At 57.2% G+C, this 42,189-nt stretch carries 36 protein-coding genes and 4 tRNA genes (1 of these 40 running past the window's edge); 21 read left to right on the top strand and 19 right to left on the bottom strand.

Features of this window, described 5'->3' with window-relative positions; genetic code table 11:
- Window positions 1–41: 41 nt before the first annotated feature.
- Genes ADG881_RS02580 through ADG881_RS02570 form a run of 3 tightly spaced genes read right to left on the bottom strand, consistent with a single transcriptional unit; the run spans window position 42 to window position 1,890 of the window.
- Window positions 42–773: a UDP-2,3-diacylglucosamine diphosphatase gene (locus ADG881_RS02580; protein ID WP_007149707.1), complete on the bottom strand. Its 732-nt coding sequence runs from the start codon at window positions 771–773 to the stop codon at window positions 42–44.
- Between the two features lie 2 nt (window positions 774–775).
- Window positions 776–1,387, bottom strand: a complete 612-nt coding sequence (locus tag ADG881_RS02575; RefSeq protein WP_007149790.1) for a peptidylprolyl isomerase — start codon at window positions 1,385–1,387, stop codon at window positions 776–778.
- 5 nt (window positions 1,388–1,392) lie between these two features.
- Entirely contained in the window at window positions 1,393–1,890 is a 498-nt protein-coding gene (locus ADG881_RS02570; protein ID WP_007151150.1) for a peptidylprolyl isomerase, read from the bottom strand.
- A 156-nt stretch (window positions 1,891–2,046) separates the two neighbouring features.
- Here ADG881_RS02570 and ADG881_RS02565 point away from each other — a divergent pair, with 156 nt between their 5' ends.
- Window positions 2,047–3,732 carry a glutamine--tRNA ligase/YqeY domain fusion protein gene (locus tag ADG881_RS02565; protein WP_007149365.1) on the top strand — a complete coding sequence of 562 codons (1,686 nt, stop codon included), beginning with the start codon at window positions 2,047–2,049 and terminating at the stop codon, window positions 3,730–3,732.
- A gap of 116 nt (window positions 3,733–3,848) precedes the next feature.
- On the opposite strand, the gene ADG881_RS02560 is transcribed toward ADG881_RS02565, so the two are convergent.
- On the bottom strand, window positions 3,849–4,181 hold the full coding sequence (locus ADG881_RS02560) for a YegP family protein (protein WP_007151317.1): 333 nt from the start codon (window positions 4,179–4,181) through the stop codon (window positions 3,849–3,851).
- A gap of 187 nt (window positions 4,182–4,368) precedes the next feature.
- On the bottom strand, window positions 4,369–5,214 hold the full coding sequence (gene folD / locus ADG881_RS02555; RefSeq protein ID WP_007150091.1) for a bifunctional methylenetetrahydrofolate dehydrogenase/methenyltetrahydrofolate cyclohydrolase FolD: 846 nt from the start codon (window positions 5,212–5,214) through the stop codon (window positions 4,369–4,371).
- A 258-nt stretch (window positions 5,215–5,472) separates the two neighbouring features.
- On the opposite strand from folD, the gene ADG881_RS02550 reads away from it, so the two are divergent.
- The 10 genes from ADG881_RS02550 to ADG881_RS02505 all read left to right on the top strand — a co-directional run bounded on the left by ADG881_RS02550 (window position 5,473) and on the right by ADG881_RS02505 (window position 14,643).
- Window positions 5,473–5,549, top strand: a tRNA-Pro gene (locus tag ADG881_RS02550).
- Window positions 5,550–5,575: 26 nt separating this feature from the next.
- Window positions 5,576–5,652 (top strand) — tRNA-Arg (locus ADG881_RS02545).
- A gap of 32 nt (window positions 5,653–5,684) precedes the next feature.
- Window positions 5,685–5,760: transfer RNA gene (locus ADG881_RS02540), tRNA-His, on the top strand.
- Between the two features lie 179 nt (window positions 5,761–5,939).
- Window positions 5,940–7,253 (top strand): trigger factor, encoded by a 1,314-nt coding sequence (gene tig, locus ADG881_RS02535; RefSeq protein WP_007150297.1) that lies wholly within the window; start codon window positions 5,940–5,942, stop codon window positions 7,251–7,253.
- Window positions 7,254–7,541: 288 nt separating this feature from the next.
- Entirely contained in the window at window positions 7,542–8,198 is a 657-nt protein-coding gene (clpP, locus tag ADG881_RS02530) for an ATP-dependent Clp endopeptidase proteolytic subunit ClpP (protein ID WP_039925993.1), read from the top strand.
- Between the two features lie 118 nt (window positions 8,199–8,316).
- Window positions 8,317–9,597, top strand: a complete 1,281-nt coding sequence (clpX, locus tag ADG881_RS02525; protein WP_007151111.1) for an ATP-dependent Clp protease ATP-binding subunit ClpX — start codon at window positions 8,317–8,319, stop codon at window positions 9,595–9,597.
- A 55-nt stretch (window positions 9,598–9,652) separates the two neighbouring features.
- Entirely contained in the window at window positions 9,653–12,049 is a 2,397-nt protein-coding gene (lon, locus tag ADG881_RS02520; protein WP_007151474.1) for an endopeptidase La, read from the top strand.
- A gap of 185 nt (window positions 12,050–12,234) precedes the next feature.
- Window positions 12,235–12,507, top strand: a complete 273-nt coding sequence (locus ADG881_RS02515) for an HU family DNA-binding protein (RefSeq protein WP_039925990.1) — start codon at window positions 12,235–12,237, stop codon at window positions 12,505–12,507.
- Window positions 12,508–12,517: 10 nt separating this feature from the next.
- Window positions 12,518–12,594, top strand: a tRNA-Asp gene (locus tag ADG881_RS02510).
- 117 nt (window positions 12,595–12,711) lie between these two features.
- Window positions 12,712–14,643 carry a SurA N-terminal domain-containing protein gene (locus ADG881_RS02505; protein WP_039925989.1) on the top strand — a complete coding sequence of 644 codons (1,932 nt, stop codon included), beginning with the start codon at window positions 12,712–12,714 and terminating at the stop codon, window positions 14,641–14,643.
- 148 nt (window positions 14,644–14,791) lie between these two features.
- Here the strand turns inward: ADG881_RS02505 and ADG881_RS02500 are convergent, their stop codons facing one another.
- The 8 genes from ADG881_RS02500 to gloB form a co-directional block, all read right to left on the bottom strand.
- On the bottom strand, window positions 14,792–15,589 hold the full coding sequence (locus ADG881_RS02500) for an enoyl-ACP reductase (RefSeq protein ID WP_007150414.1): 798 nt from the start codon (window positions 15,587–15,589) through the stop codon (window positions 14,792–14,794).
- Between the two features lie 156 nt (window positions 15,590–15,745).
- Complete coding sequence (locus ADG881_RS02495; protein ID WP_007150541.1) at window positions 15,746–17,347, bottom strand: ABC transporter ATP-binding protein; 1,602 nt, start codon at window positions 17,345–17,347, stop codon at window positions 15,746–15,748.
- Window positions 17,344–18,387, bottom strand: a complete 1,044-nt coding sequence (locus tag ADG881_RS02490) for an ABC transporter permease (protein ID WP_007150765.1) — start codon at window positions 18,385–18,387, stop codon at window positions 17,344–17,346. Before ADG881_RS02490 ends, ADG881_RS02495 begins: the two co-directional genes overlap by 4 nt.
- Window positions 18,387–19,463, bottom strand: a complete 1,077-nt coding sequence (locus ADG881_RS02485; RefSeq protein WP_039927134.1) for a microcin C ABC transporter permease YejB — start codon at window positions 19,461–19,463, stop codon at window positions 18,387–18,389. The genes ADG881_RS02490 and ADG881_RS02485 overlap by 1 nt, the downstream gene beginning before the upstream one ends.
- Entirely contained in the window at window positions 19,463–21,268 is a 1,806-nt protein-coding gene (locus ADG881_RS02480; protein WP_007150020.1) for an extracellular solute-binding protein, read from the bottom strand. Before ADG881_RS02480 ends, ADG881_RS02485 begins: the two co-directional genes overlap by 1 nt.
- A 12-nt stretch (window positions 21,269–21,280) precedes the next feature.
- Window positions 21,281–23,113, bottom strand: coding sequence for an extracellular solute-binding protein (locus tag ADG881_RS02475; RefSeq protein ID WP_007150873.1), 1,833 nt, complete (start codon window positions 23,111–23,113; stop codon window positions 21,281–21,283).
- Window positions 23,091–24,590, bottom strand: a complete 1,500-nt coding sequence (locus ADG881_RS02470; RefSeq protein ID WP_232211673.1) for a LysM peptidoglycan-binding domain-containing protein — start codon at window positions 24,588–24,590, stop codon at window positions 23,091–23,093. The genes ADG881_RS02475 and ADG881_RS02470 overlap by 23 nt, the downstream gene beginning before the upstream one ends.
- A 180-nt stretch (window positions 24,591–24,770) precedes the next feature.
- Window positions 24,771–25,544, bottom strand: coding sequence for a hydroxyacylglutathione hydrolase (gloB, locus tag ADG881_RS02465; RefSeq protein ID WP_007150634.1), 774 nt, complete (start codon window positions 25,542–25,544; stop codon window positions 24,771–24,773).
- 97 nt (window positions 25,545–25,641) lie between these two features.
- On the opposite strand from gloB, the gene ADG881_RS02460 reads away from it, so the two are divergent.
- From ADG881_RS02460 to dnaQ, 3 genes are read left to right on the top strand one after another with little or no spacing between them, the layout of a single operon-like run.
- Window positions 25,642–26,418 carry a class I SAM-dependent methyltransferase gene (locus ADG881_RS02460; protein ID WP_007150104.1) on the top strand — a complete coding sequence of 259 codons (777 nt, stop codon included), beginning with the start codon at window positions 25,642–25,644 and terminating at the stop codon, window positions 26,416–26,418.
- Between the two features lie 4 nt (window positions 26,419–26,422).
- On the top strand, window positions 26,423–26,875 hold the full coding sequence (gene rnhA / locus ADG881_RS02455) for a ribonuclease HI (RefSeq protein WP_007148484.1): 453 nt from the start codon (window positions 26,423–26,425) through the stop codon (window positions 26,873–26,875).
- Entirely contained in the window at window positions 26,875–27,615 is a 741-nt protein-coding gene (gene dnaQ / locus ADG881_RS02450) for a DNA polymerase III subunit epsilon (RefSeq protein ID WP_007150630.1), read from the top strand. The genes rnhA and dnaQ overlap by 1 nt, the downstream gene beginning before the upstream one ends.
- 117 nt (window positions 27,616–27,732) lie before the next feature.
- On the opposite strand, the gene nhaB is transcribed toward dnaQ, so the two are convergent.
- Window positions 27,733–29,325, bottom strand: coding sequence for a sodium/proton antiporter NhaB (gene nhaB / locus ADG881_RS02445; RefSeq protein ID WP_007148763.1), 1,593 nt, complete (start codon window positions 29,323–29,325; stop codon window positions 27,733–27,735).
- A gap of 392 nt (window positions 29,326–29,717) precedes the next feature.
- On the opposite strand from nhaB, the gene ADG881_RS02440 reads away from it, so the two are divergent.
- The 6 genes from ADG881_RS02440 to ADG881_RS02415 all read left to right on the top strand — a co-directional run bounded on the left by ADG881_RS02440 (window position 29,718) and on the right by ADG881_RS02415 (window position 36,249).
- Window positions 29,718–31,397 carry a hypothetical protein gene (locus ADG881_RS02440; protein WP_007149049.1) on the top strand — a complete coding sequence of 560 codons (1,680 nt, stop codon included), beginning with the start codon at window positions 29,718–29,720 and terminating at the stop codon, window positions 31,395–31,397.
- Between the two features lie 36 nt (window positions 31,398–31,433).
- Window positions 31,434–32,234, top strand: coding sequence for an NAD(+) diphosphatase (gene nudC / locus ADG881_RS02435; RefSeq protein ID WP_007151048.1), 801 nt, complete (start codon window positions 31,434–31,436; stop codon window positions 32,232–32,234).
- 12 nt (window positions 32,235–32,246) lie between these two features.
- Window positions 32,247–32,894, top strand: coding sequence for a hypothetical protein (locus tag ADG881_RS02430; RefSeq protein WP_007150156.1), 648 nt, complete (start codon window positions 32,247–32,249; stop codon window positions 32,892–32,894).
- Window positions 32,895–33,075: 181 nt separating this feature from the next.
- On the top strand, window positions 33,076–34,128 hold the full coding sequence (sohB, locus tag ADG881_RS02425) for a protease SohB (protein WP_156790316.1): 1,053 nt from the start codon (window positions 33,076–33,078) through the stop codon (window positions 34,126–34,128).
- A 35-nt stretch (window positions 34,129–34,163) separates the two neighbouring features.
- Complete coding sequence (locus ADG881_RS02420; protein WP_007148742.1) at window positions 34,164–35,156, top strand: YhdH/YhfP family quinone oxidoreductase; 993 nt, start codon at window positions 34,164–34,166, stop codon at window positions 35,154–35,156.
- 136 nt (window positions 35,157–35,292) lie between these two features.
- A complete protein-coding gene (locus tag ADG881_RS02415) occupies window positions 35,293–36,249 on the top strand; it encodes a zinc transporter ZntB (protein WP_007150402.1) in 957 nt (318 codons plus the stop codon).
- Between the two features lie 53 nt (window positions 36,250–36,302).
- On the opposite strand, the gene ADG881_RS02410 is transcribed toward ADG881_RS02415, so the two are convergent.
- The 3 genes from ADG881_RS02410 to ADG881_RS02400 all read right to left on the bottom strand — a co-directional run bounded on the left by ADG881_RS02410 (window position 36,303) and on the right by ADG881_RS02400 (window position 38,809).
- Window positions 36,303–36,791: a DUF934 domain-containing protein gene (locus ADG881_RS02410; protein WP_007149933.1), complete on the bottom strand. Its 489-nt coding sequence runs from the start codon at window positions 36,789–36,791 to the stop codon at window positions 36,303–36,305.
- Window positions 36,784–38,430, bottom strand: coding sequence for a nitrite/sulfite reductase (locus ADG881_RS02405; RefSeq protein ID WP_007148579.1), 1,647 nt, complete (start codon window positions 38,428–38,430; stop codon window positions 36,784–36,786). Before ADG881_RS02405 ends, ADG881_RS02410 begins: the two co-directional genes overlap by 8 nt.
- 133 nt (window positions 38,431–38,563) lie before the next feature.
- Complete coding sequence (locus ADG881_RS02400) at window positions 38,564–38,809, bottom strand: DUF2970 domain-containing protein (RefSeq protein ID WP_007150013.1); 246 nt, start codon at window positions 38,807–38,809, stop codon at window positions 38,564–38,566.
- Between the two features lie 263 nt (window positions 38,810–39,072).
- Here ADG881_RS02400 and nfuA point away from each other — a divergent pair, with 263 nt between their 5' ends.
- Entirely contained in the window at window positions 39,073–39,669 is a 597-nt protein-coding gene (gene nfuA, locus ADG881_RS02395; protein ID WP_007151259.1) for a Fe-S biogenesis protein NfuA, read from the top strand.
- A 117-nt stretch (window positions 39,670–39,786) separates the two neighbouring features.
- Here the strand turns inward: nfuA and ADG881_RS02390 are convergent, their stop codons facing one another.
- Together ADG881_RS02390 and ADG881_RS02385 are read right to left on the bottom strand one after the other, a co-directional pair.
- A complete protein-coding gene (locus tag ADG881_RS02390; RefSeq protein ID WP_007150545.1) occupies window positions 39,787–40,575 on the bottom strand; it encodes a M48 family metallopeptidase in 789 nt (262 codons plus the stop codon).
- Window positions 40,576–40,583: 8 nt separating this feature from the next.
- Window positions 40,584–42,189, bottom strand: the 3' portion of a protein-coding gene (locus tag ADG881_RS02385) for an AarF/UbiB family protein (protein WP_007151443.1). The gene runs 20 nt beyond the window's last position; 1,606 of the gene's 1,626 nt are visible here — the last part of the coding sequence; its start codon lies beyond the right edge, outside the window; its stop codon occupies window positions 40,584–40,586.

Here is a 42,189-nt window from a genome sequence, read left to right as displayed (position 1 = left end):
AGAATTGAAACATTAATCCGCGAGTTATTAATTATTAACTATTAATTGATGTCGAAGCTTTCCAACCGCAGTCCCCGCTCACTGTCCGCCACAATCTGCCACCCCAGCTTCCCCCAGTCACCCAGTACCCAGCGCTTGCCGGTGCCGTCAGGCAAGGCTACGTCGTGGACGTCCGGGCGGTGGGTGTGGCCGTGGATCAAGTGCTTCACACCGGCGTCCTGCATTTCCCGGACCACTTCTTCCGGGGTGACATCCATGATGTTTTCGGCCTTGTTGGCATTGTTACCCTGGCTTTGCATACGCATGCCCTGGGCGATCATGCGACGCTCTTCCAGTGGTTTGGCGAGCATCCCCTGTTGCCACTGGGGGTTGCGGGCCATGGTGCGGAACTGCTGATAGGCGGTGTCCAGGGTGCAAAGGCTGTCGCCGTGCATGAGAATCGCATCAGTGCCGTAAAGATCGACTACGGTGCCTTCGTCGAGCAGGGTGCCGCCGCAGGCAGTCGCAAAGTCGTTGCCGAGCATGAAATCCCGGTTGCCGTGCATGAAGTAGAGCTTGCTGCCGCTGTCGGAAAACTGGCGGAAGGCGGCGATGGCATCGAGATTGAAGGGGGTGTCATCATCGTCGCCGATCCAGGCTTCGAACAGATCGCCCAGTACATACAGGGCATCGGCTTTGCCGGCATGTTCCGCCAGCAGCTTTTCCAAGGCATCCAGATGCTCAGGGCGTGCCGGATCCAGGTGCAGATCAGAGATGAAAAGGGTGTAACTCATGACTATTGAGCGTCCTTCTCTTCGTTCGCCTGTTTAGCCGGCGTGCTGTCATCTTCCAGGCGGTAGGCCTTGGTAATCAGAATCGGAACTTCCGGAACATCGCGGGCCATCATGCCGTTAAGGCGCTGGCTGGTGGTGCGTTCGCGAGCAATATTGTCGACCACATTCATGCCGTCAGTGACCGCTCCGAAAACGGTATAGCCCCAGCCGCGAGTGCTCTTGCCGGTGAAATCCAGATTGCGATTGTCGACCAGATTTACAAAAAACTGGGCGGTGGCGGAGTGCGGGTTGCTGGTGCGCGCCATCGCCAGGGTGCCGCGCTTGTTCTTGAGACCGTTGTCGGCCTCGTTCTGAATGGGCTCGCGCGTGGCCTTGCGCTGCCCGCTCTGGTCAAAACCGCCACCCTGAATCATGAAACCGCTAATAACACGGTGAAACTGGGTGCCGTTGTAGAAGCCACTGTCTACATATTGAAGAAAGTTGGCGACACTTTTCGGGGCTTTGTCTTCATACAGCTCGATGGTCACCGGGCCAGCAGTGGTGTCCAGGCGGACCACCGGGTTGGCCAGCAACAAGCCGGGAAGCAGGGCGAGCAGGGCAGCAGCAAGGCGCATGACGATTAGTCCTCAATCAGCTCGGCGGATTCGATCAGTACCGGTTCTGCCGGTACATCCTGATGGCCGCCGCTGTTGCCGGTGGCGACATTGCGGATTTTTTCCACCACGTCCATGCCGTCAGACACGGCGCCGAATACCGCATAGCCCCAGCCGTCCTGGCTGCGTTCCTTGTCCAGGAAGTGGTTATCGGCCACATTGATGAAGAACTGGGCCGAGGCGGAATGCGGATCCGGGGTGCGCGCCATGGCAATGGTGCCGGCCTTGTTGGACAGGCCATTGCCCGCTTCATTCTGGATCGGTGCGCGGGTGGGCTTTTGCTGCATGTCTTCGGTGAAACCACCGCCCTGGATCATGAAGTTGCTGATAACGCGGTGGAAGATGGTGCCATCAAAGTGGCCTTCCTTGACGTATTGCACGAAGTTCTCGGTGGTTCCCGGCGCTTTCTCTGCGTCCAGTTGCAGGGTGATTTTGCCGTAAGTTGTTGTCAGCAACACTTTCATTGATGTTTCTCCGCAGGGTCGGACCCGTCAGTTAACGCCTATTTTGCGTACAGAGGGGCCCTGAGTCTTTGACTGTTGGGGGGGCTACAGTACACTAGCGCACCTTCATTTTCACCGTACCCATTTACCGTATCTCTATCCGGACTGGCCCAGGCAATGAGCGAAACGAAAGCGCCAAGCAATTTTATCAGACAGATCATCGACCGTGACCTCGCAGAAGGTAAAAATGACGGCCAGGTGGCTACCCGTTTTCCGCCGGAGCCCAACGGTTACCTGCATATCGGCCATGCGAAATCTATCTGCCTCAACTTCGGTATCGCGGAAAGCTATGGCGGTAGCTGTAATCTGCGCTTCGACGATACCAATCCGGAGAAGGAAGAGGACGAGTACATCCAGTCCATCAAGCAGGATGTGCAGTGGCTGGGGTTCCAGTGGAACGGTGAAGAGCGCTTTGCCAGTAACTACTTTGACCAGCTGTATGATCTGGCGGTGGGCCTGATCCAGAAAGGCCTGGCCTATGTGGACAGCCTGAGCCCGACGGAAATCGCTCAATACCGCGGTAATTTCACCACGCCAGGCAAGCCGAGCCCTTACCGTGACCGGTCTGTGGATGAAAACCTGGCGTTGTTCGAGCAGATGCGCGACAACAAGCTGGACGAAGGCGAGGCGGTGCTGCGCGCGAAAATCGACATGCAGAGCCCGAATATCAGCCTGCGTGATCCGATCCTCTACCGGATTCGCAAGAAGACCCACCACCAGACCGGTGACAAGTGGGTCATCTACCCCATGTATGACTTCACGCACCCGCTGTCGGATGCCATCGAAGGCATTACCCACAGCCTGTGTACGCTGGAATTCGAAGATCATCGTCCCTTTTATGATTGGGTGGTGGAGAATACGGCTGTATCGGCCAGTCCCCGCCAGTATGAATTTGCCCGGTTGAACCTGAATTACACAGTGACCAGCAAGCGCAAGCTCAAGCAGCTGGTGGATGAAGGGCACGTGGATGGCTGGAATGATCCGCGCATGCCGACCATCTCCGGGTTGCGTCGCCGCGGTTACACCCCGGCTTCTATCCGTACCTTTTGTGAGTCGGTGGGGGTTAGCCGTGCGGATTCGGTGGTGGACATGGGGATGCTGGAAGCGGCGATCCGTGATGACCTGAACCAGTATGCTCCGCGGGCCATGTGCGTGATGAATCCGTTGAAAGTGGTCATCGAGAACTGGGAAGAGGGTAAAGAAGAGTCGCTGATTGCGCCGGTGCATCCCCAGAATGAATCCATGGGCACCCGCCAGGTGCCGATGACGCGGGAAGTGTATATCGACCGTGAGGATTTTCGGGAAGAGGCCAACAAGAAGTTCAAGCGTTTGGTGTTGGGTGATCGGGTGCGGTTGCGTTACGGCTATGTAGTGCGTGCCACGGATGTGGTGCGCGATGCACAGGGCGAGATCGTGGAAGTGCGTTGCACCTATGATCCGGACACCCTGGGCAAGAACCCGGAAAATGCCGAGGACCAGGGCAAGATGCGTGGGGTAATCCATTGGGTCAGCGCGGTAAAAGGCCTGCCCTGCGAAGTGCGTCTGTATGACCGTTTGTTCAGTGCTGCCAACCCCGGCAAGGGGCTGGAAGAAGGGCAGACCTTCCTGTCGCACATCAACCCTGAATCCCTGACTGTGCTGGATGGTTGCTGGGTAGAGCCGGGTCTGCGCGGCGCGCTTGCGGAAACCCGTTACCAGTTTGAGCGCGAAGGCTATTTCTGTGTGGATCAGGACAGTAGCGAAGAACGGCTGGTGTTCAACCAGACAGTGGGCTTGCGTGAGTCCTGGCCGAAGGAAGCCTGAGTGGCACGCTGGCTCGATCATCGGCTATTGATTGCTGCGTAGCACTGCAGCAAGGCTGAAAACAAAAAAGGCCGCACTCGGATGCTTGAGTGCGGCCTTTTTTATTGCGAGCGCTTTCAGGTCAGGTCGACCAAAGCGGCGGTGGGTGCATTGGCTGCAACGGATGCAATGCCGTTTTCCATGCCGTCGGCGCTCTTGTACATCTGGCTTTGCCCAATCACTTGGTGGTTGGCGGCCTTGAGGACGAAGTAGTGCCGCTCGTCCTTGGCGATCTTGCGTTCGAAGTTGTCATCAGCGGTGCTGTTCTTGCGTACCGAATCGATGCCGTTCTCGCAGGCGGACTTGGTGGTGTATTGCTCGCTGGCGAGGATGATCTCGCCGTTGCCGGCTTTCAGGCGAAAGATGAACTGGTCATTGCTGGCTTTGTCGATCTCGAACTTCCCTGACATGGTGCTCTCCTTGGTCTGCCTCAATTGGGCGGCTGCAACGAGAAAATCACTGCAGCATCAAGGATGCTAACCCAGCCCGACAGCGGTGGATATTGACCATTTTATGACAGTTCAGGGCGAGCACAGATGATGGGGAGTGATGGGGAAGCAGGGAAGAGTGGGGCGCCTGAGGCGCCCCGGTTGGCACTTAGCCGAAGGCTTTCTCGCCGGATTGCAGGGTCTGGAAGATAAGGGTGTTGATCGTCATTGGTCCGACCCCGCCTGGGACCGGGGTATAGGCGGTCACGCGATCAACCAGCGGCGCCAGTTCAATATCCCCGCATTTTTGCGGGTGGAAGCCGGCATCGACCACCACTGCGCCATCCTTGATCCAGTCCGCCTTGATGAATTCCGGTTTGCCCACGGCGCCGACAACGATGTCTGCCTGCTTCACCAGAGCCGGCAGGTTCTGGGTGCGGCTGTGGCAAATGGTGACGGTGGCATTGGCTTCGAGCAGCATCATCGCCATGGGTTTGCCCAGAATCGCGCTGCGCCCCACCACGACGGCATGTTTGCCTTCCAGCTCCACCTGATAGTGCTCCAGCAACCGCATGATGCCCTTGGGGGTGGCGCAACCGTAGGCGGCTTCACCCATGCTCATGCGGCCAAACCCGAGGCAGGTAACGCCGTCCACGTCCTTTTCCAGGCTGATAGCGTCGAAACAGGCGCGCTCGTCGATCTGGGCGGGCACCGGGTGTTGCAGCAAAATGCCGTGCACATCCGGGTTGCTATTCAGTTCGTCAATCTTGGCCAGTAGCTGTTCCGTGGTGGTTTCTTCACTCAGTTCGATGGCGACAGATTCCATGCCAACACGCTGGCAGGCGTTGCCTTTCATCTTTACATAGGTGGCGGAGGCCGGGTCAGCACCCACCAGAATGGTGGCAAGAATCGGCGTGCGGCCGTCGGCCTTGGCTTTCAGGGTGTCAACGCGCAGGCGCATCTCCTGTTCAAACTGCTGGGCCAGGGTTTTGCCATCAAGAATCTGGGCGGTCATGTGGGCGGTCTCTCTGAAATTGACTACATATTAGGAGGTGCGGCTCGGCGGGGTGCGCTAATGACAGCCAGCCGGGGTAGCCGGGAACGGCGCGATTCTCGCATGCGCAGGCACCGCGCGCAAAAAATGGACGCAAAAGTTGCCTAAAATCTGAACGTTAGACATTTTTTTGCGTCAAACACCGTTGACGCTTATGGGGGTGCCGAGTATTATGCGCGCCTCGCTTTCGAGCTTAGTTGCTAACTTTGCTTTATGAGACGGGGTGTAGCGCAGCCTGGTAGCGCGCCTGCTTTGGGAGCAGGATGTCGGGGGTTCGAATCCCTCCACCCCGACCAGTTGGCTTGATGGCGGAAACCTGCAAGCGCCTGTAGCTCAACCGGATAGAGCAACGGCCTTCTAAGCCGTCGGTTGCAGGTTCGAGTCCTGCCAGGCGCGCCAGGCAGGACAGCAAGAAAGCAGACAGTTTTATGGTGATTGTAGCTCAGTTGGTAGAGCTCCGGATTGTGATTCCGGCGGTCGTGGGTTCGAGCCCCATCAGTCACCCCATATTAAAAGCCTCCGGGATAGATCCCCGGAGGCTTTTTCGTATGGGCTTCAGGTGCTGCGCTACAGGCAGACTGTAGGCAGCGAAGCTCCCTTTGATTATAATCTGCGCCCTTCATTAGGCCGTCTTCGCGTTATTTCGGCGGCGGGCAGAGATAAAAGTCTTTTTTAAAGAGGATGTTATGCAGGTTTCTGTTGAAACGACTTCAGGTCTTGAGCGCCGTGTGACGGTGGGTGTACCCGCGGAAAAAGTGGATGTGGCAGTAGAAGGCAAGCTGCAGGAAGCCCAGAAAACGATCCGTCTGGACGGTTTCCGCCCGGGTAAAGTGCCCATGCGTGAAGTAAAGCGTCGCTTTGGCGGGGCCGTGCGTAACGAAGTGCTGGCTGACGTCATGCGTGAAGCCTTCATCGAGGCGGTGGAGCAGGAAAAACTGCAGCCCGCTGGCATGCCCGGTTTTGAAGCCAAGACCAACGAAGCAGGCAAGGATCTGGAATTCGTGGCGACCTTCGAGGTGTACCCGGAGGTTGAGCTGGCCGCGTTCGATACCATCGAAGTGGAAAAGCCCCAGTCCGACGTTACCGATGCCGACGTGGACACCATGATCGAAACCCTGCGCCAGCAGCGTGCGGAGTTTGCCGATGTGGACCGTGCCGCCGAAACCGGTGACCGCGTCAATATCGATTTCAAAGGCCTGAAAGACGGCGAAGCCTTCGAAGGCGGTACCGCCGAAGGTCAGAATCTGGAGCTGGGCTCTGGCCAGATGATTCCGGGCTTTGAAGACGGCATCGTTGGCATGAAAGCCGGTGACGAGAAAGACATCGATGTGACTTTCCCGGAAGACTATCAGTCCGAAGACCTGAAGGGTCAGTCAGTCGTGTTCCAGATCAAGGTCAACAAGGTGGAAGGCAAGGCGCTGCCGGAAGTGGACGCCGAGTTCATGAAAGGCTTTGGTGTGGACGATGGTGATGAAACCAAGTTCAAGGCTGAAGTACGCAAGAACATGGAGCGTGAGCTCAAGAATGCCATCACCAGCAAGGTGAAAGAGCAGGCCATGGACGGGTTGGTGAACCTGCATGAGTTTGACCTGCCGGCAGCCCTGGTCACCCAGGAAATTCAGCGCATGCGTCAGCAGATGATGCAGCAGTTTGGTGGCGGCCAGCAGTTTGATCCCTCTATCCTGCCGGATGACCTGTTCAAAGAGCAGGCCGAGCGCTCCGTGCGTCTGGGTCTGGTAGTGCGTGCCATCCTCGACAAGAACGAAATCAAGGCAGATGCCGACAAGGTAAAAGCCCGCGTTGAAGAGATTGCCGAGCAGTACGAAAAGCCGGAAGAAGTGGTGAGCTGGGTCTACAGCAATCCGCAGCAGCTGCAGCAGATTGAAGGCGCAGTCCTCGAAGAGCAGGTGGTCGACCTGGTGCTGGAAAGCGCCAAGGTGGAAGAGAAAACCATGCCTTACCAGGACGCAGTGAAGCCGCGCGAGCAAGCGGAAGGCTGATTTAATCCTTCGGTTTGACCTTCAAAACGGGGCCTTCGGGCCCCGTTTTGCGTTATTTATGCGCAATTTGCGCAAGAATTGTGCACTTGAACCCCTCTCCCGCCCGCTTTTATAGACGCCCCTTTGGTGCCGTCATAAGATGCCTGAAGACCTATTTGCCTTGCTTGCCTTGTTTTCCGGCCTTCTGGCCCCCAAGACAACGCAAGGTACATGCCGGTTGTTTTGACCTCCGGCATCAATAAACAGTTGAGAACGTCCACGGACGATCGACGAGAAGGAAAGCGCTACATGATCGACTTGAGCCGTATTAACTCGCTTACTCCGGAAATGAGCCAGCTGATCAAGGATCCGACCAATCTGGGGCTGGTGCCGGTAGTTATCGAGCAGACCGCCCGTGGGGAACGTTCTTTCGATATCTACTCCCGCCTGCTGAAAGAACGGGTGATCTTCATGATTGGCCAGGTGGAAGATCACATGGCCAACCTGATCGTGGCACAGATGCTGTTCCTTGAGTCCGAGAACCCGGACAAGGATATCCACCTGTACATCAACAGCCCGGGTGGCTCGGTTACCGCTGGCATGTCTATCTACGACACCATGCAGTTCATCAAGCCGGATGTGTCCACCATGTGTGTAGGCCAGGCGGCCAGCATGGGGGCCTTTTTGCTTACCGCCGGGGCTACTGGCAAGCGTTTTGCGCTGCCCAATGCCCGGGTGATGATTCACCAGCCGCTGGGTGGCTTCCAGGGCCAGGCCTCAGATATTGAGATTCACGCCAAGGAAATCCTGAAAATCAAAGGGCAGCTCAACAGCTTGCTGGCTCATCACACCGGCCAGCCCATCGAGCAGCTGGAAAAAGACACTGACCGTGACAACTTCATGAGTGCCGACGAAGCGAAGGAATACGGCATCATTGACGCGGTGTTGAGCCAACGTCCTGTTTAAATAGGGCCTGTTCGTACAAAAAGTGTCCTAACGGAACAGCAGAGCGGCCCGGCGGGCTTGAAAAACACCGGGCTACCCTGCATCTTCAAAGCAAATACACAGGTTTAGAGGCAATTCGATGACCGATTCCACTGGCAAGGGCGACGACGGCAAACTGCTGTATTGCTCCTTCTGCGGCAAAAGCCAGCATGAGGTCCGCAAACTGATTGCGGGGCCCTCGGTCTTTATCTGCGACGAATGCGTGGATCTGTGTAATGACATTATCCGCGAGGAAGTGCAGGAAGACACCAGCGATACGGCTGGCGAGCGCCTGCCCAAGCCGAACGAGATCAAGGATACCCTTGATGAGTACGTGATCGGCCAGGAGCGCGCCAAGAAGGTGCTGGCTGTGGCGGTGTATAACCACTACAAGCGCCTGCGTAGCGGCGGCAAAGGCCGTGACGAAGTTGAGCTCGGAAAAAGCAATATTTTGCTTATTGGGCCTACCGGTAGCGGTAAGACCCTGCTGGCCGAGACCCTGGCGCGTCTGCTCAATGTGCCGTTCACCATCGCGGATGCCACCACGCTCACCGAAGCCGGTTATGTCGGTGAGGACGTGGAAAACATTATCCAGAAACTGCTGCAGAAATGTGACTACGATGTGGACAAGGCCCAGCGTGGCATTGTCTATATTGATGAAATCGACAAGATTTCCCGCAAGTCCGACAACCCCTCCATCACCCGTGATGTGAGCGGTGAAGGCGTGCAGCAGGCACTGTTGAAGCTGATCGAAGGCACCGTGGCGTCTGTGCCGCCCCAGGGTGGGCGCAAGCATCCGCAGCAGGAATTCCTGCAGGTGGATACCTCCAACATGCTGTTCATTTGTGGTGGTGCCTTTGCCGGTCTCGACAAGGTGATCCGTGAGCGCTCCGAGAAGGGCGGTATCGGCTTCTCCGCCGAGGTAAAGAGCAAGGACAATACACGCAATCTGGGCGAGCTGCTGGTCGATGTGGAGCCGGAAGATCTGGTCAAGTATGGCCTGATCCCCGAGTTCATTGGTCGTTTGCCCGTGATCGCAACGCTGGAAGAGCTGAGCGAAGAAGCGCTGATCCAGATTCTCACCGAACCGCGCAATGCGCTGACCAAGCAATACGCGCGTCTGTTTGAAATGGAAGGGGTGGAGCTGGATTTCCGCGACGATGCCCTGCGTGCGATCGCCAACAAGGCCATGGTACGCAAGACCGGTGCTCGCGGCTTGCGCTCGATCCTCGAGGGCGTATTGCTCGACACCATGTACCAGGTGCCGTCCATGGATAGCGTGGCCAAGGTGGTGATCGATAGCCCGACCATCAAGGGTGAATCCGAACCGTTGTTGATTTACGAAAACAACGAGCAGTCTTCCAAGGTGGCTCCGGATTGAGACCCGGGCATGGTCCGGGTCTGTCCTGCTTTCACCTAAGTCATAGAGGCAATACGTGCTGAAAGATATTCCGCTTTTACCGCTACGTGATGTAGTGGTGTACCCGCACATGGTTATCCCGCTGTTTGTCGGCCGGGAAAAGTCCATTGCGGCTCTTGAAGCTGCCATGGCAGCTGACAAGCAGATCATGCTGGTCGCCCAGCGTAATGCCTCCGACGACGATCCGGGTGTGGACGACATCTACCGGGTCGGAACGATTTCAACCATCCTGCAATTGCTCAAGCTGCCGGACGGTACCGTGAAGGTGCTGGTCGAAGGCGGTCAGCGTGCCCATGTGGCCAAGGCTGAATTTGGTGAAGAAGGCGCTGTTGCTGATGTGCGCGAGCTGGAAGAAGGGCTCCCGGACGAAAGCGAGCAGGATGCGTTGTCTCGCTCACTGCAGGGTCAGTTCGAGGATTACGTCAAACTCTCCAAGAAAGTGGCGCCGGAAGTTACCGGTTCCGTTTCTTCCATCGACGAAGTCAGCCGCTTGGCTGACACCATTGCCGCTCACCTGCAGCTCAAGCTGGAAGAGAAGCAGGACGTGCTGGAAATGGTGGACGTGCGCGAGCGTGTTGAACACCTGATCGCGCTGATGGAATCCGACATTGATGTGCTGAAAGTGGAAAAGCGCATCCGTGGCCGGGTGAAAAAGCAGATGGAGAAAAGCCAGCGCGAGTATTACCTGAACGAACAGATGAAAGCCATCCAGAAAGAGCTGGGAGATCTGGAAGACAGCGGTAATGACCTGGATGATCTGGAAAAGAAAATCGACAGCGCAGGCATGCCCAAAGAGGCCCGCGACAAGGCTCAGGCAGAGCTGAACAAGCTCAAGATGATGTCCCCCATGTCGGCGGAAGCCACGGTTGTGCGCGGTTATCTGGACTGGATGACCTCGGTGCCGTGGAAAAAGCGCAGCCGGGTGCGTCATGACCTGAATTACGCCAAGGAAGTGCTGGACCGGGACCACTACGGTCTGGAAGACGTAAAAGATCGCGTGCTGGAATTTTTGGCCGTACAAAGCCGGGTCGGCAAGGTGAAAGGGCCTGTGTTGTGCCTGGTTGGGCCGCCAGGGGTGGGCAAGACCTCATTGGGGCAATCCATCGCCAGCGCCACTAATCGCAAGTTCGTTCGCATGGCGTTGGGTGGTGTCCGTGACGAAGCGGAAATCCGCGGCCATCGCCGGACTTATATCGGCTCCTTGCCGGGTAAGGTTATCCAGAAACTGTCCAAGGTGGGCGTCCGTAACCCGCTGTTTTTGTTCGATGAAGTCGACAAAATGGGCATGGATAACCGGGGTGATCCGGCGTCGGCACTGCTGGAAGTGCTGGACCCGGAACAGAACGATACGTTCAGTGATCATTACCTGGAAGTGGACTATAACCTGTCCGAAACCCTGTTCATTTGCACATCCAATTCCATGAATATTCCGGCGCCCTTGCTGGACCGCATGGAAGTGATTCGTCTTCCCGGTTATACCGAGGAAGAGAAGGTCAATATTGCGCTGCAGTACCTGATCCCCAAGCAAATCAAAAACAACGGCCTGAAAAAAGATGAGCTGTTATTTGATGAAGCCGTGTTACGGTACATCGTTCGCCATTACAGCCGGGAGGCTGGCGTGCGTGGCCTGGAGCGCGAAATCAGCAAGATTTGCCGCAAGGTGGTGAAAGAACATTTGCTCAGCGGTGAAACGAAAACGGTCACCATGAGCGAAGAGCTGGTTGAGCATTATCTCGGTGTCCGCAAGTTCAGCTTTGGTCGTGCTGAAGAGCAGGATCAGATCGGTCAGGTAACCGGCCTTGCATGGACTTCTGTGGGCGGTGAGCTGCTCACCATTGAAAGTGTTTCCACGCCAGGCAAGGGGCGGGTGATTTCTACCGGCTCACTGGGTGATGTAATGCAGGAATCTATCCAGGCTGCGTGGACGGTAGTGAAAAGCCGTGCAGGCACCCTGGGCATTCGCCGCCGGGCACTGGATCGCAACGACCTGCACATGCATGTGCCGGAAGGGGCAACCCCGAAAGATGGGCCCAGTGCCGGTGTGGGTATGTGTACGGCCATGGTGTCTGTGTTGACCGGTATCCCGGTGCGTGCGGATGTGGCCATGACCGGTGAAATTACCCTGCGTGGGCAGGTGCTGCCGATTGGCGGCCTTAAGGAAAAGCTGTTGGCTGCCCATCGCGGCGGAATCAAGACGGTATTGATTCCGGAAGAAAATGAGAGGGACCTCAAGGAGATCCCCGACAATATCAAGGCGTCCTTGGACATTCGACCAGTAAAATGGATTGACCAGGTACTTGATGTGGCACTGACTCATCAACCAAATCCGCTTTCCGAAGCGGAGCTGGAAGAGGATTTAGCGCTGGCAGAAGAGAAAAACCAGGAAGGTAACAAACGTCCTAGTACACATTAACGGATCACATTTAAACCTTTTTAAATTGTTGATCTGTATGGTTTTTCAATTGTTTTAACTTGGGTGAGATCGTGCTTCTCCTTTCTTGACGCCCCTGATACCCGTTGGTATAAAGGCGGCTTCGCATAAGGAGAGTGCATCACGCCTCGACCATAAAACCGGGAAAATAGAGAAAGGGGAACTTTGTGAATAAGTCAGAGTTGATTGATGCGATTGCCGCTAGCGCGGATATTTCCAAAGCCGACGCTGGTCGCGCTCTGGATTCTACTTTGGAAGCGGTAACTGGCGCCCTGAAAAAAGGTGACAGCGTTTCTCTGGTAGGTTTTGGTACTTTTGCTGTGAAGCGTCGTGAAGCTCGCGATGGCCGTAACCCGCAAACTGGCCAGACCATCAAGATCGCCGCTGCCAACGTACCGGGCTTCAAAGCCGGTAAGGCACTGAAAGACGCGGTGAACTAAACTGTTTGCAGGAGCGGTAGTTCAGCTGGTTAGAATACCGGCCTGTCACGCCGGGGGTCGCGGGTTCGAGTCCCGTCCGCTCCGCCAGTTTGAGAAAGCGTACTCGTAAGGGGTACGCTTTTTTGCATTTAAGGGAACCTGCAGTCATCCGCCGGTTCTGAATAATAAGATCGAATTTCGAGAGTATCCCTACGGAGTAATTTCATGCAGGAGTTCAGACGGTTTGTCCGCGGTCCCGTGGGCAAGGTCCTGCTTGCCGCAATCATTCTTCCTTTCGTGATTTCCGGCTTTTACGGCTACTTTGTCGGTGGAAGCACAGGCGACGTGGTAGCTGAAGTGGAAGGCAGCAAGATCACACGTAGTGTTGTGAACCAGCGGGTAGAGCGGGTTCGTAACATGCTTCGCGAGCAAAGCCCGAACATGAATCCTGCATTGCTGGATTCATTTGTACGTCCGGAAATGGTGCTGGATGGCATCGTCAACGAGCAACTGATTCTGGCCGCAGCGGAACAATCCAGCATGGTGTTCAGTGAGCAACAGGTTGCTGCCGATATTTACAAGGTGCCGCTGTTCCAGGAAGACGGCAAGTTTTCCGAACAGCGGTTCGAGCGTGAACTGCGTGCCCGTGGGATGAACCCGCAGAGTTACATCCAGGGGTTGCGTCAGGACATGATCAAGGAGCAGTTCCGTGCGGGCTTCATGCAGACGGACTTTTCGCTTCCTTCCGAGCTGAACGAACAGCGTCGTCTGGGTGAACAGTCCCGCGACATCCGTTATGCGCAACTGGATATCAACTCACTGCGCAAACAGTTCAGCGTGTCAGACGAAGAGGTCAAAGCCTTCTATGACGAGAATCAGGGTGAATTCATGCGCCCTGAAGAGTTCAAGGTGTCTTACGTTGAACTGTCTGCGGACAAGTATGCCGATCAGGTTAGCGTCACTGACGAGGATGTGAAGGCGGAATACGATGTCCGTAAATCCATCATGGAAGAAGCGGGTGCCGGTGACGCACCACGCCAGGTGTCACATATTCTCATCGAAGTGAACGATGACCGGGATCTTGAACAGGCGAAGGTCCGTGCCCGTGAAGCGGCGAAAGCCATTGCCGGTGGTGAGTCCTTTGCAGATGCTGCTGCCCAGTACTCCGACGACTCAGGCAGCGCCCAGTCCGGTGGTGATCTGGGTGTGGTTTCCAAAGGGGCCTTGCCTGAAGAAATGGAAGACGCCATTGCCGATCTGGCTTCCGGCACCGTCTCTGCGCCGGTGGTAACGGACGCCGGGGTTCACCTGATCAAGGTGACCCAGGAAGAGACCGCTCGTGCCTTGCCGTCGCTGGCTGAGCTGTCGGATCAAATCCGCGCCGACCTGAAGAAAGCCCGTGCGGAAGCGTTGTTGAATGACGATGTGGCGAAGCTGGAAGAGCTGCTCTACGAGCATGCCGATCTGCAGAGCCCGGCAGAGCAGGTGGGCACCTCTGTGGTCACCACCGACTGGGTCGACCTGGCGGCGGCTGATGCGCCATTGTCCCTGCCTCAGGTACAGCAAGCGCTGAATTCTGATCAGGTGCGCGAACAGGGGCACAACAGTGATCTGATTGAAGTTGATCCAACCCGTTATATCGCCGTACGCATTGCAGAGAACAAGTCTCCTGAACCGATGCCGTTTGAGGAAGTCTCTTTCGCTATTCGCGAACGCCTCAAAGGTGAGCACGCCATGGACAAGGTCCAGCAGCTTAACGAAGACGCACAGAAATCCATCGATGATGGTGCTGATCTGGCGGCAGTGGCGGACCTGTTCGGGGTAGAAGTTGAAGAGCAGGAAGGCCTGCAGCGTGGTGGTGCAGAACCGTCTATGGAAGTGGTCAATGGTGCATTCGGTGCGCCGCGCTTCGAAGAAGGGGAAGCCTCTCCTGTGGCGCTGACCCGTCTGGGTGACGGTTCTGTGGTTGCCTACCAGGTGACTCGGGTTGCTGACGGTAATGCCGAACCGTTGAGTGATGCCCAGCAGCAGGCGGCATTGGTTGAACTTGCCAATGTGGAAGGGCAGCGCAATTTCCGTCAGGTGGTTGCCCTGTTGCGCGATGAAGGCGATGTGGAATTGCATCCCTCTCGACTGAGCGCCAATCAGGGAGAGTAGTCTCCCTGCGGCGTTCAGCTCATAAAAAAGCCCACCGGATGGTGGGCTTTTTTTATGTCAAAACACTGTCGCTTTGTGCATGGCCAGCGGCGCGATGACCCTCCGTGGGTAAGGACCGTGCCGCTAGCGGCGCTCTTGCATGGTGGCGTTAAAGCTCCAGTTCAAACGGCATGGATACCGTGCTTGCGCCAGCGTCCACATAGGTGATCTCGCCGGTAATGCCGGAGGCCAGGTCCGAGCACAGGAAGGCCGCAGTATTGCCCACTTCCTCAATGGTGACGTTACGGCGCAGAGGCGCCTTGGCGGCATTGTAGTCGAGCATGCTGCGGAATTTCTTGATGCCAGAGGCCGCCAGAGTGCGAATCGGGCCGGCAGAGATGCCGTTCACACGGACGCCGTCAGGCCCCATGCTGGCAGCCAGATAACGCACGGACGCCTCCAGGCTGGCCTTGGCCATGCCCATCACATTGTAGTTGGGCACAGACTGGCGGGCAGCGTGGTAGGTAAGGGTAAGCAGGGCGCCATTGCGGCCGGCCAGCATGCTCTTGCCTGCCTTGGCCAGTGCCACGAAGCTGTAGCTGGAAATGTCGTGGGCAATCTGGAAACCTTCGCGGGTGGCCACATCCACAAAATTACCGTCCAGTTCTGCAGCTGGGGCAAAACCCACTGCGTGAACGATACCGTCCAGGCCATCCCACTGCTTGCCCAGTTCGGCAAAGACGGCGTCAATGGCCTCGTCGCTGGTCACATCGCAAGGGAAGCACATGGCCTCGCTGCTGCCGTAGCGTTCTGCAGCTTTAAGAACGCGGCTTTTCAGTTTGTCGTTCTGGTAAGTGAAAGCCAGCTCGGCACCCTCGCGGTGCATGGCTTCGGCAATACCGGTGGCAATGGAGCGGTCGCTGGCGACACCGACAATCAGGTAGCGTTTGCCTGCAAGAAATCCCATGTTCGTCCTCGATGTGCTTTTGAGTTGAAAGTTCGAAGTTGAAAATGTAACAACGCGAGCTCAGTGGGTTGATTCGCGCCTTTTAACATTCAACGTGTAGCTGATTTCGCCCAAGTATAGGCAATTTGCCGCGTTATTACGCCCGCCTGTAAACGATCAAAGTGCAACCGTCTGTTTCCTGCTGCGGGCAAAGGCGGCAGCCATGAGTTTGTGGGTATAGGGCTGCTGCGGGTTGTCGAATACGGCTTGCGTATCGCCGTGCTCCACAGTCTTGCCGTCTTTCATGACCAGCACCCGGTGGCAGATAGCCCGGATTACCTTGAGATCGTGGCTGATAAACAGGTAACTGAGTCCCCGGCGTGCCTGCAAGGATTTGAGCAATTCCAGGATCTGGTGCTGAACGCTGCGGTCCAGCGCCGAGGTGGGTTCATCCAGAACCAGTAATTCTGGTTCCATGATTAGCGCCCTGGCGATGGCGATTCGCTGTCGCTGGCCGCCGGAAAACTCATGGGGATAACGGTGGCGGACGTTGCTGGGCAGGCCTACTTCGTCAAGGATGCGGCAGACCTGTTCGTCACGCTCCGTGGCGCCCAGTGCCGGGGCATGTACAGCAAGCCCCTCGGCCACAATTTGGCCCACGGTCATGCGTGGATTCAGGCTGCCGTAGGGGTCCTGAAAGACGACCTGAAAACGGCTGCGCCATTGTCGTAAACCGGACCGGGAAAGGGCGCGAATGTCCGTGCCATCCATGTCAATGTCACCGTCACTCTGGATTAACCGCAACAGGGCCAGAGCCAAAGTGGACTTGCCCGAGCCGGACTCGCCAACAATGCCAAGGGTCTCGCCGCGGCGCAGTGTCAGATCAATCTGATCCACCGCGTGAAGCAGCGGAGGCGGTGAGAAGAGGGCACGGCGTTTGCCTTTGAACGTCACGGCCATGCCACGGGCTTTGAGTAGCACAGGGGTGTCATCGGGTAGTGGTTCCAGGCGGCCCTGGGGCTCTGCGTTGATCAGGTGGCGGGTGTAGTCTTCCTGGGGGGAATTCAGCACGGTATCCGTGGGGCCCGCTTCCACCCGCTTACCGTTATGCATGACCACGATGTCCTCGGCAAAACGGCTGACAACGCCCAGGTCGTGACTGATCAGTAAAATGGAAAGATTGAGTTCTTTCTGCAGTCGTTTGATCAGGTCAAGAATGGTTTCCTGCACCGTCACATCGAGAGCGGTGGTGGGCTCATCGGCAATCAGGATCTGTGGTTCATTAGCCAGGGCCATGGCGATCATGACCCGCTGGCGCTGGCCCCCGCTGAGTTGGTGCGGATAGCGGTCCAGCATGTCCGGTGTAGCGGGCAGTTCGACCTGCTCGAGCAGCGACAGACAGCGCTCACGAGCGCGTTTTTTGCTCATGCCCTGATGCACAAACAGGCTTTCGCTGATCTGTTTTTCCACGGTGTGCAAGGGGTTCAGGGCCGTCAGCGGCTCCTGGAAAATCATCCCGATGCGACCGCCGCGCAGTTTGCGTTTCTGCTCGCTGTTGAGCACCTGCAAATCCATATCGTCCAGTTGCAGGCTGTCTGCCTGCCAACTCGCGTTTTCCGGTAACAGGTCCATCACAGACAAGGCGGTAAGCGATTTGCCAGAACCGGATTCGCCCACTAACGCCAACATTCGCCCGGGATGGAGTTCCAGCGACATGTCATCGACGGCGAGCTGGTCGGCAAAGCGGATACTCAGCCCTTCTATGCGCAGCAGGCTCATTGCAGAAACTTCCTTGTGTCGAACGCATCGCGAATGGCTTCACCGATAAATACCAGCAGGGTGAGCATCAGAGTGAGCGTGGCAAACACGCTGATACCCAGCCAGGGGGCGTGCAGATTTGCCTTGCCCTGGCCGACCAGACGGCCCAGAGAAGGGGCATCCGGCGGCATGCCAAAGCCGATGAAATCCAGTGAGGTGAGCGTGACCACGGCACTGTTGAGAATAAACGGCAGGAAGGTGAGGGTGGCGACCATGGCATTGGGGAGCATGTGGCGAAACATGATGACCGGGGTGCGTACGCCCATGGCGTGGGCGGCGCGCACATAGTCCATGTTGCGACAGCGCAGGAACTCCGCACGCACCAGATCCACCAGCGCCATCCAGGAGAACAACAGCAGAATGACCAACAACGTCCAGAAGCTGGGTACCACAAAGCTGGAAATAATAATGATCAGGTAAAGCGTAGGCATACTGGACCAGATTTCCAGAAAACGCTGGCCGGAAAGATCCAGCCAGCCGCCGTAATAGCCCTGGATGGCACCGACGATGATGCCGACGATGCTGGAGAGAATGGTGAGCACCAAACCGAACAGGACGGAAATACGGAAGCCGTAAATCAACCCGGCCAGCACATCACGGCCCTGGTCATCGGTGCCCAGCCAGTTTTCCGCTGAGGGGGGGGCCGGGGCTGGCACAGTGAGATCGTAGTTGATGGTGTTGTAGCTGTAACGAATGGGCGGCCATATCATCCAGCCCTTGTTATTAATCAGATCCTTGACCACGGGATCACGGTAGTTGGTTTCCGATTCGAAAAAACCGCCGAAGGTGGTTTCCGGGTAGGTGTTGAACACGGGAACGTAGAGTTCATTGTCGTAGCTGACCAGCAAGGGCTTTTCGTTGGCAATCAGTTCGGCGCCAAGGCTGAGTACGAACAGCGTGACAAAAATCCACAGCGCCCAATAGCCGCGTTTGTTGGAACGAAACGCCTGCCATTGTCGTTGCCAGACCGGATTGCGCATTAACGGGTTACGGAAGGCCATCAGCTCTGCCTCCGTTCGAAATCAATGCGTGGATCGACCCACATGTAAGTCAGATCGCTGACCAGCTTCAGCAGCAGACCGATCAGAGTGAAAATGAACAAGGTGCCAAAAACGACGGGGTAGTCCCGGTTGATCACGGACTCGAAGCCCAACAGGCCGAGTCCATCAAGTGAAAAAATGAACTCGATAAGCAGCACGCCGGTGAAGAACATGCCCACGAAAGCGGCGGGGAAGCCGGCGATAATGATCAGCATGGCATTGCGGAAGACATGGCCGTACAACACCTGCTTTTCGCTGAGCCCTTTGGCGCGGGCGGTTTGCACATACTGTTTGCGAATTTCATCCATGAAGGAGTTCTTGGTCAGCATGGTCAATGTGGCAAAACTCCCGGCAACAATGGCCAGCGTCGGCAAGGTGATGTGCCACAGGTAGTCGGCGACCTGACCAAGCAGGCTCAGTTGATCGGCGTTGTCAGACGTCAGGCCACGCAAGGGGAACCACTCGAAGTAGGAGCCGCCGGCGAACAGTACGATAAGCAGAATACCGAGCAGGAAGCTGGGGATCGCAAAGCCGACAACAATGGCCGTACTGCTCCATATGTCGAAGCGTGAGCCATCTTTCACAGCTTTACGGATGCCCAGGGGAATCGACACCATATAGGCAATCAACGTGCTCCATAAGCCCAGCGAGAGAGATACAGGAATGCGTTCCACGATCAGCTCGGTCACTGAGCGGTCCCGGTAGTAGGATTCTCCGAAATCAAAACTCAGATAGCTTTTGACCATTAGCCAGAAACGTTCCGGCGCCGGTTTGTCAAAGCCATAGAGCTTTTGTATCCGTTCCACCAGTTCAGGGGGCAGGCCTTTGGAGCCGCGATAATCTCCGCCGCTGCTGAGCGTATCCACGCTGCCGCCGGCAAAGCTGCCGCCGGCACCACCACCAATACCCTGTAGCTCCGCGAGTGTCTTTTCCACGGGGCCGCCTGGGGCGGCCTGAACCACGACAAAATTGAGCAGCAAAATACCGAACAGGGTCGGGATGATCAGCAGCAACCGTTTGGCAATATAAAGTCGCATCATTGCGCGTTGCTGTCCCACCAAGTGTCGATCGCGCCATCAATGCCTACGTATTCAGGCAGTGAGGGGTGTTTCAGGCGACTGCGGTAAGACAGGCGATGATGGTCGGCATACCAGTTGGGGATCACGTAAAAATTCCACTGTAGTACCCGGTCCAGAGCGCGGCAGGCGGTGATCAGCTGATCCCGCGTGGTGGCGGTGACAATGGCATCGACCAGGGTGTCTACAGCCGGGTTCTGAATGCCGATGATGTTTCGGCTGCTGGGGTCCTCGGCGGCGTCGCTGCCCCAGTATTCCAGTTGCTCGTTGCCGGGGGAGGACGACTGGGCAAAGGAGCTGACTACCATATCGAAGTTGAAGTTACGGATACGCTCCACGTACTGACTGGTGTCTACCTTGACTACCTGGGCATCGATACCCAGTGCTTTGAGATTTCGGGCAAACGGTAACAGGATGCGCTCGAACGCGGGCTGATGCAGCATGATCTGAAAACTGACCGGAGTACCATCAGGGCTGTGAAGCTGGCCCTCCCTGATCTGGTAGCCGGCCTTTTTCAGTAGTGTCTGCGCTCGGGCCAGGTTGGCACGGGGGCGGCCGCTGCCATCGCTTTTCGGCGGTTCATAGCTTTCCGTGAAAACCCGTTCCGGGATGTCGTCGCGCAAGGGCTCCAGTAATTCCAGTTCTGCCTCGGTGGGCAGGCCGGTGGCGGCCATGTCCGAATTCTGGAAGTAGCTGCGTGTGCGGTTGTACTGGCCATAGAACAGATTGGCGTTGGACCATTCGAAATCCAGTGCGTAGGTCATGGCTTCGCGCAGGGCTACGTTCTGGAACAGGGGGTTGCGCAGGTTGTAGACGATCCCCTGCATGCCTGCGGGGTTGGAGTGGGGGACTTCTTCCTTGACCAGTTTGCCTTGGTCGAAGGCCGGGCCTTTATAGCTGGTGGCCCAGTTCTTTGAGCTCACTTCAAAGCGCCAGTCGTAATCCCCCCGCTTGAAAGCCTGCAGGGCGACGGTGTCATCCAGGAAATAGTCGAATGAAACGGTATCGAAATTATTGCGACCACGCATGATGGGCAAGTCTTTGGCCCAGTAATCCTTGCGGCGCTGGAAGGTGATCTGTTTTCCGGTATCCACATTGCCGACGCTATAGGGGCCCGAACCAATGGGTTTTTCCAGCCCTGCGCTGGTAAATTTCCGGGTTTTCCAGACGTGTTCAGGAAGCACCGGCAGCTGGCCGATGATCAGCGCCAATTCCCGGTTGTCACCGGGTTTGAAATGAAAGGTGACGGTGTGTTCGTCGTCGGCGGTGACGTGATCCACGCCGCTGTAATAAAAGCTGTAGAAGGGCGCGCCATCGTTGATGAGTGTGTTGAATGTCCACACCACATCGCTGGCCTGTACCGGCTTGCCATCACTGAAGGTGGCTTTGGGATTCAAGTGGAAGCGGACCCAGCTCCGGTCTTCGGGCCATTCGATGGTTTCGGCGAGCAAGCCGTATTGGGTGAAGGGCTCATCTTCGGCGCGTGTGGTCAGGGTGTCATAAACGAGGGAGCCGATCCCGGCCGCAGCGGTGCCCTTCGGCACGAAAGGGTTCAGGCTGTCGAAGGTACCAATGACGTGGCGGCGTAATTTGCCCCCTTTCGGCGCCTCAGGGTTTACATAATCCAGATGCTCAAAGCCTGCCGGGTACTTTGGGCTGCCGTGCATGGCCATGGCATGGCTGCGATGAATGTCGGCCTGTGCCAGAGCGGAAAAACAGCACAGACCCACCAATAGCCCGCGCAGCAGGCTGCGGTTAATGGCCATAAAGACTCCTTGTTATTTTTTAACCCACCAAGTGTCCAGACCCAGTCCGTACGGGATTGGTTCCGGTGGGCGGGCAAACTTGTCCCACCAGGCAATGCGGTGCGTGCTGATATAGTAGTTCAGGACTCCGTATTGCTGGTAGCGCAACATGCGGTCCAGCGCTTGCAGACTCAGCCGGTAGTCAGCTTCGTTATCGGTGCTGAGCGCGTGATCGACCAGAAAATCCACCACCGGGTTGCGAATACCCGCCAGGTTGCGACTGCCTATCACTTTGGCGCTATCGGAAAGAAAATAGTCTTTCAGTTCCGGGCCGGGGTAGGCCTGAATCGGTAACACAAACAGCACCACATCGTAATCGAAGCTATCCAGTCGTTGCTTGTAGGCCGCCGGGTCAATTTCCCGGTATTGGGCATCGATGCCCAGGCGTTTCAGATTGCGAAACCAGGGCGCAAGAATGCGGTAAATGCCCGGGTTGTGGTAATTCAAAACCGTGAACTGCAGCGGTTGGCCTTGTGCATTGACCAGGGTCTGACCCTCGAGCCGCCAGCCACTTTTTTTCAGCAGTGCCAGGGCTTCGCGCATGCGGTGGCGTATCTGTCCGCTGCCATCGTTCACCGGCGGGTTGATGTCTGCGTCAAAATAATCGTCCGGCAGCTGATCCAGAAATGGCGTTAACAAGCCTTTTTCAGCCTCCGGGGCCGGTGTGGTTGCCCGGTAATCGCTGTTCGGGAACCAGCTTTGTGTGCGTTTGTAGGCGCCGCTGAACAGGTTCTTGTTGGACCACTCGAAATCGAACAACAAGCTGGCGGCGCGGCGGACATTGATGTCATTGAACGGGGCGCGGCGGGTATTGAAGAAGAAGGCTTGTACCGGCCGTGGAATCTGATGGGGCACCTCGGCGCGTTTTACCTTGCCGTCTTCCAGGGCGGAGAACGCGTAGGCGGTGGCCCAGTGTTTGGAGCTGTAATCGTAGTGTAAATCGTAGCCGCCGGCCTTGAAGGCTTCGAAACCCACATCCGCATCGCGGTAGAACTCGAATTCCACCGTGTCGAAATTATAACGGCCCCGGTTTACCGGCAGGTCTTTTGCCCAGTAATCCTTTACCCGGCTAAACGTCACTTTACGCCCGGCGTCCACCTGGGTGACCTGATAGGGGCCACTGGAAAGCGGAGGGGTGAGAGAGGCGCTTTCGAAGTCATGTTTCTGCCAGTAATGGCGGGGCAGAATCGGGATGGCGCCGGCCATCAGGGGCAGGTCCCGGCGGCCCCGGTGGAAAGTGAATTTCACCGTTTGCGGGTCAATGGCTTCCACGCTGGCGATATCGGCCAGGCGCAGGGTGAACTCCGGGTGGCCTTTTTCGCGCAGGGTATTTACCGAAAAGACTACATCGTCGGCGCGAATCGGGTGGCCGTCGTGGAACTGTGCTTCGTCACGAATATGGAAGGTGCACCAGCTGCGATCCTCGGGGTATTCCAGCCAGTCGGCAATCAGCCCGTAGGCGGTGCCAGCCTCATCGCCAAGCGGGTTGTGTGGCTGGCTGCCCATTAGCAGGCTGTCGGCGATTTCCGTGACCCCGTACATCTGGATGCCGGGCGTGTCAGCAGGGCTGCGACCTTTAAGAATATAGGGATTCAGGCTGTCGAAGGTGCCTTGGCCGAATAAGCGCAGGGTGCCGCCTTTGGGGGCATCCGGGTTGACGTAATCGAGATGCTGGAAATCGGCGGGGTACTTGAGGCTGCCGAACGGATGGTAACCGTGGCTGCGAGTGGGCTCGGCGTGGCAGACCACGCCGAGCAACAGGCCCAGCAGGGCAAAAGTGCGTTTAGTGCGTTTGGCGAATATCAACGTAGACTGTCAGCCGTTGCCCGGGTTGTAGGTATCGATTGCTGGCTACAGCGTTGTTCCAGCTTTTTATGTCGTTGACCGATACATTAAAGCGGTCGGCAATGGCATACAAGGAATCGCCATTACGAACCGCGTAGCGGACCTTGCGCACCATGTTGGGATTGCTGGAGGAGGGCGTGTTGCTGGCCGGGCTGGCCGCCAGGCTTCCCTTGGTCCACACCGCCAGGTTCTGGCCTATACGCAGGCTGTCTTTGGGGGCCATGCTGTTCCATTTGGCCAACTCAGGCACGCCGACTTTATGGCGGCGGGCGATTTCCCAGAGCGTATCACCGGGCTGCACCGTGTAATCGACGCGCTGGCGACCCTTGGGTTGCTTGGACTGTTTTTTGGCCAGGCGCGATTCCGCACTAAGGCTGTAGTCGCTGCTGGAGGACGCTGGGCCGGGAATCAGCAGGGTGCGGCCAGCAATAATGGTGTTGTTCTTCATGTGGTTAATATTGCGAAGTACCTGGGGGGTCGTGCGGTACTGGCGGGCAATGGCGCCCAGATTATCGCCGGGCCGAATTTCGTAACGGGCCCACTGCATGCGTTGGTCTTTGGGCAGGCTGGCCAGTTTCGTCTGGAAATTCTCGGCCCGATCCACAGGGACTAACAGCCGAAAGGGGCCATCCGGAGATGTGGCCCAGCGGTTATAGGACGGGTTCAGCAGGTAAAGCTCTTCCACAGAAATATCCGCCAGGCGTGCAGCCTGGGCCAGGTCGATTTGCCCGCCGGTTTTTACCGTGGCGAAGTAGGGTTCGTTGGCGATGGGGTGGAGGGGGACGCCGTAGGCCTGCGGGTCACCGACAATCTGGGCGATGGCCAGTAATTTAGGGACATACGCGGTGGTTTCGCGGGGCAGGTTCAGGTTCCAGAAATCGGTGGGCTTTCCGGCTTCTTTATTGCGGCGGATGGCTCGCGATACAGTGCCGCCGCCCGCATTGTAAGAAGCTAGCGCCAGTAGCCAGTCCCCCTCAAAGCGGCTGGAGAGCTGTTGCAGGTAATCCAGTGCGGCATTGGTGGACTTGAGAATGTCCCGGCGCTGGTCTTCCCACCAAGTGCGCTGCATGCCGAAATAATCCCCGGTGGAGGGAATAAACTGCCAGGGCCCCGCCGCGCGGGCATGGGAGTAAGCAAAGGGATCAAAAGCACTTTCTACGATTGGCAACAAGGCCAGTTCCAGCGGCATATCGCGGGCTTCGGCTTGCTCGACGATGTAGTGCAGGTAGCGTTCTGAACGTGTCGTGACGCGGGTGAAATACTCTGGGTGGCGCGCGTACCATTCACGCTGCACACGAATCCGGTCGTTTTCGATACTCAAATCGAGCCCGTAGCCCGCGCGCAAGCGCATCCAGAGGTCGTCGGCGGTTGGCTGATTTTCACCGTCTTCGACTGGGCTGGGTTCGTCCATGCCGTTCGCCAAATTGACGTCATCCACGGAAGGCTCGGCAGCCGGCATGGGGGGAAGATCTTCAAGGGGCCTATTGGTTGCACAACCGCCAAGGACGCCCAGCCCGAGAAAAAGGGCTAAAGGAATAATTTTTTTCATAATCATGGAGTAACGCTAAAAATTTCATGCATTCTGGCGACGGATAGGCGGCGCGGCAAGGACGAGGCGCTAAAAGTTGTCCTTCCAGCGACGCAAGGCCGCAAAACACTGCATATCTGAATCGCCGCATCCTGGCTCGTGACGCTGACAGGAATCCTTCAAGTCTTTGTCATCACTGCGTAAAAACGGGTTGGTCGCTTTTTCTTCCGCGAGGGTGGAAGGCAGTGAAATTTTACCTTTTTGGCGCAAATCGATGACGGCCTGCAAGCGCGCCTGCACGGCGGGGTCTTCCGGGGTCACGGCGGCGGCGAAGGTCAGGTTGGCCTGGGTGTACTCGTGGGCACAGAACACCTGGGTGGTATCAGGGAGGGCGGCCAGGCGCCGAAGGGAATGGAGCATTTGCTCCGGCGTACCTTCGAACAGACGGCCACAGCCGCCGGCAAAGAGGGTGTCGCCGCAGAATAGCCAGCCCTGCGCCGCGTTGATAAAGGCAATATGACCCAGGGTGTGGCCCGGAACGGCCATAACGGAGAACGACAGGTCGGTACCGGCGGGGGTGAGGGTATCGCCGTCGCGAAGCGGGTGGCTCATGGCTGGAATGGATTCCGCCGCCGGGCCGTACACGGGAATATCCCGGTCCCTGATCAATGCTGCGATACCGCCCACATGGTCCGGGTGGTGATGGGTAATCAAGAGTGCGGACAGTGTCAGACCGTTTTCGCTGAGGTAACGCTCCACCGGTGCGGCGTCGCCGGGGTCGACGACAACACATTGATCCTGTTGATGAAATGCCCAGATATAGTTGTCATTGAAGGCGGGGATAGCGATAGGGCTGGCTGTCATGTCGTGGTACGCTCCTGTCTGTAAGCAGGTCTGTTGGCACCTGTTTCAGTGCTTCATCATCCGGCTCACGCATTCATGGATCAAGAGATTGTCCGCTATGCAGCTACCTCCACTCAACCGTATCTCGTTCAATGCCTCCTCCGGCGAATTGGGAAGGGGGTTTGATGAATGGCTCGACAGTGAACCGGGCCAGGCCTTGCTGAGCGAAGAAAAAGCCATGCTGACCGAGTGGCTGCGCAGCCAGGCGGGCCAGCGCGCGGTGGCGATTTACGCCGGCGGCGGCCGTGATTTCCTGTCGGAATCGCCGCTGCGCTGGCAAACCAGCATCGCGCCGCCCGGTTTTACCGGGGTGAAATTGCAGTCGCGGCTGGATCTGTTGCCGATCGCGAAAAGCAGCGTGGATGTGTTGTTGCTGCATCACACCATGGATTTTGCCGCGGACCCTCACCAGGCACTGCGTGAAGCGTCGCGCTGCATGGCGCCGGGCGGCAAGATGGCGATCATCGGGTTTCATCCCGTCAGTGTGATGGGGCTGGCCCGGTGGCTACTCTGGTGGAAGTCCCCGGGCTGGATGGGGCGTTATTATCGGCCCAACCGGTTGACCGACTGGTTGCAGGTTCTCGGATTTGAGGTCGATGGCATGGCCAGTGGCTTCTATACTATGCCGCTGTCCGATCGTGGCCGCAGCCGGGTGCGCTTACTGGACTGGCTGGGCCGTTTCCTCTGGCCACGCCACGGCAATACATACCTGCTGGTCGCAAGAAAACGCGCCGGTGTAGTGCGCCCGTTGGCCACACGACAACGCAAGGTGCCACGCAATACCGTGGTGCCGGTACCGGTGGCCCGCTGGGGCCAGCAGAACAGGGAGTCCTGAGTCTTTGAAGAACGTGATTATCTATACCGACGGCGCGTGCCGCGGTAATCCCGGCCCGGGTGGCTGGGGCGCCATTCTCCTTTACGGTGACAAGGAGAAGGAATTATTTGGTGGCGAGCCTGAGACCACCAACAACCGCATGGAACTGATGGCCGCCATCGTGGCCCTGGAGACCCTCAATGCTCCCTGTCAGGTGGTACTGACCACGGACTCCAAATACGTCATGGACGGCATCACCCAGTGGATGGCGAACTGGAAAAAGCGTGGCTGGAAAACGGCCTCGAAGCAGCCGGTCAAGAATGTGGATCTGTGGCAGCGCCTTGATGCAGCGGTGCAGCGCCACGAAATCGACTGGCAGTGGGTCAAGGGCCACAGTGGCCACCCGGGCAATGAGCGGGCCGATGCGCTGGCCAACCGGGGTATTGATGAAATGAAACAGCAGGGGCGAGCAGGCTAATGCGTCAGGTTGTACTGGATACGGAAACTACCGGCCTGGAGCCCAATGACGGGCACCGGGTGATCGAAATTGGTTGCGTGGAGATGGAGAACCGCCGCCTGACCGGCAATAACCTGCACCTGTACCTGAATCCTGAACGGGAAATCGATGCAGGCGCGCTGGCGGTCCATGGCATCAGCACCGAGTTTCTGGCGGACAAGCCCACCTTCGACAAGGTGGTGGATGAATTTCTGGCTTTTGTCGACGGGGCGGAGCTGGTCATCCATAACGCGCCCTTTGATGTGGGCTTCCTCAACCATGAGCTGCGCCGGCTTGGCGCCCGGTACGGGACCATCGAGCAGCGTTGTGGGGTGCTGGATACTCTGGTGATGGCTCGCCAGAAGCACCCCGGGCAGAAGAACAACCTGGATGCGTTGTGCCGCCGTTATTTCGTGGAAAACGGCCACCGTGAACTGCACGGCGCCTTGCTGGATGCTGAAATTCTGGCGGACGTTTATCTGGCCATGACCGGCGGGCAGACCCGCCTGTCTCTGGGCGGGAACGACGGCAGCGAACAGGGAGGTGATGCTACTGCAGAAGCGATCAGACGTTTGAGTGCAGACCGCCCGGCGCTTGCCGTCGTTCGTCCCAGTGAAAGTGAGATGCAGCGCCACAACGACAAGTTGACCGCCATTGCGGGCAAGAATGGCGAGCCTACGGTGTGGCAGGGCCTGACAGAGGATGACACGCCACTGGAGTAGCAGGAGCTGTTACAACAACAGCATCGCCTGAACAGGCCATGCCGCTAGCGCGGCACCTTCCGGTCTGTTGTCGCCTTCCGCCGCAATATCCTCTTTACACCGGCAAGCCGGGGCAAATCAGTGCCCCGGGATGACCGGTGTTTCCTGCAGGTCGCCAACCTGGTGGTGCTGAATCCAGCCATTCTCGTACATGTAGTTAGTGGCAGGTTCTAGCGCGGTGGCCGTCATGATCAGGCCGGTAATAGACATCACAATAGTGTACGGCAAAGCCATGACCACCATGCGCCCATAGGATAACCGCACCAATGGCGCCAGTGCCGAGGTGAGCAGGAACAGGAAGGCTGCCTGACCGTTAGGGGTGGCCACAGATGGGATGTTGGTGCCAGTGTTAATGGCGACGGCCAGCAGATCGAACGTGTCCCGGTCAATTTCGTTCTTGAGCAGGGCCTGTCCGACTTCATCCACATACACCGTGGCCACAAAGACGTTGTCAGAGACTGCCGACAGTACACCGTTGGCCATGTAGAAGGCGGGGCCTTGAACCTGTTTGTCCAGGGTCAGCACATATTCAATAACCGGCGCGAATAGCTGTTGGTCCGCAATGACCGCCACCACGGCGAAGAACACCGTGAGCAAGGCGGTGAAAGGCAGGGCTTCTTCGAAGGCTGCCCCCAGGCGGTGTTCTTCAATGATCCCGGTGAAGGAGGTGGCCAGAATGATGACGGTGAGCCCGACCAACCCCACAGAAGCTGCATGGGTGGCCAGGGCGACCACCAGCCACACGGCGGTAATGGCTTGAATGACCAGTGCGGCCCGGTTTTGCGGGGTGCGTTTACGGTCTTGCTCCAGGGCGTACTGACGCATGATGCCGCGGACTTTTTCGGGGATGTCTTCGCCGTAACCAAAGCTGCCGCTGATTTCCAGAAAAATACAGGTCAGCAGGCCCATCGCCAGCACTGGCAGGGTGATGGGCGCCATGCGCAGGAAGAACTCACCGAATTCCCAGCCCGCCTTGTTGGCAATCAGCAGGTTCTGGGGTTCTCCCACCAGGGTACAAACGCCGCCCAGTGCGGTGCCTACCGCTGCATGCATTAACAGGCTACGCAGAAATGAGCGGAAGCGGCGCAGATCTTCGCGGTGCAATTCCTCCACGGCCGTGTCGTCGCCATGGTCATGTTTTTGCTGGAACGTCTTGCCGGAGGCCACCTTGTGGTAGATACCGTAAAAGCCGGTGCACACAGCGATAACCACGGCGGTTACGGTCAGCGCGTCAAGGAAGGCTGAGAGTATGGCGGCGGCGGCACAGAATAGCAGGCTCAGGGTGACCTTGGACTTCACGCCCAGCAGCAGGCGGGTGAACATGAAAAGCAGCAGGTCTTTAAGGAAGAAAATGCCGGCAACCATGAAAATCAACAGCAACATTACTTCGATATTGCCTACCACCTTATGCAGCACGGTATCCGCGGATGTGAGGCCGATCATGACGGCTTCAATGGCCAGCAGGCCGCCGGGTTGCAGGGGATAGCACTTGAGCGCCATGGCCAGGGTGAAAATGAACTCGGCCAGCAGCAGCCAGCCCGCCGTCACCGGGCCCAGGGCCAGGGCCACCAGGGGGTTGATCAGCAGGAAGGCAACGATGGTGTATTTGTACCAGGCGGGGGCCTGCCCCAGGAAATTCTGAACAAAGGCGCGGCCTAGCGTGGCTGACATGACGGGTTCCTGCTGAACGGCAAATGGGAAAGGTCGCCCCGGGCGGATGAAGCACGCCTAACACGGGCGCGGCAATGATAAGGACTTGCCATGCCCCAGTACAGTGCAAAGGGGCGGCAATTTGTCCTAGATCAATGGAGGGATTGACGTAGCTGATATGCACACGTAACGGGCAATGGTCTCTGGCCATGGGGAGGAGTGTGGGCAGGTTAACAAATCATCAATAAATCAGTTGCTTACAAATGAAAGTTGACGCAGTCTTTGATGGCGTGCAAAAGTTGATGCGCCTTGTTTTACAATCCTATTATGACGATTGTGGGTGTATCCGGGGGGTTGCGCGCCTAACGGAACGAACCCGATGATAATAACAGTTTGGTGCTTGCGGAGAGTCCATGGTTGCCATAACAAATACCACCTCCCTGACTTTTCTCAAGGAAGCGATAGATACCACCCTGACGGAAGCCGAAAACCAGCTTGAAGCGTTCTCGGACGACCGGAGCCGTCAGGATGAGCTGCAGCATTGTGCGCAAGCCTTTCAGCAGCTTCGCGGTATCTGCCAGGTGGTTGAGCTGCCTGCGGCAGCCTTAATGAGTGAAGAGATGGCGCTGGCCGCGCGGGAGCTACAGGACAAAGTGTCTGACGCCCGCATCCAGGCGCTGAGCAATGCGATTGTCCTGCTGACCCGCTATTTCGATTATGTGCAGCTGAAGAACCGAACACTGCCTGCCTTGTTGATCGGTGGTATCAATGAGTTGCGTCGCTCCGGTGGTAAGGGCCTGATTCAGGAAAGCCATTTCTTCAGTGCCGATCTGTCCCGCCAACGCTCGCCTGAAGCGCCTCAACGTGAGATGTCCGTCAGCGAACTGTCGGATCTGTCCCGTCGTCTGCGGCATATGTATCAGGTTGGCCTGCTGGGTGTGCTTCGTGGCCAGGGCAATGCCACCAATCTCAAGTTGATGGCCCGGGCGCTGGTGCGTCTGGACCGCGCCGCAGGACAATGTGGCTTGAGCCGCTTTCTGTGGGTGGCCCAGGCGGTTTTGACGGCCATGTATTGCGACCAGATGGCGATCACCCCGGCCCGCAAGGCCTTGTTGTCTCAATACGATCGCCAGCTCAAGAAACTGGTCTACGATGGCGATCAGGCGGTGACGGAAGAGGCGCCGCTGCTGCTGATCAAGGAGAGCCTGTTTATCGTCTCGTTATCCGCTGAAGACAGCGGAACCATTGGCGATGTGAAGCAGGCGTTTGGTCTGAAATCCGAAGTCAGCGATACCGTATTACAGCGCGAGCTGGCATTGATGACGGGCGCCAGCGGCTCGGTGATTCGCTCTGTGGCCAGCGCCATGCGCGATGAAATTGCGGATTTGAAGGAAAGCCTGGATTTGGCTTCCCAAGGCGTTGCCGACACCAATTATCAGTCGGTCGCCGCCAGCCTGAATCGCCTGGGCAGTACCCTGGACATGATCAACAAGGATGATGAATCCCGGGTGATCAAACTGCGCGCCCGGGAAGTGTCGAAATGGGCACCAGATCAGAACGTGGAAGGCGAGGCTTTTCATGGGCTGGTCGATGACCTTCTGATCGTGGAAAACGTGGTGGCGGGCCTGGAACGCAGCATCAGCCCGGAAGATGATGTCCACCGTACGGCCAACAATACCAATATTTCCCTCTACCAACTGGATGACGCCCGCATGACGGTGGTGGGTGAGTGCCGCGCCGGCCTGGCGTTGGCCAAACGGTCTATTTCCTCGTTCATGGATAACAACTGGGATGCCATGCATCTGTCCAATCTGCCGGGTACGTTCGCCTCGATTGCGGGCGGCTTGATGTTCCTGGAACTGGATCGGGCCAAAGCGGTTACCGAGGCGTGCCACAAATACATCAGCAACCGGTTGCTTGGCGGTGATCAGGTGCCTACCCGGGAAAACATGGAAACCCTTGCGGATGCCCTGACCGGAGTGGATTACTACCTGGAAAGCATGGAAGAGCAGAAACCCATTGGTGACGGCGTGCTGGAGGTGGCTGAGGAAAGCATGAATGCATTAGGCTTTCCGGTGTCAAAAGTCGCCTGAGTTTTCGCCGCATGAACAACGTCGCATGAGACAGCCATGATTGATCTTTCCAGCCCGGAACCCCAGGACGCCGATAGTGCGCGCTGCTATGTCATCCATGAACAGGATGTAATGATTTCCAGCCAGGCGGACTGGCAGTTCCCGGAACTGCCCGCCAAGTGGCTTCGTCAGCACCCGGATTACCATTTTCTGGGTTTTCTGTCTGGCCAGCCCTGTTATGTCTGCGAGCTGTCCCGCCATGAATTCGATGACGGCCAGTTACAGCGCGTACCACTGCGCCGCCTGATTGGCACGACGTTCAGCGATGCCGAATTTTCCATGGCCAGCCGGGCCCTGCAGTTTTTGAGCTGGCGGCAGAATCACCGTTTTTGTAGTCGCTGCGGCTCCCCCACAGAGCCACACCCCCGTGATCTGGCGATGACCTGTGCAGGTTGCGGCTATTTCCAGTACCCACGCATTACTCCCTGCATCATTACGCTGGTCACTGATGGTGAGCATGCGTTGCTGGGACGGTCTGCCCGTTTCCCCGAGGGGTTTTATTCCTGCTTGGCCGGATTTATGGAGGCGGGAGAAACAGCGGAGCAGGCATTGGCACGGGAGGTCATGGAAGAAAGCGGCATATCAGTGAAGAATTTACAGTACCTGAATAGTCAGTCGTGGCCGTTTCCCCATTCCCTGATGCTGGGTTTCATGGCGGAATACGCGGGCGGGGAGATTCGCATCGATGACGATGAAATCGTTGATGCCGCCTGGTTCCATTATCAGGATCTTCCCATGGTGCCGCCACCGGGCAGTATTGCCCGCTCGCTGATCGATCAATGGATAGCCCGTTTCTAGAAGGATTTGAGCATGAACTACACCTTGGCACCCCTGGTGCTTATCGCTTTCAGTCTTCTGTTCGTTTTGCTGGGCGCCTGGGTATTGCTGCGCCAGAAGTGGGTGCTGCAATGGCTGAAAGGCACCGCCGGGCTGTTGTTGGTGGTGTTGGCCATCTATATGAGCGTCTTTGCGTTGAACCTCTACGGCTACAAGGAATATGCCCAGGAAGTCTCGGTGGCCACAGTCAGCTTCCGCGAATCCGGTGATCAGTCCTTTATTGCTACCGTCACCCGCACAGACGGCAGCGCGGAAGACTTCCGATTGAAAGGGGATCAATGGCAACTGGATGCTCGCGTGATCAAGTGGAAGATGCCGTTCAGCCTGCTGGGCCTGAAACCAGGTTATCAACTGGACCGTATCCAGGGGCGTTATTACGCTCTGGAAGACGAGCGCTCCCGCGAGCGTACCGTTTACAGCCTGCATCGCGATCCGGTTGGTCTGGATGTGTGGTTGTTGGCAAAAGAAGGCTGGAGCCTGATTATCGATGCCCGCTACGGTAGCGCGGCTTATCTGCCCATGGCGGATGGCGCTTTGTTTGAGGTCAATGTGGGGCCTACCGGGCTGGTGGCGCGCCCCATGAACGGCAGCGCCCAGCAAGCCATTTCTGGTTGGGACTGATTCTCCTGCGGCCGACCGCCAGGTTGGCGGCGCACCTTCCTGTCCGGGGCAAACCCTCTTTGCCCCGTCTTTATCCCCCGCTGATTACCCCAATGGCTCCGGCTTATGTAGAATCAGCGGGAGTTTGATTTCCGTGAATTACTGGCGCCGCGCGCCGGATCCCCTGGAGAGTAGATAGACTGTGATCGCGTTTTTAATGGAATACGGCATGTTTCTGGCCAAAGTCGCCACCCTTGTAGTGGCGATTTTGTTTATTTTGGGCGGCATTGCGGCGGCAGCGTCGCGTAATCGCGGCAAGGGCGATCAAGATGGCGAATTGAAAGTCCGCCATCTCAATGATGAGTTCGATGACCTGAAGGAGTCCCTGGAAGCGGAAATCATTCCGGAGGCTCAGCGTAAAAAGGCCGACAAGGCCAAACGCAAACAGGAAAAGCTTGAGGCTAAACAGAAGAAGAAAGCCGGCACTGAGGACAAGATCCTGCCGCGTCTGTTTGTTCTCGATTTCGATGGCGACGTTCAGGCAAGTGGTGTGGATCACCTGCGCCGTGAAATTACCGCCGTTTTGCAGGTCGCCAGCCAGGATGACGAAGTGCTGGTGCGGCTGGAAAGCCCCGGTGGTCTGGTGCACAGCTATGGGCTGGCATCCTCGCAGCTGCGTCGAATACGTAATCAGGGGATCAAGCTGACCATCGCTGTGGATCAGGTGGCCGCCAGCGGGGGTTACATGATGGCCTGCATTGCGGATCGTATTGTGGCGGCGCCTTTTGCGATTATCGGCTCTATTGGTGTGGTCGCGCAGATCCCGAATTTCCATCGTTTGCTCAAGAAAAACGATATTGATGTGGAGCTGATGACCGCCGGTGAATACAAGCGCACCATGACCATGCTGGGTGAAAATACCGAAAAAGGCCGGGCCAAGTTCCAGGAAGAGCTGGAAGATACCCATCAGTTGTTCAAGGGATTTGTCCGCGACAACCGTCGTGGTCTTGATCTGGACAAGGTGGCTACTGGCGAACACTGGTTCGGCACCCAGGCGAAGGAACTGGGCCTGGTTGATGAAATCATGACCAGTGATGAGTTGTTACAACTGCGCAAAGACAGCCAAACGCTCTACCAAGTACAGTGGGAAGCCAAACGCAAGCTGGGAGAGAAGCTCGGCTTTTCCCTGGAGGCGACTGTACATAGAGTGCTGGAGAAGTTCTGGCATCGAGGTAGTCAGCGCCAGATTCACTAACCTTGTTTTTACCCAACACCGCAGAGGAGTAGTCCATGAGTTTTCAGGCATTACAAACCCGCGAGACCGATACCGGCTATAGCAATTCGCTGGTAGAGCGCGAGCTGAGCGAATTGGGCGAAGGGGGTGTATTGGTACGGGTGCAGTGGTCGTCACTGAACTACAAGGATGCGCTGTCAGCCACCGGCAACAAGGGTGTCACCCGTCAATTTCCCCATACCCCGGGCATTGATGCCGTTGGCGTGGTGGAAGAGGCCAGCGATGGTCCTTTTAGTGTGGGCGATGCGGTGATTTGCACGGGTTATGACCTGGGTATGAACACTGATGGCGGCTACGCAGAGTATATCCGCGTGCCTGCTGAATGGTTGGTGCCGCTACCGGATGGCCTGGCGCCTCGTGATGCCATGCTCTTGGGCACCGCTGGCTTAACGGCGGCACTGAGCGTTGAGTCGTTGCTTGATACGGGCGTTAATCCGGATCAGGGGCCGGTAGTGGTAACCGGAGCAACTGGCGGCGTGGGCAGTGTTTGCGTGGCGATTCTGGCCAAGCTGGGATTTGAAGTGGTTGCTGTCAGTGGTAAGGCGGATGCCAGCGCATGGCTCACGGATCTGGGTGCCGCGCGGATCATTGATCGCCAGGCTTTTCTGGACAGTGCGGCCAAGCCAATGGCCAAAGAACAATGGGCCGGTGCGGTGGATTGCGTCGGTGGTGAGATGCTCGCTGCTGCTCTCAAGGGGCTCAAGTACGGTGGCAGTGCTACCTGCTGCGGGCTGGCAGGTTCGCCAAAACTGGAAATGACGGTTTTCCCGTTTATTCTGCGCGGTGTCAATCTGCTGGGTGTAGACAGTGTTGAGCTGCCCTGTGAGATCAAACAGCAAATGTGGCAACTGTTGGCCGATGAGTGGATGCCAAAGAACCTGGCGCTTCTTGAAGCCGATGAAACGGATCTTGGTGGTGTGGTCGAGTGGGTGGATCGCATTCTTGCCGGGGGCGTCCGTGGTCGGGTTGTGGTGAAACTCCCGCAATAGCGACTGGCTAGAGCAGGCCAGACAGAACGTAAAAGCGCGGTTTATCCGCGCTTTTTTTATTTGTGCGCTTTTGTCCGCTAACGCATGCTGTGTAGCGTGGCAACATGTTATGCAGTGGCGAGTGGAAAGGACGCTTATGAACGAATCTCACTGGCTTAAAATAGCCCTGACCCTGGATGGGCAGGGTGGCGCTACCGGTTTCGATGCGCAGGCGCGGTTATCCGAAACATCGCCATACTGGGTTCACCTGGACTATACGCAGCCGCAAAGCGAGCAGTGGCTTGAACAGCAGTCCATTCCGCCAATGGTTATTACGGCACTTACTGCCTCGGAAACGCGGCCTCGTGCCACAGAAGTGGCGGGTGGCTTGCTGGTGTATCTGCGCGGGGTCAATTTGCATCCAGGTGCGCGGCCTGAAGACATGATTGCCCTGCGGTTGTGGGTCGGGCCTCAAGGCGTAATCAGCACTCAGAAACGCACGTTGTTGTCGCTGGTGACCGTGCAGGAAGAGCTCGATGCCGGCGAGGGCGTGGTTGCTATTCCAGCGCTGGTCACCCGGCTGGTTGATCAATTGATCTGGCGAATGGAAGACGTGATCGAAAACCTGGAGTCTGAGGTGGAAGACTGTGCGTTGTCCATCGAGGAGGCCCCGACCATTAGCCTGACCCCGCGCCTCAGCCAGATTCGTCGCCGTTCTATCACGTTGCGACGCTTCTTCGCGCCGCAACGGGAAGCGCTGATCAAATTGCAGAACGAAGCCATGTTCACCGGTGGCGATGCCTTGCTGCTTCGCGAAGCCGGGGATCGCTTGCAGCGTCTGCTGGAAGATCTGGATGCGGCCCGCGAGCATGCCACCTTGCTGCAGGAAGAGGTTTTCTCCGTGCAGAACGAAGCCATCAACGATCGCATGTATCTGCTGGCGATGATCTCCGCGTTGTTTCTGCCGTTGGGTTTTCTTACTGGCCTGTTCGGCATCAATGTGGGAGGCCTTCCAGGTGTTGAAGACCCTGCGGGTTTCTGGTGGTTTATGGCGGGGATCGGGGTTGTCAGTGTCGGGGTGCTGGTGTGGATGCGAAAACGCCGCTGGCTCTAACAGGCTGCTAAAGCGGTAACGGCGTTTTCATGGTGCCAGAAGCGGTTTGAAATCTAACCGCGTCGATACAGAGGGCGCGGTTCGTTGACATCCCCCTGATAGGTGACGCTGAAATCTTTCAAACCTTGCAGTGCTTCTTCGATGCTGCGGTCTTCGCGCACTTCGAACGCGTTGAAGCCGCAGCGGGTCATGTAGAAGAGCTGGTCGCGGAGTACGTCGCCGGTGGCGCGAACTTCACCCTTGAAGTTGTAACGGGTGCGAAGCTCTCGCGCATAGGAATACCCACGGCCGTCTTTAAACGCCGGAAAATGGATGGCGACCAGGGGCAGGGCGCCCAGGTCGTCTTCCAGGTCTTTCGGTTCTTCGCCCGGCGCCAGCCACACGGCCACATCGCCACGACTGAGCAGCGCATCACGGTTCGCCTGCCAGTAGGCCAGCGGCACAATGATGTTGCCGATGGGCAGCTCGCCTTCCAGCGTGTCACCTTCAAGGCGTTGCCACTGGTTGTCCACGATGGCGCCATCAATGATTACCTTACCCATAGATGCGCTCCTTGAACGGGTCCATGCCAATACGCTCGTAGGTGTCGATAAACGGCTCGTTTTCGAGACGCTTTTCCACGTAGAGTTTGATGATCTTCTCTACCACGTCGGTGATTTCTTCGGACTCGAAGGAGGGGCCCATTTTCTCACCCACGCGGGACAGTTTGTCGCCGCGACCGCCCAGAGTAACCTGGTAGAATTCCTTGCCTTTCTTGTCCACACCAAGGATGCCGATGTGACCGATGTGGTGGTGGCCACAGGCATTCATGCAACCGGAAATATTCAAATCCAGCGGGCCCAGATCGTGGACATAATCCACATCGTCGAAGCGACGCTGAATGGATTCGGCAATAGGGATAGATTTGGCGTTTGCCAGCGCGCACAGGTCGCCGCCGGGGCAGGCCACGATATCAGTGAGCAGGCCCAGGTTCGGTGTGGCAAAGCCCAGGGCATCCAGTGCTTTCCAGAGGTCATACAGATCGTTGGCGGCCACGTCAGACAGCACCATGTTCTGTTGGTGGCTGTTGCGAAGCTCGCCAAAGCTGTACTGGTCCGCCAGGTCGGCAACGGCTTCCAGTTGCTCGTCACTGATATCCCCCGGTACGCGACCGGTGCGCTTGAGCGTCAGGGTGACGGCCCGGTAGCCAGCCTGTTTGTGCGCACGGGTATTGGTGTGGAACCAGCGGCTAAAGGCCTTGTCTTCGGCCAGCTTGGCATCCAGCGCGGCCGTATCGGCGCTTTGGTAATCCGGGGCGGTGAAGCATCCCTTGATGCGTGCCACTTCTTCGGTGGTCAGGGTCATCTCGCCGCCTTTCAGCTCGGCGAATTCCTGCTCCACCAGTTCGCGGTATTTCTCCGCGCCGAGGGCTTTCACCAGAATCTTGATACGCGCCTTGTACTTGTTGTCGCGGTTACCGTACTTGTTGTAGACGCGGAGAATCGATTCCAGGTAAGCGAGCAGGTCCTGCCACGGTACAAATTCACCGATGACCGCACCGGTCATGGGGGTACGGCCCAGGCCGCCGCCAGCCCATACCTGGAAGCCGGTTTCGCCGTTGGCACCGTGTACCAGCTGCACACCGATATCGTGGACACCGATCAGGGCCGGGTCTGCGTCGGGTACGGCGTTAACGGCAATCTTGAATTTACGCGGCAGGTAGGCGAATTCCGGATTGAAGGTAGACCACTGGCGGATGATTTCGCACCAGGGGCGTGGGTCTTCAATCTCTTTGGGATTAACGCCAGCAAATTCATCGGTGGTGATATTACGGATGCAGTTACCACTGGTTTGAATGGCGTGCATCTGTACGTCGGCCAGTTCCGCCAGAATGTCCGGCACTTCCTCAACGGAAGGCCAGTTCAGCTGAATGTTTTGGCGGGTGCTGACATGACAGAAACCCTTGTCATAGGTCCGCACGATATGCGCCAGACGACGCAGCTGACGACTCGCCAACAGGCCATAAGGAACGGAAATACGCAGCATGGGCGCATAACGCTGAATGTAGAGGCCGTTTTGCAGGCGAAGGGCAAGAAACTCGTCTTCGCTGAGCTCATTGGCGAGAAAACGGCGGGTCTGGTCGCGATACTGCGCCACCCGCTCTTCCAGCAACCGTTGATCGTATTCCTGATAGACGTACATGGGACTGTATCACCGTCCTTAAATGCTTAAAATTCAATAGGTAAGCGTTGCTCCCAGAGGGAGCAGAGCGGCACTCTAGCAAAGCGCCCTTATAGTGAAAAGAAATATCTTGGCATATCTCTATTACGTAGAGCTATTTAGCCGCGGCATCCAGCACCAGATTCACGGTCACCACCATACCGATCACCAGGGCCGCAACGAGCACGACATAAACGCCGATAAAGTTGCCCGCATCGCCTTTGGTAAAGTCCCGTTCCCGGTTCTTGCTGCTTTGAACACCGAGCAAACCGGCCAGAATGCTGTGAATGGTCTGCCAGAGAGTGGGCTTGCCGTTATCCGGTTGCTGAGCCTGATCCTGAGCGGGGTGTTGGTCTGACATGGGTAATCCTGTGTTTTGGCTGAAGGCTAAACGTTGGATGTTCGCGGCGTACGATAAGCACGCGCCGCCGGGGGCATATTGTACTCCTGCCAGCTGCCCGACGACAGCATCAAGCAGGCAGACTTGAATTGTGTGTGCGGTGTCGCCATTGCAACTGCTGAGTACCTGACTAAAATAGTCAGGAAATGAAGCTGGCGCAGGTCGCCGCTTTTACCTCTTACGCCCTTTATTGCGTATGGGTTCATTCATCCCGACCAGGAATCATGATGGCAGAGCAGTTGATCGACATTACCGAAACCGCCCAGGATTACTTGCGTGACTTGCTGAGCAAGCAGGATCAGGCCGAGATTGGTGTGCGTATCTTTGTCGAGCGCCCAGGCACCCCGCACGCGGAATGCTGTATGGCCTATTGCCCGGAGGGCGAACAGGAAGAAAGCGATGTTCGCTATGACTACGAAGGGTTCCACGCCTGGATCGAGGGTAAGAGCGTCCGCTATCTGGAAGACGCGGTTATCGACTACAAGAAAGACAGCATGGGCGGCCAGCTGACTTTCCGTGCACCCAAGTCCCGTGTCCCGGATATCAGCGAAGATGCCAGCATCGAAGAAAAGATCAACTACGTACTGTACGCCGAGATCAACCCGAACCTGGCCGCCCACGGCGGCAGTGTGCAGCTACTGGAACTGACCGAGGACAACGTGGCCGTGCTGGAATTCGGCGGCGGCTGCCAGGGCTGTTCCGTGGTGGATGTGACCTTGCGTGACGGGGTAGAGAAAACCCTGCAGGAGCGGATTCCCGAGCTTGCCGGTGTGCGGGACAAGACCGACCACTCGGTGACCGACAACGCGTATTACAGCTAACAGCTATGAGCTTCTAGTATCTAGTTCTAGAAAAAGCAAAAAACGCAGCCTTGAGCTGCGTTTTTTGCTTTTATGGATCTTGTTTTTTACTCGTTGCGAGCAGCTCGCCGCTATTCTTTACCCACACTGCGGAGTTCGACCCGCCGCTTTCGCCTGGTTATACAGCGGCATAACCTCCGGGATGCGTGCTTGTAGCCCATTGATGCGGGTGCTGTTGGACGGGTGAGTGGACATGAATTCAGGCGGCTCGTTACCGTTGGCCGCGTTCATGTTCTGCCACAGGGATACACTTTGACGCGGATCAAAGCCGGCCTGTGCCATCAGTTGCAGGCCTATGATATCGGCCTCGGCTTCATGTTTGCGGCTGAAAGGCAGGGCCAGCCCATATTCGGCGCCAACCCCCAGTGCGGCCAATACACCTTGTTTGGTGGCGCTGTCTTCCCCGGCAAGTGCACCAAGTACCTGCATGCCGCTTTGGGTGGCGTATTGAAGTGACATGCGCTCATTGGAGTGTTGTGCCTGCACATGGCCGATTTCATGGCCAATCACTGTGGCGAGCTGACTCTGGTTGTTGGCCACTTTCAGCAAGCCCGTGTTCACTCCGATCTTGCCGCCTGGCAGGGCAAACGCATTGGCGCTGTCGTCCTGGAAGAGGTTGACCTCCCATTGCTGGGAGCCATCCAGGGTGGCAGTGATCGCCGTGGTCACACAGCGGACATAAGCCGTCTGCTGCTGGCTGCTGCTCAGCGGTTTTTCATCTTTCATCTGGGAATAGGCGGTGACACCCATTTCATCCATCTGGTCGGCGGGCAGCAACAGAAACTGCTGGCGCCCCAGCGGTGAGGTGGCACAGGCAGCCAGGCTTGTGGCAAGCACGCCAAGGGTGAGAAATTTACGCAACGTCATTGTTTATTTTACTCCCATTCCCGCAGGAAACGTCGGGACACGAACATTAACCAGCCAGCCCAGCCGGCACTTGAAAGAAAGATAATAAAGCCAAACACCGAAATTCCCCAAGGGGCAGGGGGCACCCGGCCGCTCAACATGATGGCGCCGGCCAGTAATCCGCCGGTGACCAGCAGGGTTTGGACCTGCCTGTACTGGCCACGTTCGATTCTCGTAATCAGCCGCTCCAGGTGACGGGGATCAATGCCCGCCTCACCGGGAGCGGCCTGGCCTGGTACGGGGGGCGGCGCATAGACCTTGTCGACCACGTCGAGCGCTCGCAGACTCAGGCTTTTTGCCAGGCGAACCGGTGAGTAGCGTGTGCGAATCATGCGTTTGAGTAACGGCTCGGCCTCACTCATCAGGTCAAAATGGGGGTTCAGCAGTCGGCCAAAGCCTTCCAGGGTGATAATGGCCTTGATAAACAGGGCAATGTCGCTGGGCAAGACCAGATTGTGATTGCGCACCAGGGCGGTGATGTCGTTGAGCAGGGCACTGATATCCAGCTGGGAAATTGATACACCGTGGTACTGGCTGATTACGTCTTCCACGTCGGATACCAGCTGGTCGAACTTGATGGGTTGCCCGTCGGACCAGCCGGACAAGACGCCAGCGCATTGTTCGGCCTCACGCAGCACCACCGCGCGGGTAATCTGCAGAATCTGCTCGCGGCGACTGTGGCTGAGTTTACCGACCATGCCGAAATCAAGCATGGCAATCCGGTTCCCCGGCATGATGATGAAGTTGCCGGGATGCGGGTCGGCATGGAAAAAGCCGTCTTCCAGGGCCATTTTCCAGGCGGCCAGAGCGCCTCGGCGTGCGATTAATTCCCGGTCCAGCCCGGCCTCATTCAGGCGTTCCACGGCTTTTGCCGGAATGCCTTCAACATGTTGTTGTACCTGAACCGTCGGTGATGAGAGGTCCCAATACACCTTGGGAATCTGCAGCCATTTAAACTGCCGGAGGTTTTTACGGATACGGTCCGCGTTACGCCCTTCAATGGTGAAATCGAGTTCTCGTGTCAGCGACCGTTTGAATTCGCGCACCAGTTCTACGGGCCGGTAGCGTCGTAGTTCAACGGAATTGTCGGCGGCCAGTTTGGCCAATTGGTCGAGTAGGCGCAGGTCCGAATCAATCTTGTCACGGATGCCCGGTTTCTGAACCTTCAGTACGACTTTCTGGCCACGGCGAGTCAGTGCGCTATGCACCTGGCCAATGGAAGCGACGCCGATCGGCTCCGGATCTATGCGGGCAAAAAGGTTGTCGACAGGTTTCCCCAGCGATAATTCAATGTCTGCCTTGAGCGTGTCGAACGGCACTGCCTGGGCCTGATCCTGCAATTTTTCGAATTCGGCAATCCAGTCCATGGGGAACATGTCCACGCGGGTTGCCAGCACCTGGCCGAGCTTGACGAAGGTCGGGCCCATTTCCTCCATGGCATGGCGAAGGCGTTCTGCGGTGCCCATGCGCAACATGTCTGGTTTCATGCTGCTGCGAACCAGTTTTCCCGCATGCTCGACCGGGGTGGAAAGTCCCAGCCGCCGAATCACGTCGGCAAATCCGTACTTGAGCAGG

It is taken from the genome of Alcanivorax sp. DG881, assembly GCF_000155615.1.
Classification (GTDB): Bacteria; Pseudomonadota; Gammaproteobacteria; order Pseudomonadales; family Alcanivoracaceae; genus Alcanivorax.
Note: the sequence above shows the minus strand (reverse complement) of the source record. Positions and strands in the feature narration are given on the sequence as shown.

What these genes read in the sequence shown, in the direction of transcription:
- ADG881_RS02405 (WP_007148579.1), bottom strand. Translation starts at nt 38,430, where the DNA reads ATGTACGTCTATCAGGAATACGATCAACGGTTGCTGGAAGAGCGGGTG.
- ADG881_RS02580 (WP_007149707.1), bottom strand. Translation starts at nt 773, where the DNA reads ATGAGTTACACCCTTTTCATCTCTGATCTGCACCTGGATCCGGCACGC.
- ADG881_RS02505 (WP_039925989.1), top strand. Translation starts at nt 12,712, where the DNA reads ATGCAGGAGTTCAGACGGTTTGTCCGCGGTCCCGTGGGCAAGGTCCTG.
- ADG881_RS02460 (WP_007150104.1), top strand. Translation starts at nt 25,642, where the DNA reads ATGCAGCTACCTCCACTCAACCGTATCTCGTTCAATGCCTCCTCCGGC.
- ADG881_RS02495 (WP_007150541.1), bottom strand. Translation starts at nt 17,347, where the DNA reads ATGAGCCTGCTGCGCATAGAAGGGCTGAGTATCCGCTTTGCCGACCAG.
- ADG881_RS02570 (WP_007151150.1), bottom strand. Translation starts at nt 1,890, where the DNA reads ATGAAAGTGTTGCTGACAACAACTTACGGCAAAATCACCCTGCAACTG.
- ADG881_RS02415 (WP_007150402.1), top strand. Translation starts at nt 35,293, where the DNA reads ATGAACGAATCTCACTGGCTTAAAATAGCCCTGACCCTGGATGGGCAG.
- nudC (WP_007151048.1), top strand. Translation starts at nt 31,434, where the DNA reads ATGATTGATCTTTCCAGCCCGGAACCCCAGGACGCCGATAGTGCGCGC.
- folD (WP_007150091.1), bottom strand. Translation starts at nt 5,214, where the DNA reads ATGACCGCCCAGATTCTTGATGGCAAAACCCTGGCCCAGCAGTTTGAA.
- ADG881_RS02480 (WP_007150020.1), bottom strand. Translation starts at nt 21,268, where the DNA reads ATGGCCATTAACCGCAGCCTGCTGCGCGGGCTATTGGTGGGTCTGTGC.
- ADG881_RS02390 (WP_007150545.1), bottom strand. Translation starts at nt 40,575, where the DNA reads ATGACGTTGCGTAAATTTCTCACCCTTGGCGTGCTTGCCACAAGCCTG.
- nfuA (WP_007151259.1), top strand. Translation starts at nt 39,073, where the DNA reads ATGATGGCAGAGCAGTTGATCGACATTACCGAAACCGCCCAGGATTAC.
- ADG881_RS02485 (WP_039927134.1), bottom strand. Translation starts at nt 19,463, where the DNA reads ATGCGACTTTATATTGCCAAACGGTTGCTGCTGATCATCCCGACCCTG.
- ADG881_RS02400 (WP_007150013.1), bottom strand. Translation starts at nt 38,809, where the DNA reads ATGTCAGACCAACACCCCGCTCAGGATCAGGCTCAGCAACCGGATAAC.
- ADG881_RS02565 (WP_007149365.1), top strand. Translation starts at nt 2,047, where the DNA reads ATGAGCGAAACGAAAGCGCCAAGCAATTTTATCAGACAGATCATCGAC.
- ADG881_RS02575 (WP_007149790.1), bottom strand. Translation starts at nt 1,387, where the DNA reads ATGCGCCTTGCTGCTGCCCTGCTCGCCCTGCTTCCCGGCTTGTTGCTG.
- ADG881_RS02430 (WP_007150156.1), top strand. Translation starts at nt 32,247, where the DNA reads ATGAACTACACCTTGGCACCCCTGGTGCTTATCGCTTTCAGTCTTCTG.
- clpX (WP_007151111.1), top strand. Translation starts at nt 8,317, where the DNA reads ATGACCGATTCCACTGGCAAGGGCGACGACGGCAAACTGCTGTATTGC.
- nhaB (WP_007148763.1), bottom strand. Translation starts at nt 29,325, where the DNA reads ATGTCAGCCACGCTAGGCCGCGCCTTTGTTCAGAATTTCCTGGGGCAG.
- ADG881_RS02420 (WP_007148742.1), top strand. Translation starts at nt 34,164, where the DNA reads ATGAGTTTTCAGGCATTACAAACCCGCGAGACCGATACCGGCTATAGC.
- ADG881_RS02500 (WP_007150414.1), bottom strand. Translation starts at nt 15,589, where the DNA reads ATGGGATTTCTTGCAGGCAAACGCTACCTGATTGTCGGTGTCGCCAGC.
- ADG881_RS02440 (WP_007149049.1), top strand. Translation starts at nt 29,718, where the DNA reads ATGGTTGCCATAACAAATACCACCTCCCTGACTTTTCTCAAGGAAGCG.
- gloB (WP_007150634.1), bottom strand. Translation starts at nt 25,544, where the DNA reads ATGACAGCCAGCCCTATCGCTATCCCCGCCTTCAATGACAACTATATC.
- tig (WP_007150297.1), top strand. Translation starts at nt 5,940, where the DNA reads ATGCAGGTTTCTGTTGAAACGACTTCAGGTCTTGAGCGCCGTGTGACG.
- ADG881_RS02490 (WP_007150765.1), bottom strand. Translation starts at nt 18,387, where the DNA reads ATGGCCTTCCGTAACCCGTTAATGCGCAATCCGGTCTGGCAACGACAA.
- ADG881_RS02560 (WP_007151317.1), bottom strand. Translation starts at nt 4,181, where the DNA reads ATGTCAGGGAAGTTCGAGATCGACAAAGCCAGCAATGACCAGTTCATC.
- dnaQ (WP_007150630.1), top strand. Translation starts at nt 26,875, where the DNA reads ATGCGTCAGGTTGTACTGGATACGGAAACTACCGGCCTGGAGCCCAAT.
- clpP (WP_039925993.1), top strand. Translation starts at nt 7,542, where the DNA reads ATGATCGACTTGAGCCGTATTAACTCGCTTACTCCGGAAATGAGCCAG.
- ADG881_RS02410 (WP_007149933.1), bottom strand. Translation starts at nt 36,791, where the DNA reads ATGGGTAAGGTAATCATTGATGGCGCCATCGTGGACAACCAGTGGCAA.